This is a genomic window from Pseudoalteromonas sp. 2CM39R, from assembly GCF_023161845.1.
Window position 1 is genome coordinate 1 of the sequence record NZ_JALNTM010000029.1, and the last position, 57,671, is coordinate 57,671.

The window sequence follows — 57,671 nt, forward strand, 5'->3', positions numbered from 1 at the left end:
CGATTAAAGCGTTAAACTTTATCTCGCTAGGGCTGCGCATATTACGCTTTCCTATTTTTTTGTCAACACTTAATTTTCAGTTTCTTTTAAAAGATTTGAAAGCTAAGTTTTACTCGACTCACTTACCGTTTGTTCAGCGCTTTTCATTGCTGCCTGCCGGGTCAGTGGATGCGCATTATAGGGATATTCTGGAGAGGGTCAATGCTTTATTTCAGTTTTATTAAATTAATTTCAATTTAGTACAGTAACCATACAAACAAAGGGCTACAGAGCTGTTTTTGATTAAAATTCATTCACACAAGGCATGATTGCAAGAGGGGGAGGAAGTAAAAGCGATTTATAGATAACTGCTAATCGCTTTTACATAACACTTTATTAATTACTGAGTTGTTATTTCCCATACGGCAATTGAGCCTGAGATTTCATTACCTACTATAAGCAGTGCTTCGTTTGTTGCACTTTGCGCTGCAGGAACAAATGTCATTCCTTCAGGAGCAAGGTCGCCACTTATATCTGCACTTGGTTCTAAACCACGATTATAGAAGTAGTCTTGAAATTTCACATCGTAAGGGTTGGTTATATCAAACACCATTATTGTGCTCATACGCTCTAAGCCAACAAAAGCAAACAACCTATCGCCAACCTTACCTAATGTTAGCGCTTCGGGTTCTGCCCCTTTATCATCTGAGCGTGTATCGCCTTTGTTTTCATCTTCGTTGTTATTAAACGCGTTACCATGAACAGAAGCGGTTACTCGTGCAATTTGATCGCCTGAGTCAAACACCACCAGCCCATTGCTATCCCAAATGGTAAATGAGCGTGCGCCATAGGCATAAAGAGATTCGTATTGGCCATCGTTATTTTTATCACCTTTTACTGTTGTAACTTTTAAACGACCAATGTCGTTATCATCGTTATTTAAGTAATCGAAGTTAGCTGCGAGAGCTAGATCTTCTACGCGGCTTTCATCTATATATGCCAAACACCCATCTTTAGCGTCATAATCAAGGCCGCCCTTGGCTATACAATCAGCTTCATCGCTGGCATCAAAAAAGTATTCGCGTGCATCACCCTCATTGGCAGATACAATAAAGTTGGCTCCTTTCCAACTAAAACTTGCAATTGTATCTGGCTGATACATGCCATATAAACCAGGGTATGATTTAAAGTTAACACCGCCGTCTTTGTCTGAAGCGTCAAATTGTAAGTTTGACCAATCTTTAAAACCGAGCCCTTTTAGCTCAAGGGAATTATCTTCAAGGTTGATGATAGCTAGGCCGTTATTTTCTTGAATAGAGACATAGGCGTATTTATTATCCTTGGAAATACTCACATACTCTGGCTCTAAATCCATAGCGACGGTGGTATTTATTAAATTACCATTAATAGTACGTCCAGTGGGATTGGCAAACACTAAACCCTGCGCTTCTAATTCAGCTTGCTTATTATTGTAATCTTGAAAGTTTATGCTCAAAGCGTTATCGGCAATAGTGCCGTTAGTGATATCGATAATGCTAATAGTGCCTTCGGGATCGATACTGTAGTCGCCATTAGGTTCACCTTCATTAGCAACCACTACTTTTGCACCATCATGACTAAATGCCACCATGTCGGGTAGGGCACCTACTGTTACATTTTTAATAAATACTGGTGTATCTCCGCTAATATTGTAAAACGCTATTTGGCCAGCTTCGCCCACGCTTGTAGCAGCCATTGCTACCGCTAATAATTGGTTATTCGCATCGATAGCTATGCTGTTTGCATCGCCAGGCGTATTTTCATTTAGTGAGAGCGTAATGGCAGAGGCTAAATTGGTCGCGGTTACAATACCTTCGTTATCTTTTACTAATGCCGCAGTGTCGAACGTATCGGCAGGAATGATATTCACAACAGCTTCATCACCAGAGCTATTAATGGCATAAATCCATTTTTTAGAGGCTTGGTAGGCGACTATTTCAGCTGCACCTTCCGGGCTTTGTGCATTGAGTACTGCGCGGCCAATAAGATTGATATTTAAAGCTGAATTTGCATTAGTGCCGTTTTCGCCATTATTACCCGCGGTACCTTGTACACCCTGTACGCCATCTTGGCCGTCATCACCATCTAGTGAGCAACCAGTTAATAGTGATAGCAAAGAAAGGGCTATTATTGATTTGTTTAACATTATTATTTTCCTTAGTGTTGTATTCGTTAAATATCAACACACAAGGATGACAACTGTATGGCATTTTTATTTATAGAATATTTAGGCAATAAAAAAGCGAGTATGAAACTCACTTTTTTGTGGGGGTTAGCTTATTTAATCAGACTGGCCACTACATATTATTTATATAATCATCGCGCCTTTTTCGAGTTATTTTAATAAACTTTTTTAACTCATCAACGGAAGGCTCAATACCTTGTTGATTTTTCTGTTCAAACCAATCGGTAACATCACTGGTTATGACAGAGCCATCTTGTAAGCATAACTCATCATTTTTTAACCAAACATCGGGACCTCTGAATGATGGACTGGTATACCAATTACAAAAGCTATATCTCTCACGTGTTAATTTAGACTCAATGTAAAAGCTATTAACAATAGATAAAATTATATATAAAGGTATTGCGCGCAGCATAAGCTTTACCATTAACCTTACTGTTTTTTCATTGCGGAAGTTCAATACTTTTTGTAAACCTGCAATTGTCATTAAAACAGGAAATGGAGCCATTACTATTATCGGAGCCAACAAGCCGCTTTCTCGAATATAATAAAGCGACTCATCAAAATAAACATTTTCAACATACCCATAATAAGAGAAATAAAATAAAGCAATTGTAAAAAATATAAAAGCAAACAGGCCTATCACAACAGTTAATTTATGCTCGAAGCTTTGTTCTGTAAAACGTTCTTCGGATTTTTTCCATTCTAAAATAGACATTGTTTATAGCTCATTTTTATTAGGGTTAAATTTACCTTTGGAAGCCAGAAAAATCCCTTTATAAAATTATTTAGCTTAGCTGGTTATTTTAAATAAAAACGACTGCAGCAATTTTGAGTTAATTTTAACGATTATACTCTGCTCTAGTTTCTTGTATAAAAACTTCAAGTTCATTAAGTGTTGGCTCAATTCCTTTTTCATTATGCATTTCAAACCAATCATAAATATCACTAGTGATTACAGAACCATCTTGTAAGCATAACTCGTCATTTTTTAACCAAACATCGGGACCTCTGAATGTGGACTGGTATACCAATTACAATAAGTATAGCCATTGCTTTTTATATATGACTCTATATACAAGTTGAAAGGGATTACTAGCAAAAGAAATAAAGGTAATGCAATAAACAACCCTTTAACAAAGCCTGTCATTAAGTATTCAGATTTATAATTTAATAACTTCTGAATAGAAGCTAAAAAAAATAAAGAAAAAGGGAAAAGGAAAAGGAAAAAAAGTAAAAGAACCTTTCCACTTTTTTCTTTAATAAAATAACTAGACCCAACAGCTTCCAGTAAACTAATTTCTGAGATGACGGTATAAATTAGAGCAAAGCAAAGAATGCAAATTACGATAGACCCTAACAAGTTTATACATAATTCTTTAAAAGCGAGGTTTCTGCCACTCTTACTTGCTTTTTCCCATTTAAATATTTTCATAATATTTTTATGCTCGGAACCCCAAATAATGCACCGAATACTCCATAAGGGTCTTCACTCAGTGCTTTATTAAAGCTTATAAATAATGAATAGACTATTACCTGATAAAATACTTTTTATTTGGCTTTGGCGTTGTCTTTCAACGATTGCCCGGCGAGCATAAGCTGACATGTAACACTTCCTTGAGTTATATTTTAATCCATTATCTAATAGTCTAATTAATTAAGAATATTTAGGCAATAAAAAAGCGAGTTATAAAACTCGCTTTAAATATTTAATAAGTAATGGTCATTACTATTTTTTAACAGGACGTTTCCAACCATCTAAATTACGTTGCTTGCCACGTGCTACAGCTAGCTGATCATCCGCGACGGTATTGGTAATAACAGAGCCCGCGCCCACAGTTGCTGTAGCACCAATGTTTACAGGCGCAACCAGTGACGAGTTAGACCCTATAAAGGCATTATCGCCAATAATAGTTTTGGCTTTATTCACGCCATCGTAGTTACAGGTAATTGTGCCTGCGCCAATATTCACTTTTTCGCCAATTTCAGCATCACCTAAGTAACTTAAGTGGTTTGCTTTAGAGCCTTTACCTAAACGGGTTTTTTTCATTTCGACAAAATTGCCAATGTGCGAGTCTTCTTCCATTACTGCACCAGGGCGAAGGCGGGCGTATGGACCGAGTGTACATTTAGCCGCAACTGATGCATCTTCAATTAGTGTATTAGCTTTAATAATAACATTATCGCCGATGCTACAGTTTTTAAGTACGCAGTTAGGACCAATTTGTACGTTATTACCTAAGGTTACTGTACCTTCAAAAATAACGTTGATATCGATGAGGACATCTTCACCTGTTTTAACGTCGCCACGTACGTCAATACGTGCAGGGTCAGCAAGGGTGGCCCCATTTAGCATGAGTTCTTCTGCTTGCCATGCTTGGTAAGCACGCTCTAATCCTGCAAGTTGTACGCGGTTATTTGCACCTTCAACTTCCATTGGGTGATCAGGCTGTGCTGATGTAATTTCTACGCCTTCACTATGCGCCATAGCAACTATATCTGTTAGGTAGTATTCACCTTGGGCATTATTGTTGGATAAATTACCTAACCAGCTTTTTAAAAGCTTACCATTAACCGCCATAATGCCGGTGTTTACTTCGTTAATAAGTAACTGCTCTGCATTGGCATCTTTTTGCTCAACAATACCCACTAGCTTGCCATCAACACGCAGCATACGCCCATAACCATTTGGATTTGCTAAATTAACGGTTAATACTGCTAAGCCATTTTTAGGTGTCGCTGCTAATAAGCGTTCAAGTGTAGATTGCTTTGTTAAAGGTACGTCACCGTATAAAACCAGTACGGTGTCGTCGTCATTTATATGTGGGTTAGCTTGTGCCACTGCGTGGCCTGTACCTAGCTGTTCAGCTTGCAGCACCCAGTTTACGTTATTATCGGCTAATTGTTGTTGTAATAGTTCGCCACCGTGACCATAAACTAAGTTAGTCGATGTAGCACCTAGCGCATTGGCATTATCGATAACATGTTGCACCATAGGTTTACCTGCCACTTTATGCAGTACCTTAGGGAGAGCAGAGCGCATACGGGTACCTTTACCCGCTGCAAGAATAACCGTTGTTAGAGCCATTAAAACAATTTCCTTTTTCCGTTGTTTTAGCTTAATAGAATAAGTGTGCTGCAAAGTAGATTACGTAAGTCACATCATGTGCAAATACTCAGTAGGCTAAGCAATGACTACTGAATCTTAACTTAAGCAAAGTAACACCTAATAGAATAGGGTTATTGTAGCGAGGATCTTGCGTAGATATAAGTAATAATGAAGAGATATTAGCCATAACGATTAATTTATTTACAAATAGCGACAGGATTTATCATCAGGCACAAAAAAGCCCACATAAAGTGGGCTTTTAAAAACCAGATAGGCTTACTTTTTACGTAATTGCTGAATAACGCGTAGCTGAGCAATTGCTTCAGCTAGTTGCATTGCGGCTTGATTGTAATCAAGCTCAGCAGATGCACCTTTTGCCATTTGGGCTTCAGCGTCACGTTTAGCTTGCTCTGCAGCTTTCTCGTCCAGGTCTTCACCACGAACAGCTGTATCAGCAAGTACGGTTACTATGTTCGGTTGAACTTCTAGTGTACCGCCAGCAATATAGATGAGTTCTTCTTCACCAAATTGCTTAACTAAACGTACCATACCAGGTTTAAGGGCAGTTAGTAGTGGGGCGTGACCGGCATTAACACCTAACTCACCTTCACTACCAGATACTTGAATAGATTCTACTAAACCAGAAAATAATTTCTCTTCAGCACTTACTACATCAAGATGTACAGTCATAGCTGCCATACTACCCTCCTAATTACATGCTTTTGGCTTTTTCTTGAGCTTCTTCAATAGAGCCAACCATGTAGAACGCTTGCTCTGGCATATCATCAAACTCACCGTTTAAGATACCTTTGAAGCCTGCAATTGTGTCTTTAAGTGAAACGTATTTACCTGGCGCACCTGTAAATACCTCTGCCACGAAGAATGGCTGAGATAGGAAACGCTGGATTTTACGTGCACGAGATACAAGTTGCTTATCTTCGTCAGAAAGCTCGTCCATACCTAGAATCGCGATGATGTCTTTAAGTTCTTTGTAACGCTGAAGAACTGTTTGAACGCCGCGCGCTATACCGTAATGCTCTTCACCGATTACTTGTGGATCAAGCTGACGTGAAGATGAATCAAGAGGGTCTACCGCTGGGTAGATACCTAGTGATGCGATATCACGTGAAAGTACCACTGTTGCATCTAAGTGAGCAAACGTTGTTGCTGGAGATGGATCCGTTAAATCATCCGCAGGTACGTATACCGCTTGGATTGAAGTAATTGAACCAGTCTTAGTAGATGCGATACGCTCTTGAAGTACACCCATTTCTTCAGCAAGTGTAGGCTGGTAACCTACCGCTGATGGCATACGACCAAGAAGTGCTGATACTTCTGTACCCGCAAGTGTATAACGGTAGATGTTATCTACGAAGAAAAGTACGTCGCGACCTTCGTCACGGAACTTCTCAGCCATAGTAAGACCTGTTAACGCTACGCGTAAACGGTTACCCGGTGGCTCGTTCATCTGACCGTATACAAGCGATACTTTATCAAGTACGTTTGAATCGTTCATTTCATGGTAGAAATCGTTACCCTCACGAGTACGCTCACCAACACCTGCGAATACTGAGTAGCCGCTGTGCTCGATTGCGATGTTACGGATAAGTTCCATCATGTTTACGGTTTTACCAACACCGGCACCACCGAATAAACCAACTTTACCACCTTTAGCGAATGGACATACAAGGTCGATTACCTTGATACCCGTTTCTAAAAGCTCAACTGAGCTTGATTGCTCTTCGTAAGTAGGTGCTGCACGGTGGATAGACATACGCTCGTCTTCACCGATTGGACCTGCTTCATCAATTGGCTCACCAAGTACGTTCATGATACGACCTAGGGTCTTAGTACCAACTGGAACTTGAATTGCTTCGCCTGTGTTTTCTACTGAAGCACCACGACGTAAACCGTCTGTAGTACCTAGTGCGATAGTACGTACCACACCGCCACCTAGCTGCTGTTGAACTTCTAAAGTCAAACCAGCTAAATCGCCATCTGTTACTTTTAGCGCGTCATATACGGCTGGCACGCTGTCTTGTGGAAATTCGATATCCACAACGGCGCCGATAATTTGGACGACCTTACCTAAACTCATGTCTATTCCTCTCGTTAATCTTTGCCTGAAGCATTAAACTGCTGCTGAACCAGAACAAATCTCACTAATTTCTTGTGTGATTGCTGCTTGGCGAGCTTTGTTATATACAAGCTGTAACTCATCCATAAGGTCACCGGCATTATCAGTTGCAGCTTTCATTGCAACCATGCGGGCAGCCTGTTCAGAGGCAGCGTTTTCAACTACACCTTGGTATACTTGAGATTCAATGAAACGTACTAACAAAGACTCTAAAATAGCCTCTGGGTTTGGTTCATATAAGTAATCCCACGCATGTGTAGATACTTCTTCTTCAGCTTTTGGCAAAGGGAGTAACTGATCTACTATTGGCTCTTGCTTCATGGTATTAACAAAGTTGTTATATACCAGGAATAAACGGTCAATTTTACCTTCAGAGAATGCATCTAGCATTATTTTTACCGGACCAATTACGTCCTGTACTGAAGGCTTATCTCCAAGACCTGCTTTTTTAGCAAGCACTTGACCACCAAAACGTTGAAAGAAGCCAGCTGCTTTACTACCTAAAGTAGCAAAATCAGCATCTACGCCTTTCTCTTTCCACGCTTTAATGTCTAATGCAACTTTCTTAAACTCATTTGAGTTTAAGCCGCCACATAGACCACGGTCAGTAGAGATAACAATATAACCAACTCGTTTTACTTCACGTTCTTCTAAGAACGGGTGAGTAAAATCAAGATTTGCTTGAGCAACACGACCAATCACTTTTCGTAATTTTTCAGCGTATGGACGGCTTGAAGCCACTCGTTCTTGCGCCTTTTTCATTTTAGACGCAGCAACCATTTCCATTGCGCTAGTGATCTTTTGAGTATTTTTAATACTGCCGATCTTGCTTTTAATCTCTTTTCCGCTGGCCATGACTCTCTCTCCGAATCAAGGTGTGCTTTAGGATATAAAGCACACCATTAATAACTAAATTACCAAGTTTGCGTAGACTTGCACTTCTCTAGAAGTTCTTTAAGCTGCGCTTCGATCTCGGCGTTGTAGTTACCAGTTTCATTGATTTGAGCCATAAGCTCTGCGTATGTGCTATTTGCGAAAGAAAGTAATGCCGCTTCGAAATCCATGATTTTAGAGATTTCGATGTCTTGCAAGTAACCTTTCTCAGCTGCGAATAACGACAAAGACATTTCAGCAACAGACATTGGCGCGTACTGTTTCTGCTTCATTAGCTCTGTTACACGCTCACCATGCTCAAGTTGAGCACGAGTAGCATCATCAAGGTCAGACGCGAACTGCGAGAACGCAGCTAATTCACGGTACTGAGCTAGGGCTAGACGGATACCGCCACCTAGTTTCTTAACGATTTTAGTTTGTGCAGCACCACCAACACGCGATACCGAGATACCAGCATTTACTGCCGGACGGATACCTGAGTTGAATAAGTCAGTTTCTAAGAAGATCTGACCATCGGTGATAGAGATAACGTTTGTCGGTACGAACGCAGAAACGTCGCCGCCTTGAGTTTCAATGATAGGCAATGCCGTCAATGAACCTGTTTTACCTTTCACTTCACCATTAGTGAACTTTTCTACGTAATCAGTGTTTACACGTGATGCACGCTCTAAAAGACGCGAGTGAAGGTAGAATACGTCACCTGGGTATGCTTCACGGCCTGGTGGACGCTTAAGTAGCAATGAGATTTGACGGTAAGCAACAGCTTGCTTAGATAAATCATCATATACGATTAATGCGTTTTCACCACGGTCACGGAAGTATTCACCCATAGTACAGCCCGAGAACGGTGCTAAGTACTGAAGTGCCGCAGATTCAGAAGCAGATGCTACAACTACGATAGTATTTGCAAGTGCACCGTGCTCTTCTAATTTACGTACTACGTTAGCAATAGTAGATGCTTTTTGACCAACCGCTACGTACACACACTTAACGCCTGTGTCTTTTTGGTTGATGATTGCATCGATTGCTAGTGCAGTTTTACCTGTTTGGCGGTCACCGATAACAAGCTCACGCTGACCACGACCAACTGGGATCATCGCATCGATAGATTTGTAACCAGTTTGTACTGGCTCATCTACTGATTGACGCTCGATTACACCTGGTGCAATTTTTTCTACAGGTTCAAAACCGTCGTTATCTAAAGCGCCTTTACCATCGATAGGAGCACCTAGCGTGTTTACAACACGACCAAGTAGACCCGCACCAACAGGCACTTCTAAGATACGACCAGTTGTGTATACTTTTACGCCTTCTGTAAGGTCAGCGTAAGGACCCATTACTACTGCACCAATTGAGTCGCGCTCAAGGTTTAGTGCGATAGCATAACGGTTGCCAGGAAGCTCAATCATCTCACCTTGCATACAGTCAGCTAGACCGTGGATGCGAATGATACCGTCAGTAACAGATACAATTGTACCTTCGTTACGAGCTTCACTTACAACTTCGAACTTCTCAATACGTTGTTTGATCAGATCTGAAATTTCAGTGGAATTAAGTTGCATGCTCTTTTTCCCAATTACGATTGTAGTGTTGTGGCTAAGCGATTTAATTTACCGCGTAAAGAGCCGTCAATTACAGTGTCGCCTGCCTTAATAATAAGGCCGCCAACTACTGTAGCGTCTTCACTACAATTCAGCTTAACTTTGCGTGCGAAACGTTTTTCAAGTGCCGCTACCAATGATTCTTGCTGGGCTGCAGCAAGAGGTGTTGCCGAAATCACATCAATATCGATTTCTTTTTCATAGTCTGCTTTTAAAGCAGAAAATAAATGAGCAACTTCAGGTAGTGCAATCAAACGTCCATTTTCAGCCATCACCTTAACTAGGTTCTGACCTTGTTCGTTGAGCTGCTCACCACATAAGTTAATAAATAACTCAGCTTGTGCGGTAGCAGTAGGCAATCCAGCTAAAATGGTAGATGCCTGTTCATTGCTGGCAACGTGGCCAGCAAAGAACAACATGTCATTCCAGCTTTCAATAGCGCCTTTTTCAACGGCAAGTTCAAAAGCCGCTTTAGCGTATGGGCGAGCGATAGTAGTCAATTCAGACATGCTCATACCCTCCTAATTACAGCTCAGCGACAAGTTTTTCAACGATGTCACTATGTGCGGCTTGATTGATTTCGCGCTCTAAAATTCTTTCTGCGCCAACCACTGCCAGAGTTGCTACTTGCTTACGTAGCTCTTCTGTCACACGGTTACGCTCTGATTCAATTTCAGAGTGCCCTTGAGCAATAATTTTTTCACGCTCTTGCTGACCACGAACAGTTTCTTCGTCAACAATTAGCACGGCACGCTTTTTAGCTTGATCAATGATATCAGCCGCTTGAGCCTTTGCATCTTTAAGCTGTTCTGCAGCTTTCTGTTGCGCTAGTTCTAAGTCTTTCTCGGCTCTATCAGAGGCAGCTAAACCATCTTCGATTTTCTTCTGGCGAGCTTCAATTGCACCGTTTAGTGGTGGCCATACGTATTTCATACAAAATAATACGAACACCGTAAACGCAATTAATTCACCGATAAGAGTGGCGTTTAAGTTCACAACCGCTCCTCCTTAAATAGTAAGCTGTTCAAAAAATAAAATTAAAGTACGAACAACAATACCATCGCGATACCAACACCAATCATTGCTACAGCATCGATTAGACCAGCAAGGATAAACATTTTAACTTGTAGCGATGGTGCTAGCTCAGGTTGACGTGCACATGCTTCAAGGAATTTACCGCCCATGTTACCAAAACCGATTGCTGTGCCGATTGCACCGAAACCGATAAGTAAAGCTACTGCGATGTATTTTAAGCCGTTTAATAATTCTAAAGCTTCCATTTATTTCTCCAAAGTTTCAATTGTATTAAAAGTAAAAGTAAAATTGTAAATATAGTAATTAGTGATTATCTGAACTTGCCATGCTTAGGTATACGATTGTAAGCATCATGAATACGAATGCCTGCAATACGATTACTAAGATATGGAATACAGCCCACACAAAGTGCAACGGTAGTTGCATTAAACCTACAGCACCTATAAGGATGAAGATTAACTCACCTGCATATAAGTTACCGAACAAACGCAGAGCCAGTGAAAACGGCTTAGAAACCAATGCGATAAGTTCTAGTAATAGGTTGAATGGGATTAAAAGAATCTGCATAGCTGTATTGTTTGAACTAAACGGGTGAAGTGTTAGTTCTTTAATAAAACCGCCGATACCTTTGATTTTAATTGAGTAACCAATCATTAGAATGAACACGCCCAGCGCAAGTGCAGCTGTCATGTTGATATCTGTAGTTGGTACAATTTTCATGTATACGTCGTGTGAATCCATACCGAATGCAGTTTCGCCAACAAAGCCAGCAAATGCAGGTAGGAAGTCAACTGGGATTAAATCCATTAAGTTCATTAAGAATATCCAAACGAATATTGTTAATGCTAATGGTGCAATTAGCTTACTTTTACCATGGAAGGTATCGCGTACATTGTCGCCAACGAACTCAACAACCATTTCAATGAAACATTGAAGTTTTCCAGGTACACCCAGAGTTGATTTTTTTGCGGCACTACGGAAGATCCATAAAAATATTAGACCTAGTCCGATAGACCATGCGAGGGTATCTATATGCCATGTCCAGAAGCCACTATCCGTACATGCTTTATTGAAGGCAAGACCAGCGTCGGTCGAGCACATCTTAGCATTGGTTAAGTGGTGCTGAATATGGCTAGATAGAGTAACTTCTTCTGCAGCCATGTTATATCCCAAAAGTTAATGTTTAAAAAAAACGGGTGTAAACAATCCTGTAAACAACACCAACACATAAGCACAAAAGAAAGGTAGCAGTACTACCGGATAAAGCTTTAGCATTAGTGCAAACAAAACGATTGTTAGCATAAATTTTAATCCGTTGCCGCGTTTTAACGAGGCATACGCTTGATTTGCTCGACTTGCACCCATATATCTGAATGCATAAAGCGCAAATACAAAGTTAGGAAGTACTGCGACTGCGCCACCAGCTAGAGCTGAAAGTGCGGCATTGGTTTCCCAACCTATAAAAATTATTAGTGCAGCTAAAAGGGCTACAAATCCCTGAAGGCAAATTAATTTTAATGCGGCAAGCCTATACGGGCTCGCTAACTTATTAGTCACTTTTAATTAACCTTTATGACGCTCTAATTGTCAGGGTATGAAAACTGGCGAAATTATACTTAATCCTGCCAGTTTTGCAACTTGAGTAGGTGCTTTGTAACACAAAATCGCTGTAAATGTCCCTTTTTAGACATCCAATGAATTAATGGTGGGAATAGTCTTGATTGATACGGTTTAAAATACCGTCTAACTCGTCAAGATTAGTGTAAGAAATAACCAACTTCCCTTTGCCTTTTTTGTTGTAATTTATTTCTACCTTTGCCCCTAGGTTATCAGCAAGCTGCTGCTCTAACTGTTTAACATCTGGGTCTTTTTCTACTACTTCTTTTGCTGGAGCTGGCTCTAAAATAGAGCGTACTAGTTTTTCTGTTTCGCGAACGGTCAATGCCTTTGCAACAGCTAAACGGGCTGCGTCTGATTGCACTTCGCCTTCAAGTGCTAACAGGCAACGTGCGTGGCCCATTTCAATGTCACCATGCTCTAACAAAATTTTTACATCGTTATTTAGATTATTTAAGCGTAATAAGTTAGTCACGGTCGTACGTGATTTACCAACGGCATCAGCCACTTGTTGATGCGTTAACTCAAACTCATTAAGCAACCGATTAAGTGCAATCGCTTCTTCCATAGCGTTTAAGTCTTCACGCTGAATATTTTCAATCAGAGCAATAGCAACGGCAGCTTCATCAGGTACGTCTTTAATAATACAGGGTACAAACTCAAGTTTAGCAATTTGTGCAGCACGCCAACGACGTTCACCGGCAATAATCTCATAGCTGTTATGCGCAACAGGGCGCACAACGATAGGTTGAATAATTCCTTGTGAGCGTATCGAACTGGCGAGTTCTTCGAGTGCCTCTTCAGACATGTCTTTACGAGGTTGGTACTTACCTGAGTGTAAAAGCTCGATCGGTAGTTTTTGTAATTCACTGTTACTAGGCTGCGCTGCATTTTCAACTGCGCTGGTTACGTTAGCAGTATCCTGTTCCTTGCCTTCGCTTGGTGCAGGTTTAGATGAACTTAAAAGCGCATCGAGTCCTCGGCCTAAACCTCGTTTTTTAGCAGACATGTTATTTTTTTACCTCAAAGTTAGGCGACAACGGGAGTTGTTTTTTCTTTTCTGCGTAGCATTTCACCAGCGAGAGCTAAATATGCTTTCGCGCCACTTGATGCTCGATCGTAGTACATTGCTGGGGCACCAAAACTTGGGGCTTCTGCAAGTCGAACATTACGTGGGATCACCGTACGGTATACTTTATCGCCAAAATGTTGTTTTAATTGTTCTGATACATCATTTGCTAGTCGATTACGCGGATCGTACATAGTACGAAGTATGCCTTCAATCTGTAAGTTAGGGTTAACTAACTTAGCAAGTTGCGTAATCGTGTCCATTAACGCTGTTAATCCTTCCAATGCATAATATTCACATTGCATAGGTACTAAAATAGAATCGGCAGCGGCCATGGCATTAACGGTTAACATATTTAAAGAAGGCGGGCAGTCTATAAAAATAAACTCATATTGATCTTGTATTTTTTCAAGCGCGTTACGCAAACGTACTTCTCGCGCAAATAATTCCATCAGCTTAACTTCTGCAGCGGTCACATCACCGTTTGCAGCAATCATATGATATTCGCCTGAGGTTTCTTTAATAATCACTTCATCAATAGGCTTATCTTCTATGAGCAAGTCATAGATAGTAGGGACGTCACCATATTTGTCGACGCCACTGCCCATGGTCGCATTGCCTTGCGGATCGAGATCTATTAACAGCACTTTACGCTTCGTTGCAGCCATAGATGCAGCGAGATTAACGGCAGTGGTAGTTTTACCTACTCCACCTTTTTGATTTGCTAATGCGATGACTTTTGCCACAGTGTCTCTGATCCCTAGTCTTTAGAAAGAATTATTAAATGTCGTTGTGCATCTAAATCCGGTACTTCTAATGCAATTTTTTGCTCAAACTTAACACCTGTAGGGAGTGAGTCTAATTCCTCACTTGGAAATACCCCTTTAAGTGCAATGAACTTACCTGAATGATCAATTAAGTGCGAGCACCAGTCAATCATATCTTGTAACGATGCAAATGCACGACTTAGTACGCCATCTAATTTAACACTTGGTTGATATTCTTCAACTCTTGACTGCACCGGGGTGACATTATCAAGACCAAGCTCATGTTTAACATGCATTAAAAAACGTACACGTTTACCTAAACTATCTAATAATACAAACTGCGTTTCAGGTAAGGCAATAGCTAACACTATGCCCGGTAAACCAGGACCTGTGCCAACATCAATATAATGATGACCGGTCAAGTGAGGAGCAACAACTAAGCTATCCATTATATGTTTAACCATCATTTCTTGAGGCAAACGTACCGAGGTTAAGTTATAGGCTTTATTCCACTTATCGAGTAATTCAACATAGCGGACAAGTTGTTGCTGTTGTTTTTGTGTTAGCGCAATATCAGTTTGCGCTAACAAAGTTGTTAATTGTTGCTGTAACACAATGTACCTTTACCGTTACGCAGTTTTGCGTAACAAGCCTTGCTTCTTCAGATACACTAATAATAGCGAAATCGCCGCTGGGGTGATACCAGAAATACGCGAAGCTTGGCCGATAGTGTCTGGACGAGCATCAATTAGCTTTGCAACTACTTCGTTTGATAAACCAGAGACGGTTTTATAATCAAACTCTTTTGGTAGGATTGTTTCTTCATGACGAAGCTGCTTATTGATCTCATCTTGTTGACGCGCGATATAACCTGCGTACTTTGTATGAATTTCAACCTGTTCTAGAGCGGCCTGATTAGTGAACTCAGATCCGAGTCCTTCAATCGCCATCAAGTCGTTATAACGCACTTCTGGACGACGCAGTAACTCTTCTAAGCTGGCTTCACGCACAAGTGGCGTTTTTAGTAATTCGTTTACTTTATTAACCATGGCATGATCTTTATGGATCCAAGTATCTTTAATACGCTGTTTCTCTTTAGCGATCACTTCCATTTTTTCGTTGAATGCTTGCCAACGTTCATCGTTAACTAGACCTAGTTCACGACCTTTTTCAGTTAAACGAATATCAGCGTTGTCTTCACGAAGTAGCAAACGGTATTCAGCGCGGCTAGTAAACATACGGTACGGTTCTTTTGTACCCAGTGTTGCTAAGTCGTCAATCAGTACGCCAACATAGGCTTCATCACGACGTGGTGTCCACGACTCTTTACCTTGTACTTGTAATGCTGCATTCATACCTGCGATCAGACCTTGCGCACCCGCTTCTTCGTAACCGGTAGTACCATTAATTTGACCAGCAAAAAATAAGCCATCAATAAACTTTGTTTCTAATGATTGTTTTAAATCGCGTGGATCAAAAAAGTCATATTCAATAGCATAGCCAGGACGACAAATGTGTGCGTTCTCAAAGCCGGTGATCGATTGCACAATTTCTAACTGCACATCGAACGGTAAGCTAGTTGAAATACCGTTAGGGTATAACTCGTATGACGTTAAACCTTCTGGCTCTACAAATATCTGGTGTTTATCTTTATCTGCAAAACGGACAATTTTATCTTCAATAGACGGACAGTAACGTGGGCCTATTCCTTCGATAACACCTGAGTACATAGGTGAGCGATGTAAGTTTTTGCGAATAACATCATGTGTTTTTTCATTGGTGTAAGTGATGTAACACGGAATTTGTTGCGGATGGTCGCTTTGTTTACCCATAAATGAGAATACCGGTGTTGGTGCATCACCTGGTTGTTCTTGCATTTTACTAAAATCAACAGTCCGGGCATCAATACGCGGTGGCGTGCCGGTTTTTAAACGATCTACTCTAAATGGTAATTCACGTAAGCGATCAGCTAAGGCAATTGAAGGCGGATCGCCAGCTCGGCCACCTTTGAAATTTTCAAGGCCGATATGAATTTGACCGCCTAAGAATGTACCCACGGTTAGTACCACACTAGGTGCACTAAAACGTAAACCCATTTGTGTCACCACACCGGTTACACGATCATTTTCAACGATTAGATCATCACATGATTGCTGAAAAATCTTTAAGTTTTCTTGGTTTTGAAGTGTGTTTTGAATAGCCGCTTTGTACAAGGCACGATCCGCTTGTGCACGCGTCGCTCGTACAGCAGGGCCTTTAGAAGAATTAAGCGTGCGGAATTGGATCCCGCCTTTGTCAATAGCTTGAGCCATTGCGCCACCTAGGGCATCAATTTCTTTAACCAGATGGCCTTTGCCAATGCCACCAATTGCTGGGTTACAAGACATTTGACCAAGGGTATCCATATTGTGAGTCAGCAGCAGGGTATTCATCCCCATACGGGCAGCTGCCAATGCGGCTTCAGTGCCTGCATGTCCACCACCTACTACGATAACGTCAAAATTTTCGTGAAAAATCATTAATGGGATCCTACTTAAATCAAACCAGTAAACTTCAAAAGGGAGCGTATTCTACCTAGAAATTAGCAGAAGATAAATGATTAAACAGTGCTCAAGATCTAAGTAAGTGATCTCTAATAATATAAAGGATCTTTTAAAGAGATCTTTTAATACTATTACTACTACTGATCGGTTTTTCTGTTGATAAGCTTTAGATCATGATTAAAAACATATAATTAGATCGGATCTAAAGGTGTTAGTATGATCGGATCTTCAGGCAAATAAGCTCTGATCAAAACAGGCTGTTATACACAGGCCGATCAAGTCTCGATCTTATCCCATGGATAAGCATGGCTAAAAAAGCAGTTTAATCAGTGTTTATCCACAAAACTTATTAAATTATTAGCAAATTGTGGGTAACTTTATTTATAACTTTTCGCTTGATCTTTCTATTTTAAACCTGTCTGTGCTATCCATGAGTCTAACCAAGCTAAGGCCGTATCTTCGGGCAGTGCTTCATCAAGAATATTAAGCTCTAAACGTTGTGCTACTTTTACAGCGCCTTTTTGGCTTAAAAGAGTATCTACATTTCGCCCTGCAAGGTTATAAGTGTCGTAACTAGTATCGCCAAGTGCAATAACCGAATACTTTAAATGTGAAAGATCATCCACTTGAGATACTTGTTCGATAAAACCAATCAGGTTGTCAGGGTAATCACCCGCACCGTAGGTTGATGTACAAACTAACCAAATAGTATTTTGTTGATCTATTTCATTAAATTCAGGTTGATCATGTAGTTGGCTATTAATCCCTTGGTTGTTAAGTGCATCATTTAACTGCTCTGCAACGTACTCAGCGGATCCCATTTGACTACCAACGATAATATTTACTGAACTCATGAATATGGCTGATCACTATTAGTTTTAATTGCTGCCTATGATAGCTCAGTGAGTATAACAGTAAAGTTAAGAGTGTTATTTTGTATAACTATTTTTGTGGTAATTTAAGCCTTGGTATTAATTGCTTGCTTAACTTATTGATTATTAATGATTTAACAAAATATCTTTAAATGTAATCTTCTGATCAAGTTGTTGATAAGGTTGGGGAAAGCTCTGCTTAACTAAAAACCAATATTATTAATAATTTGCTAAGTTATTGATTTTATATTGAGTGTTAACCACCAGCTAGTACAAATTTATAGATAAAGGCGTGTTGATCTTAGTGTGGATACAAAGCATGTTGATAACTTAAAGTTGGGATCGAAAATAATTTTAAAAAATGATCTATTTATGCAGATCAGACTAAAAATCCATTTTTATTTTCTAAAAATCGCTATTTAGCTTATTTAAACACAGCATATTTTTACTTTTTATCGCTTTTAACTCATTTTCAAGGCAATAAAACCCTAATTGTGGATAACTGATCTGCAAAAAAATAATTTTCATCAATTTAAACTAAGAAATTAACTATATTTTGCTGGTGGAGTGGGCGATCAAACTTACTTTTTAGGTACGTTTTATTTTTATGGTTTGATAATTACCTATGCTCCAGCTTGAAAAGCTAATGTAATAGGTTCTCTTTTAGGGCGAAATAAGCTTAATTTTTTACTATTAATGTAGGTAGCTTATCTGTTGTTTGGTGTGATTATAGGTTTAGCTCATCTGCCTTAAACACATTTTTAAACATGAATGGAGGCTAATATTGGTGCAATTTAGCTATATTTTTTAGTCTGTTTGGTTTTTAAAGTGAGTTATTAAAATACATTTTGGCGAGTCGATATTAAAAATAGTAGGACATTAAAAAGGGCACCTAGGTGTCCTTAATGATTAAATTATTAGTTCAACTATTTACCGATACAGAACGAGCTGAAAATTTTGCCAAGCAAATCATCAGAAGTAAATTCACCAGTTATTTCGTTAAGATACTGCTGTGTTAAACGTAGTTCTTCAGCGAGGATTTCACCGGCCACGTGCATTTCTAATTGTGTTTTACCGGTATCTAAGTGATAGGCTGCGTGTTCCAGTGCATCTAAGTGACGACGGCGTGCCATAAAGCCACCTTCTGTGGCACCATCAAAACCAATGCAGGCTTTTAAGTGCTCACGCACTAGTTCTATACCGTCAGCATTTTTAGCGCTTAAACTGATGACCGGATATTGTTGCTCTTGATCCATACCAACCGTATCACCCGATAAATCGGCTTTATTTCTGATCACGGTTACGCCCATACCTTGGGGTAATTTAGCCATAAATTCAGGCCAAATAGCATGTGGATCGGTATCAGTTGTATCGGTACCATCAAGCATAAATAATACCCGATCGGCTTGGTTTATTTCATCCCAGGCACGTTCAATACCTATTTGCTCAACTTTATCTGGGCTTTCTCGTAAGCCTGCGGTGTCGATTATATGCAGTGGCATACCATCTATATGTATATGCTCACGTAATACGTCACGAGTGGTGCCAGCTATTTCAGTTACGATGGCCGCTTCTCGCCCTGCCAATGCATTAAGTAAGCTTGATTTACCTGCATTAGGGCGACCAGCAATAACGACGCGCATACCTTCGCGCATTATGCTGCCTTGTTTGGCTTGATTGGTTACGGCATTAAGCTGCTCAATAATGGCATTTAAATCACCGCCCACTTTTCCGTCTGATAAAAAATCGATTTCTTCATCAGGAAAATCAATAGCCGCTTCTACGTACATGCGCAAGTGAATGACTTTTTCAACTAAGGTTTCTATGTGTTTAGAGAATTGGCCTTGAAGTGACTGTAGGGCGCTTTTAGCCGCTTGCTCACTGGTTGCATTAATTAAGTCGGCGATTGCTTCTGCTTGAGTTAAATCAAGCTTGTCGTTCATAAACGCACGCTCAGAGAATTCACCAGGCTTTGCTAAACGTACACCGTCTATTTTACTAATTTCTTTAAGTAGCATATCAAGCACAACAGGGCCGCCATGGCCTTGAAGTTCGAGTACATCTTCACCGGTAAATGAGTGTGGGCCGGCAAAGTAAATCGCAATACCTTGGTCAAGTTGCTGACCTGCAAGGGTGTTAAATGGCACATAGTCGGCATAGCGAACTTTAGGGACTTTGCCAATTATTTTTTCAGCAACCTGTTTGGCTAGGTTTCCTGAAACGCGAATAATACCAACACCGCCTCGGCCTGGGGCAGTGGCTTGTGCTGCAATTGTATCGTGATTGATCATGCGGTTTATTTGCCAACTTAAATAACGTAATGGCGGTATTGTAACCTATCAAATAGGCACTCGCGAATGCTGTTATAAAAAATTGGCAATAAAAAAGGCGACCTAAGTCGCCTTTATATAAGTAGGGAGGATTAATCGCCCCTTACTTTAATACCTTTCTTTTCCATGCCACGGTAGATGATTAACATCTGGACAATAGAGATAAGGTTAGACACTAACCAGTAAAGTACTAAACCAGATGGGAACCATAAGAAGAACACAGAGAAGATAACCGGCATAAAGGTCATCATTTTTTGCTGCATTGGATCGGTAACCGTCATAGGTTGTAGTTTTTGTGTAACAAACATACTCAAACCAAATAAGATTGGTAATACGTAGTATGGGTCTTGCGCAGAAAGGTCAGTTAGCCAAAGTACAAATTCAGCGTGACGAAGTTCTGTAGACTCTAAGAATACATAGAACAAGGCTAAGAAGATTGGCATTTGCAGTAAAATAGGGAAACAGCCACCCATAGGGTTTACTTTTTCTTTACGGTACATTTCCATCGTCGCTTGGCCGAATTTTTGACGATCATCGCCATACTTTTCTTTTAGCGCCTTCATCTTAGGCTGTAATGCACGCATTTTAGCCATTGAGGTGTACTGTGCTTTAGTCAGTGGGTACATTAATGATTTAACAATAATAGTGATGGCAATAATTGCTACACCCCAGTTACCTAAAATGCTGTGTAACCATTTTAATAGTACAAATAACGGCTGAGAGATAAACCATAACCAACCGTAATCAACGGTTAAGTCTAGGTCAGTGTGAATCGCTTCAAGTATATCTGACTCTTTAGGGCCCATGTAATAAGTTGCAGTAAGTGTTTGCTCACTACCAGCTTGAACATTTACCGCTTCGTCTTTAACACCAATAATAGCCGCGTTACTTTTAGTGATTAAACTATAAAGTGTATTCGCTTGATCTTGCATTGGTACCCAAGCACTTACAAAGTAATGCTGAATAAAGGCAACGTAACCACCTTGGGTATTTATGTTTAGGTTTTTATCGGCCATATCTGAAAAACTATACTTTTCGTATGGTTCTTCATCAGTACCGTATGCAGCCCCTAAATAGTTTTGATCAACCATGCTGCCTTTTTCTTGTACGGTACGCTTTATTTGTGTGTAAAGCTGAACTTGTACTGGCGAGCTAGTGGTGTTGTTAACTTTATATTCTAAGCCAACATCATACTGACCCTTTTTGAATACATAAGTCTTAGTAAAGCTTACACCGTTACTATCAGTAAACTGAAGAGGAACACGAAGTTCATCACCCGTTAAAGTATAAGAAGTTTGTTCTGATTGGTAAGTAGGACGACCATTTGCAGATGCATCTGGGCCATTTAAACCAATTAAACCACTTTGTGAAAAGTATTGATTACCATCAAATTCACCCAGCAGCATAAAAGGTGTTTCTTTGCCTTTTACTTCTTCATACTGAAGTAAGTCTGTTTCAACAATGTCACCGCCTTTGGTGTCAATTTTAACTTTGAACACGTCAGTCGTAATATCAATGACTGAGCGTTTAGCTAAAGTTGTTGAAGCAGGTAAACCTGAGTCTGATGAAGCTGGAACATAATCATCTGATTCTGGTGAATTTGCTTTTAGTGTTTGTGTAGTGGCACTAGGATCGGCTTTTGGTGTGTTGTAGTCATTATTCCACTCTTGAAATAATAAAAACGACACTAGCATTAGGCCGATGAATAAAAACGTGCGTTGCGATTCCATAACAGCTCTTATTTCTCGTGTTGGTGGTTAATACGGGTTAATTTTTCAGGAACGGGGTCGTCTCCGCCTGAATGTAAAGGATGGCATTTTAATATGCGTTTAACAGCTAACCAACTCCCTTTTACCGATCCATGCAAATTAATTGCTTGAATAGCGTAACTAGAGCATGTTGGATTAAAACGACAATGCGGACCTAATAGCGGGCTAATCCACTTTTGATAACCGCGGATAAATAAAACTAAACAACGTGTTGGTAAAGCAGCAAGTGGTTTAAGTAACCTCATGTTGTACATGCCCCTACGTTATGTTTAGTGAATAGATACCATGTATTTAAAGACTCACTATGAGATTTTAAACGCATGATTAAAAGGTGAGCTAAAGATACCTTAATTAACCCTGTAATTCTATTGCTATTGGGTTTGTTTAGTCGATTTAGCTGATTTGTTTGGGCGTTTTTTAAATGGTGGCGGTTTAGGGGCACCAGGTTTGCAGCGTTCATTAATCTTACGCCACAGCTTTGTAAGTTGTTTGGTTAATTCTTCATTAGACTGTTCATCAATGCCACTTTTAACCATCAACACAATATCAATATTATCGAGTGTGTGTTGATTTAAACGAAAACTTTCGCGAGCAAGACGTTTAATACGGTTTCGTTGACATGCCTTTTTTACACGTTTTTTAGCAACAGTAAGGCCTAACCTAGGTTTTGACTGGTCACTTGGTTTTGCTAATAAAGTAAAGAAAGGAGTTGCAGCCCGAGCGGGTTCGTTAAATATGCGAGAGTAATGCGAGGGAGTTAACAGACGTAACTCCCTGCCAAAGCTAAAGTCTTCCACTTATAAATTAAGCAGAAAGAACTTTGCGGCCTTTAGCACGGCGACGAGCTAATACTTTACGGCCATTTACAGTTGCCATACGAGCACGGAAACCGTGTGTACGTTTGCGTTTTAAAACGCTAGGTTGAAAAGTTCTTTTCATAACAATCTCATCCGATCGGTTAAAGTTAAAACATCCTATGCAGGTCGCGATCCTGGCACAGGTGCCATTGCGAGCGCGAGATATTATAGATGAAGTGACGAAAAGTCAATCATAATAGAGTGCGTAAAGCATGTTTATTTATGATCAATTTTCATGATCCGATAGGATCATCATAAATAAGAAGTTTTCCACAGCCCCTGTATAAAAAGTGAATAAAAGCATGGGAAAAGTAAATTAGATCGTAAATTGTGGTCGCGATCTGCTGCCAGTTTTGTTATGATCTCTAATCAAGCTTTAAAATAAAAAGCTATTTAAATCAGTCTGTTATTATATTTATACATCGATATCAACAATTTTACAAAAATCAATCTTTTACTTGTGGATAAAGTGCATTCATAATAGTCGGTCTTGGGCTGCTTATTGAGCCATTTAAACGCAATACAGGTGTGATTTTTGAATCATTATTGATGTGCGGGAATAAAAATTATATCTCTGGGAGTTTTACTGTGTATCTGTCGGTTTGGCAAAGTTGTTTATATGTATTGCAAGATGAATTGCCTTCGCAGCAATTCAGTATGTGGGTCAGACCACTTCAAGCAGAAAGTACCGAAGATACCTTGACGATTTATGCGCCTAATCGTTTCGTACTTGATTGGGTGAGAGAGAAGTACTTAAATAGAATAAATGAATTATTGGTAGAAATTTGTGGTGTAGAAGCACCCGAGTTACGCTTTGATGTAGGCAGCAAGCCGCTATTAAATGCACAAGCTGCACCAGTGGTTGAAACACAATCAGCGCCAAGCACGCAATCAACGGCAAAACAACCACCTCGAGAACAAAAACCGGTTGTAGAGCCAGCTCCTAAATCTGGTTATAAATCAAACATTAAAGAAAACTATACCTTTGATAGTTTTGTTGAGGGTAAATCTAACCAATTAGCAAAAGCGGCTGCCACTCAGGTAGCAGACAACCCTGGCTCTGCATTTAACCCTGTATTTATTTACGGTGGTACGGGCTTAGGTAAAACGCATTTATTACATGCGGTAGGCAACGGTATTATGGCTAATAAGCCAGATGCTAAAATTGTTTACATGCATTCAGAACGTTTCGTTCAAGACATGGTTAAAGCACTGCAAAATAATGCGATTGAAGAATTTAAGCGTTATTACCGTAGTGTTGATGCATTAATGATTGATGACATTCAATTCTTTGCTAATAAAGAACGTTCTCAAGAAGAATTCTTTCATACCTTTAATGCATTATTAGAAGGTAACCAACAAATTATTTTAACCTCTGACCGTTACCCTAAAGAGATTGAAGGGGTTGAAGATCGCCTTAAATCTCGTTTTGGTTGGGGATTAACCATCGCGATTGAGCCGCCAGAGCTTGAAACTCGCGTTGCTATTTTGATGAAAAAAGCCCAGCAAAGTAAAATTAACTTACCGCATGAAGTGGCATTTTTTATTGCTAAAAAATTACGCTCAAACGTACGTGAGCTTGAAGGGGCATTAAACCGTGTAATTGCTAACGCAAACTTTACCGGTCGCCCAATTTCTATCGACTTTGTAAAAGAAGCACTGCGTGATTTATTAGCGCTGCAAGACAAACTAGTCACCATAGACAACATTCAACGTACGGTTGCTGAATACTATAGAATACGTGTATCTGATTTACTGTCTAAGCGCCGTAGCCGCTCTATAGCAAGGCCTCGCCAAGTTGCCATGGCACTATCTAAAGAACTCACTAATCACAGCTTACCTGAGATTGGGGATGCCTTTGGTGGGCGCGACCATACAACAGTACTGCACGCGTGTCGAAAAGTTAAATCATTACGTGACGAAAGCCACGAGATTAAAGAAGATTACCAAAACTTAATAAGAACATTGTCATCTTAGGGCTGACTTTATTATGCAAATAACAATATCAAGAGAACAATTTTTAAAACCATTGGTACAAGTATCGGGTGCCATTGAGCGTAAGCATACGTTACCTATTTTATCTAACGTATTGCTCGTGGTAGAAAATGGCCAGCTTTCAATGACAGGGACAGACCTTGAAATTGAGTTAGTGGCGAGTGTATTTGTAGGTGACGATGTTGCCGATACTAAACTCACATTACCGGCTAAAAAATTACTCGATATTTGTAAAAGTTTACCGGATGGTTCTGATCTTACTTTAAGCTTGCAAGACCATCAGTTACTTTTAACCAGTGGGAAAAGTCGTTTTTCATTGACCACTTTAGCTGCTGAAGATTTTCCTAATTTAGAGCAGTGGGATGGTGAAGTTGAGTTTCAACTAACGCGTTTAGAATTACGTAAATTACTTGAAAGCACACACTTCTCAATGGCAAACCAAGATGTGCGTTATTACTTAAACGGCATGTCGTTTGAAGTTGATAACAGCGATATAAAAACAGTTGCCACTGATGGGCATCGTTTAGCTATTGCACAAAAACAACTAGGTCAGTCGTTAAATACACAGCGCCAATTAATTATACCGCGCAAAGGCGTACAAGAAATTATGCGTCTAATGGTTGCTGATCAAGAGCTGGTAACTATTCAGTTTGGTGCCAACCACATTCGTATTATTGATATTGAATTTACCTTTACGAGTAAATTAGTTGATGGTCGATTCCCTGATTACCGTCGTGTTTTACCGCGCGGTGGCGATAAGGTCATTACCGCGAATCGTGAATGGCTTCGTAATGCTTTTCAGCGTGTGTCGATTTTATCGAACGAAAAGTTTCGTGGTGTACGCTTAAATTTATCAAACGGTTTATTAAAAATTACAGCCAACAACCCAGAGCAAGAGCAAGCTGAAGAAGTGGTTGAAGTAATGTACGAGGGTGATGACCTAGAAATAGGCTTTAATGTCTCTTATGTATTAGATGTATTAAATACATTAAAAACCGAAGATGTATTATTTACCCTTGCCGATTCAAACAGTAGTGCACTTATAGAAGGTGCCGGCGATGAAGAAGCTATGTACGTTGTTATGCCAATGCGTTTATAAGATCATAAATACATAATGAGCTTAAGTCATTTGAGCCTCAAATATTTTCGTAATATTGAGGCACTGACGCTAGAACCAGTTAACGGCGTTAATATAATTTATGGTGAAAACGGCAGCGGAAAAACCAGCCTTTTAGAGGCTATTTATTACCTTTCTCACGGCAAATCTTTCCGAACCTCTAAACATAAAAGCATCATAGCCCATCAACAAGATCAATTTGTTATTCATGGCCGCAAAGCGTTACACGATTTATCTATTCCAATAGGGATAAGTAAAACTCAAGCGGGTGAAACTAATTTAAAAATACAGGGTAAGGCGAGTCGAAAAGTATCTGAACTTGCTCAACTTATGCCAGTTCAAGTTATTACACCAGAAAGCTATTCATTATTTTTTGGTGGCCCTAAAGAGCGCAGAAAGTTTTTAGACTTAGGTTTGTTCCACGTGGAACATGAGTTTTTTTTCTTATGGCAATCGTTTAATAAAGTGCTAAAACAGCGCAATGCATTGTTGAAATCTAAGCCTAAGAATTATTTTGACCAAATCAAGTTTTGGGACAAAGAATTTGTTAGACTGGCTGAACAAATAAATAAATTAAGAATCGCGTATATAACTAGGTTTAAGCAGCAGTTTTTTGATAAAATGTGTGCAGAATTAACGCTAATACGTGATCTAGAAATTAGCTTTAATGCAGGCTGGAAGGAGACCGAATCTCTTTCTGATGCGTTAGAGCAAAGCTTTGAGCGAGATGCTCGCCAAGGCTTTACTAGTAAAGGCCCTCATAAGGCTGATTTTAGTTTTAGTGTCGCTGGCAGCAGTGTTGAGAATGTATTCTCACGCGGGCAGTTAAAGCTATTGTTGTATGCGTTAAAAGTAACGCAAAATAGTTTGATTGAGTCAGAGACAGATAAGCAATCTATATTGCTAATAGATGATTTACCTTCAGAGCTAAGCGAAGATACAAAAGAGAAAGTGGGTCAGTTATTGACTCATTGCAGTTCTCAAATATTTATTTCTTCAATTTTATCTGAAAGTATTTCTGCTGTGGTGGAACCCATGAAACGAGAACTAAAAATGTTCCACGTGAAACATGGCAACCTAATAACAAGATAAGTGGGATTAACCATGTCTGAGAATTATGATTCGTCGAGTATTAAAGTACTTAAAGGATTAGATGCAGTAAGAAAGCGTCCTGGTATGTATATAGGGGACACCGATGATGGTACGGGCTTACACCATATGGTGTTTGAGGTCGTTGATAACTCTATCGATGAGGCCTTAGCCGGTCACTGTGATGATATATTTGTCACAATTCACTTAGACGGTTCGGTATCTGTAAGAGATAACGGCCGTGGTATTCCTACTTCTATACATGAAGAAGAAGGTGTATCTGCAGCTGAAGTTATTATGACGGTATTACACGCTGGTGGTAAGTTTGATGATAACTCTTATAAAGTATCAGGTGGCTTACACGGTGTTGGTGTATCGGTAGTAAATGCATTATCAGAAAAGTTAAAACTAACTATTCGTCGTGAAGGTAAACTTTACGAGCAGTTTTACACTATGGGTGTTCCAGATGCACCACTTGCAGCTATTGGTGATTCTGAAACAACCGGTACTGAGTTACGTTTTTGGCCAAGTGCAGAAACGTTTACTAACCTAGATTTCCATTACGATATTTTAGCTAAGCGTTTACGCGAGTTATCGTTTTTGAACTCAGGTGTGAGCATCATTTTAAATGATGAGCGCGAAGAAAATAAGAGTGACCATTTTAAATACGAAGGTGGTATTAGAGCGTTCGTTGAATACTTAAACCGTAATAAAACGCCTGTACACAAAGGGGTATTCCACTTTACTCACGAACGTGAAGAAGACGGTATTAGTGTAGAAGTATCAATGCAGTGGAATGATGCGTTCCAAGAAAATATTTACTGTTTTACTAATAACATTCCACAACGTGATGGTGGTACTCACTTAGCTGGTTTTAGATCTGCGCTAACACGTACGCTGAATAACTACATGGAAAAAGAAGGCTTTAACAAAAAAGCTAAAACAACCAGTAACGCAACGGGCGATGATGCTCGTGAAGGCTTAACGGCTGTTGTTAGTGTTAAAGTGCCTGATCCTAAGTTCTCATCACAGACAAAAGACAAGCTAGTATCTAGTGAAGTTAAGTCTGCCGTTGAGCAAGCCATGGCTGAAAAATTCACTGAGTTTTTATTAGAAAACCCAATGGATGCAAAAATTGTTGTTGGCAAAATTATTGATGCAGCACGCGCGCGTGAAGCAGCCCGTAAAGCACGTGAAATGACCCGCCGTAAAGGTGCTATGGATTTAGCAGGTTTACCGGGTAAACTAGCGGATTGCCAAGAAAAAGATCCAGCCCAATCTGAACTATATATAGTGGAGGGTGACTCAGCTGGCGGTTCAGCCAAGCAGGGTCGTAACCGTAAGAATCAAGCGATTCTTCCGCTTAAAGGTAAAATCTTAAACGTAGAAAAAGCACGTTTTGATAAAATGCTTTCTTCACAAGAAGTGGCAACGCTAATTACTGCACTAGGTTGTGGTATTGGCCGTGACGAATATAACCCTGAGAAATTACGTTATCACCGTATCATAATCATGACCGATGCCGACGTGGATGGTTCTCACATTCGTACTTTGCTACTAACATTCTTCTATCGTCAAATGCCGGAAATTGTTGAACGTGGTTATATTTATATTGCTCAGCCTCCACTTTATAAAGTGAAAAAAGGCAAGCAAGAGCGTTATATTAAAGATGATCCAGCATTAGTTGATTACCTTACATCGTTAGCGCTAAGCAATGCAGCACTGTACACTAGTGATAGTGCTGAAGCGGTTGATGGTGAAGCATTAGAGTCAATTGTTCACGATTATCAAAACACGGTTAAAGTTATCGAGCGCTTAAAGCGTAAGTATCCGAACACAGTTATGAACCGTTTGATTTACCAAAGTGAGCTGAAAAAAGAAGACCTTTCAGACGAAGCTAAGGTAATTGCTTGGACTAAAGAGTTGGTTGATGACTTAATTGAACGTGATGAAGATGCAACTATTTTCCATGCGGGAACTGAGCACGATACAGAGCGTAACTTGTATTATCCAGTTGTGAATATTCGTCAGCATGGTGTGGATAAAGCACACGTACTTCATTATGACTTTATTACATCAAGAGACTACCAACGCATTGCTGTAACAGGTAAAAACATTGCTAATATCATCACAGAGGGTGCATATATCCAACGTGGTGAGAAAACAAAACCTGTTGATAACTTTGTGGATGCATTGGAATGGTTGATCGCAGAGTCTAAGCGCGGGATCTACATTCAACGCTATAAAGGACTGGGTGAAATGAATCCAAATCAGCTTTGGGAAACCACCATGGATCCAAGCGCACGCCGTATGTTGCAAGTAACAATTGAAGATGCTGTTGCAGCGGATCAATTATTTGCCACTTTAATGGGCGATCAAGTTGAGCCGCGTCGTGAGTTTATTGAAACGAACGCACTGCGTGTGGTTAACTTAGACGTATAAAACATTATCGTAATCACAAAAAAGGAGCCCTAGGCTCCTTTTTTATTTTTTCAAACGCACAAACTGCTTAAAACCTGAGTGTGCACAAGGTATACTGAGGGTAATTTTCACGCTACTTCTCAGATAGTAAAAAGCCAAATATGCAAAAATATGACGTTAAAACCTTTCAAGGTTTGATCCTGGCTTTACAGGATTATTGGGCACAGCAAGGCTGTGTCATTATTCAACCACTTGACATGGAAGTGGGCGCAGGGACATTTCACCCGCAAACATTTTTAAAATCAATTGGCCCAGAGCCAATGTCGAGCGCATACGTTCAACCGTGTCGTCGTCCTACCGATGGTCGTTACGGTGAGAATCCAAACCGCTTACAACATTACTACCAATTCCAAGTTGTGTTAAAGCCATCACCAGACAATATTCAAGAGCTTTACTTAGGTTCTTTAGCTGCTGTAGGTATTGATACCCTAACTGACGAAGTTCGCTTTGTAGAAGATAACTGGGAATCACCTACATTAGGTGCGTGGGGCCTAGGTTGGGAAATTTGGTTAAATGGTATGGAGGTAACGCAGTTTACTTACTTCCAGCAGGTGGGCGGTTTAGAATGCTCACCGGTAACGGGTGAGATTACTTACGGCCTAGAGCGTTTAGCAATGTACATTCAAGGCGTAGATAGCATTTACGACCTTGTATGGGCAGACGGTCCATTTGGGCGCGTAACTTACGGTGATGTGTTCCATCAAAATGAAGTTGAGCAATCAACCTATAACTTTGAACATGCAAACGTAGCCGACTTATTTGAACAGTTTGATAAATGTGAAGCTGAGAGCCAAAAGCTAATTGAAGCAAGCCTACCATTACCAGCCTACGAGCAAGTAATGAAAGCATCGCACGCATTTAACTTATTAGACGCACGTCATGCTATTTCAGTAACTGAGCGTCAACGTTATATTTTACGCGTTCGTGCGTTATCAAAAGCGTGTGCACAAAGTTATTACGATGCACGTGAAGCACTTGGTTTCCCGCTGTGTAAGGATAAGTAAGCATGTCAGCAGAAAATTTATTAGTAGAAATTGGCACCGAAGAGTTGCCACCAAAAGCACTTCGTAAATTAGCCGAAGCCTTTGCTGCAAACTTAACAGCAGAATTAGAAAGTCTAGAACTAGGTCACCAAGGTGTGAACTGGTATGCATCGCCACGTCGTTTAGGTTTACAAGTAAAAGCACTTGAAGCTAAACAACAAGACAAAGAAGTTGAAAAACGTGGCCCTGCAACTAAAGCCGCTTTTGATGCTGAGGGTAACCCAACTAAAGCAGCCATGGGTTGGGCTCGTGGTTGTGGGATTGAAGTAAAAGATGCGCAAACACTAGAAACAGATAAAGGCGCATGGTTATTGCACATTGCTAAAGTAGCAGGGCAAGAAACCAAAACATTAATGACCGACGCTATAAGCAAAGCGCTAGCTAAACTACCTATCCCTAAACCAATGCGTTGGGGTGCGAATAAAACACAATTTATTCGTCCTGTGCATACGGTAACTATTTTATTCGGTAGTGAACTGGTTGAGGGTGAAATTCTTGGTAAGCAAGTGAGTAATCAACTGCAAGGCCATCGTTTTCATCACCCTGAAAAAATTAGCATTGATCATGCTGATGATGTGTTTGATGTACTTAAATCAGCTTACGTTGTTGCTGACTACGAACAGCGTAAAGCACAGATTCGCGCGCAAATAGAAGATGCAGCCAAAGCAGTTAATGCCGTTGTTGCTATGGATGAAGACTTACTTGAAGAAGTTACTTCATTGGTAGAATGGCCAGTAACGCTAACAGCCACATTTGAAGAAGCATTTTTAGATGTACCTGCTGAAGCGCTTATTTACACCATGAAGGATGATCAGAAATACTTCCCGTTATTAGATCAAGACGGCAAACTTTTAAATAAGTTTTTGTTTGTCTCTAACATCGAAAGTAAAGATCCTAGTGTAGTTATTTCTGGTAACGAAAAAGTAGTGCGCCCGCGTTTAGCCGATGCGCAGTTCTTCTTTGAAACAGATAAAAAGAAAACATTAGAAAGCCGTTTAGAGTCTCTTGATAGCGTATTATTCCAAAAACAACTTGGTACGCTTAAAGACAAGTCACAGCGTATTAGTGAACTGGCAGGTTACATTGCAGAGCAACTTGGTGCCGACAAAGCACTGGCAGCTCGCGCTGGCTTATTAAGTAAAACTGACTTAATGACCGAAATGGTAATGGAATTTACCGACGTACAAGGTGTAATGGGAATGCATTACGCGCGTCACGATGGTGAAGCAGAAGAAGTCGCAGTGGCACAAAACGAGCAATACATGCCACGTTTTGCCGGTGACAACTTACCAACTAATGTGATCAGCTGCGCAGTCGCCATTGCCGATAAGTTTGATACGCTGGTGGGTATTTTTGGTATAGGCCAAGCACCAAAAGGTGATAAAGACCCATTTGCACTTCGTCGTGCTGCTATTGGTGCATTACGTATCATGGTAGAAAAACAGCTACCGCTTGATATTTTAGACCTGGTTGCTAAATCACAAACCTTGTTTGGTGAAAAGCTGACTAACCTAAATGTATCAACGGATGTGTTTGACTTTATGCTAGGGCGCTTCCGTGCTTGGTATCAAGACGAAGGCATTGAAGTAGATGTGATTCAAGCCGTACTAGCGCGTCGTCCAACGAAGCCTGTTGACTTTGATCGCCGAGTTAAAGCCGTAAGTCATTTCCGTACATTAGACGCCGCAGAATCGCTTGCAGCGGCTAATAAGCGTGTAAGTAACATTCTGGCTAAAAATAACATTACAACGCAAGGTGATGTCGATCAGAGCTTATTAAGTGATGACGCAGAAAAAGTATTGGCTTCGCAAGTTGCAAAATTCGCCACTGATTTAGCACCACTGTACAGCGATGGAAACTACCAAGAGGCATTAAGCCAATTAGCAGGCATTCGTGAGAGTGTTGATAACTTTTTTGACAATGTCATGGTAATGGCCGACGATGAAGCGGTTAAGCAAAACCGTCTTGCACTTTTAAGCCAGCTTAGCGGGTTATTTTTAGAAATTGCAGATATTTCTGTATTACAAAAATAACAGCCAATAGCTATTTAAAAAGCCAGCATTATGCTGGCTTTTTAGTATTCACTGTATGCAAAGGATACAAATGATGATCTCTATAAAACGAATTTTAACGCTAGCAATGGCTGGCTTACTTACGGCCTGTACCAGCCAAATTTCGATTAACGACGTTTTGCCGCAGCAAGAATTGGATCGCAGTATTTATTTAAGAGGGGATTTCACATTATGGGATGCAGAACCTCAATACCAATTTAAACAAGTCGGCCCTGCGCTTTATCAAGCTCAAGTTAAATTTTCGACCCCTGGCAAAGTGTACGAGTTTAAAATAGCCGATGCAGATTTTAGTGAAGGTTTTAACTGTGGCTACAGTGATTCACAGCCATCAGGGCAAAGCCTAACACTTGGCCAATCAACGCGCGCCGATTGCAACACTATTTACAACTACTTTAGTTACACACCCGCAATCAAAGGGTCGTACATAGTCAGCATTGATTTTAGTGACTACGATAAGCCGCAAGTGACGATTACTAAGAAATAGCTGTTAGTTGGGAGCTGTCAGCTTTTAGTTGCCCGATTTAATATGTAGATAAGTGACAAGGACGTTAGTATATGTGTGCTAAACAATGGAATGAAGAGATAAAAATTGATGGTGTTACTTATCCAGCTGACCAGTTAAATAGAAAGAAAGATGCTGAACTGCTGACTAAAATCCTTGTTCGTCGCTCAAATGCAAATAGAGCAAAGATTAATAAATCCTCTTACGTAATTAACATTAATGCTGAATGGGGCGCAGGTAAAACTTACTTTATAAAACGTTGGGCTGAAGATTTAAAGCATGCACACCCAGTCGTTTATATAGATGCTTGGTCGAATGACTTTATGGAGTCGCCAATCATTACTGTATTGGCCGAAATTCAAGATCAATTGCTAGAGACTGTTAATCAAAACTATTTAAATAAAGAAAGAAAAAAGCGGTTTAAAAATATTGGTATATCGATTTTACCAAAAATATTAGCAGCACTTGTTAAACGTTATGGTGGGCTTGATGTTGAGGATTTCATCATTGTTGAAGATCCCGCTGAAGAAAGTAATGGATCAACCTCAAACCAAAAATCATTAGATTTATCCGCAGCAATGGAAGCTATGACGACCCAAGCATTCAAAGAACATAGTGATTATAAAAAAGGCGTAAAAGAACTAAAAGCTACAATAAAAGAGTTAGTTAAATACTCTATTGAAAAACCTAAAAATGGGCTGCGAGCTACAGCTCGTGATTATCCCGCATTCATTTTTATTGATGAGTTAGACCGCTGCCGCCCAACTTATGCAGTTGAAATGCTAGAAGCAATAAAGCATATTTTCGATATTGAAGGATTAGTGATCGTTGTTTCAACACATACCGAAGAATTACTGCACACGATAAAAGCCTTGTATGGAAATGACTTTAATGCTGATAATTATTTAAGGCGCTTCTTCGATACAAAATACCATCTAGATGTTGGGATTTCTGCCAGCTTACTAGAAGCAAATTGTGATTTTACTATATTTGATAATCACTATCTTGAACAAAAAAGTATTTTACTGTTTCCGCTTTTATCTCAAGGTGATGATATAAAAAGACAGTTATCATCTCTTATTGCTGATATTTCGAATTGGCAAAATTTAGCGCCTAGGTCAGCTATACAATTAGCAAATAGATTACTTACAAGTATAGAGTTAATTGGCGAAGAGAAAACAGTAGATATTTTAGCCCTGCTAGTTTTACTTTGTTTATATATGTTCAATAAACCTCAATATGACTATATGTGCAGCATTTTTGATGAACAACGATTTGAAATAAATCCTAGGGTTACAGATTTAAAGCTTTCCCCCAAACAACTAAATTTACCTAAGTACCTAAAAGAAATGCTTTTTGCAGCAGAGAAGCTAGATGGTATAAATCAATTACTAAAACTAGAAAATTATGAGAAAGCAAGTTTGATGAATATTAAAATCAACTTTTCAGATATTGATCTTTTAACTTATTTTCTGAGTTTTCAAAGCGTTTTAAACAGGGGCGATAAAGCTATAAAACCAGGCTATCTACATACGTTTGGTTATAATGGGAGGGGGGCTATACATGACTACCAGCTATTAGAAGCACAAATGACATTCTTCGGATTAAGTAGTTTTACAGCGAATGATTACTTGAACCTAATTGGCTTAACGAGTAAATTTGCTGATAGCTGATAGCTGATAGCTGATAGCTGATAGCTGATAGCTGATAGCTGATAGCTGATAGCTGATAGCTGATAGCTTTTACAACCCTTTCTTCACCACATACCTATATGGTGATTGTTCAACTTCTTTAGCCACTAGCGTGTGATCCATAAAGGTACAAAAGCTGGGAATGTCGCGGGTGGTTGAAGGGTCGTCGGCAATAATAAGCAGTGTTTCACCATCGCTCATTTTACGAATCGCAGCGCGTACCATCATCACCGGCTCTGGGCAACGAAGGCCTATGGCATCTAATTGGTGATCGGGGTTATCAAAGCTCATAAAAATTACCTGTAAAAATAGTCGCGGCTTGGTTAGGTCGGGTAGTTTAGCGTAAATAAAGCTGTTGGTTAACTATTTTACGTATAACAAAACAGCTCAACTTATTAATAGATAATCTGAAATAAGTTTAATGCACCCGATCACATTATTCATTTTAAACCTGCAAAAGCTGGTGGCATAAAAAAGGCGAACTAACTTGCGCTAGTTCGCCTTTTAATCACCAAGATGGTTTTACATGTTAAAAACTAATTAGTCTTGAACACGTTCAAATACAGTGGCAATGCCTTGGCCTAAACCAATACACATAGTTGCCAAACCGTATTTTGCGTTTTTGTCTTCCATTAAGTGAATAAGCGAGGTGCTAATACGTGAACCCGAACAACCCAGAGGGTGACCAAGTGCGATAGCGCCGCCGTTTAAATTCACTTTTTCGTCAACTACATCAGCTAAGCCTAAGTCTTTAAGCACAGGTAGTGATTGTGCTGCGAATGCTTCGTTTAGCTCAGCTACGTCAATGTCATCAATGGTAATACCGGCTTGTGCTAATGCTTTTTTACTTGCAGGTACTGGGCCGTAACCCATGATTGATGGATCGCAACCGGCAACAGCCATAGCGCGAATACGTGCACGAATTGGTAAGCCCAGTTCTTTTGCTTTTTCTTCGCTCATTACTAACATAGCTGATGCGCCGTCAGAAAGTGCAGAAGATGTACCCGCAGTAACAGAACCCGTAGCAGGGTTAAATACTGGACGTAGCTGCGATAAACCTTCAACTGTTGTTTCTGGACGAATTACTTCATCATCTTCAACAAGAATAAGTGAACCGTCAGCATCGTGACCTTCCATTGCTAAAATTTCGCGGCGGAAACGGCCTTCAACAGTCGCTGCATGAGCGCGTTGATGCGAGCGGTAAGCAAATTCATCTTGTTGCTCACGGCTAATACCGTGAATAGTAGCAAGGTACTCAGCGGTTAAACCCATAGAGCCAGATGCTTGTGCAATTGATGTAGCTAAGCCTGGGTGAAAGTCGTTACCGTGAGTCATAGGTACGTGACCCATGTGCTCAACGCCACCAATTAGGTATGTGTCGCCAGCGCCAGTCATTATTGCGCGAGCAGCGTCATGCAATGCTTGCATTGATGAGCCACATAAACGGTTAACTGTGGTTGCTGGCACTGAATGTGGAATGCCTGCAAGTAGAGATGCGTTACGTGCAACGTTAAAGCCTTGCTCTAATGTTTGCTGTACACAGCCCCAATAAATATCGTCAATTGACGCAGGGTCAACTGCCGGATTACGTTCTAATAAGCCTTTCATTAGATGAGCGCTTAAGTCTTCCGCACGTTTGTTTTTAAATACGCCGCCTTTTGAGCGACCCATTGGTGTGCGGATACAATCTACAATTACTGGATTATTCATGATATTAACCTTCCACCTTATAGAAAACACGGCCTTCTTCAGCCCACTTGCGAGTTTGCTCTGATACTTGGTAAATCGCACCTAGGTGAGCGTATTTGTCAGCAGTTGCTACAAAGTTAGCTAAACCTGTTTGATCTAAGTAACGGAACGCGCCGCCTCTAAATGGAGGGAAACCAACACCATATACAAGTGCCATATCAGCTTCTTGAGGAGAAGCAACAATGCCTTCTTGTAAACAAAGTAGCACTTCGTTGATCATTGGGATCATACAACGGTCAATGATTTCTTGTTTATCAAATTCTTTTGGTGCGTCTGTAATTGGTGCAAGTAGTTCAATCGCTGTTTGGTCATGTGACTTTTTAAGACGACCGCGACGATCTGTTTCGTACTTATAGAAACCTGCTTTGTTCTTTTGACCAAAACGTTTTTCGTTAGCAAAAACAGTCACTGGGTCTTTATCTGCACGTGCCATACGCTCAGGGAAACCGTCTGCCATTACGCCAGTACAATGATAAGCCGTATCAATACCTACAACATCAAGTAGGTAAGCCGGGCCCATTGGCCAGCCAAACACGTTTTCCATTACTTTATCTACTTTTGCAAAGTTAGCGCCTTCAACCACTAATTTGCTAAAGCCAGCAAAGTAAGGGAATAAAACACGGTTTACAAAAAAGCCTGGGCAATCGTTAACAACAATCGGTGATTTACCTAGTTTAAGGGCGTAATCAACCACTGCATTAATCGTTTTATCTGAAGTTTTTGCACCACGGATAATTTCAACTAATGGCATTTTTGGTACTGGGTTGAAAAAGTGCATACCACAGAAGTTTTCTGGCTTATCAAGCGCTTCTGCAAGTAGGTCGATACAAATAGTCGATGTATTTGACGTAAGGACCGTGCCTTCTGGCATATTCTTTTCAAGGTCAGCAAGTACGGCTTGCTTCACTTTAGGGTTTTCTACTACGGCTTCAACAATAATGTTGGCGTTTTGTAGGTCTGCATCGTTAAGCGTTGGTTTGATTTTGCTAAGCGTTGCTAGCATTTTTTCCATCGGCATGTGGCCGCGCTTCACTTTTGCACCTAATAGTTTAGATGCTTCACCCATACCTAAATCTAGCGCATCCTGTTGGATGTCTTTCATTATGATTGGTGTGCCTTTATAAGCAGACTGGTATGCAATACCGCCACCCATAATACCCGCGCCTAATACTGCCGCTTGTTTAATTTCTACATCGCTGTGCTTAGCAAATTTACGTGCTTTACCTTTAATGTATTGGTCTGCTAAAAAGATACCCGTTTGAGCAGCAGCTTCACTAGTACGTGCTAGTTTTGCAAAGTTGGCATTTTCAATTGCCATTGCTTCGGCGCGTGAACTGTTTGCTGCTGCTTTAATAGTGCGAACTGCCATAACTGGAGCAGGATAGTGGCCTTTGGTTTTACCCATTACCATACCTTCTGCCATTGCAAAGCTCATGCCTTGCTCAACACGGTTTAATTTAAGCGGTTGTAATTTTACAGCACGTTTTGCTTGCCAATCTAGCTTGCCAGCAATCGCTAATTCTAGTGTTGCTAAACTTGATTCTTGTAGTTTGTTGGCACTAACTACCGCGTCAAATGCACCTACTTTAAGGGCGTCAGCAGCGCGATTTTCGTTACCTGTGGTGATCCACATCATCGCGTTATCGGCACCAATAATGCGCGGAAGGCGCACTGTACCGCCAAAACCAGGCATTATGCCTAATTTAACTTCTGGTAAGCCCATTTTTGCTGAGTCACTTGCAACACGATAATCGGTAGCGAGTGCCCACTCACAGCCGCCGCCAAGCGCCAAGCCGTTTATAACACTGAGTGTTGGGAATGGTAAGTCTTCAATTGCATCAAAAACGTCAGTTGCATCTTTGATCCACGTTACTAATTCTGCTTCAGGCTTAGTAAAAGTAGGTAAAAATTCGAAGATATCGGCACCAATAATAAAGTGGTCTTTATCACTGGTAAAAATCATGCCTTTAATATCAGTGTTAGCGGCTAATTCTTTTAATGCTGCCGCGCAATCTGAAAGAGTTTGTTGAGATAATGTGTTTACAGAACCTGTAGCACAAAACTTAAACTCGGCGATGTTTTCCTTCACGAAGCTAACTTCAAAGGAATCGCTTTTATATAACATTATTATTCTCCCTAGTTGATGAACTAAGACTGGTACGATGAGTTCATATTCAGACCAGTGTGCTTGCTTTAATTTAAAAATGCAACGAAAAATTTATCTTGGTTACAAACGTCTGGTTAAAATATAGCTGGTTTGGTGCTAAGGTGGGTTTGAAAGTTTTCTTTATTCATTTTATTGCGCTGTCTTGGTGTTTATAGCTTGGGTTTTATCAAAGTAAATAAAATAGAGTTACAGTGCCTGCGCTGTTTTTTATTTACCCATAGCCACACTCTTGTCAGCCTTGAAGGTAACTATGCCCTAAAGGACATTATGAAAAAATATTTATTAAGCGTAGCGGCAGCGACTCTATTTTTATCTTTTCCCTCTGCCAACGCAAATACCGAACTTGATGCATTTTTAGATGCAGAAAAACAAGCCCGCTATGGCGATTACAATAGCTTTAAAGAAGCGGTAGACTCATTGTCTCACCCACTTAAGCCCTATGTAGAAAAAGCCTTTTGGCAGCGCTACCCCAGTTTAAAACACCAAACAGAAATAGAAAACTTCCTCACTATTTATGAACACACTCCATTAGAGTGGCCAGTGCGCAAAGCATGGTTAAATTATTTAAAGCGCAGAAATAAAAAAGCAGCATTTATTAAAAACTACCGTGAAACCTCTGACACTGAGCTTAGTTGTACCCACCTTAGTTATCAGCTTGATCTTGGTGCGCCTAAAAAAGCAATACTCTCGCAGGTAACCGATATTTGGACGGTTGGCGAGTCACAGCCCAGTGAATGTGACGGGCTTTTTAAGCGCTGGCGACAAAATGGTTATTTAACCCCTGATGTTGTGTGGCAGCGTGTTACTTTAGCGGCACAAGGGGGCTCATATCGTTTATTGCCTTATTTAAAAACCTTATTGCCAGCTAAGGAGCGTTATTTAGCTGATTTATATTCCAAGGTAAGGCGCGATCCTAGTGCTGCTGCAGGCCTTTACCGCTATAAACGTAAAACAGCCAAAGAAGGGGAAATAGCGCTTTATGGTATTAAGCGTTTAATTTGGCGTGATAAAGAGCTGGCATTAAAGGCGTGGCAAAAAATTGAAAGTATGTTTGATTTTGCTGATGATGAAAAGGCGGATGTATATTATACCTTTGCGCTGTCGTTGGCGTCGAGCGGCCATAGCCAGGCGAGCTTTTATTTAAATAAAGTCCCTAAAGCGCGTCAAGATCGTAAATTAATGCAATGGCAACTAGCCAATATGCTTAAAACTCAAGATTGGGAAGGCATTGCGGCATTTTTTACCGGAAAAGAAAACCTTAGCTTAGGGCAACAGTATTGGCTTGCTTATAGTTATGACAAACGCGCAGAGCATGAAAAAGCTAAGGCAATTTGGAGCAAGGTAGCCGCTAACCGTGATTATTACGGTTTTTTAGCCGCTGCTCGCTTAGGGTTACCGGTTGATTTAAATGAGCTACCAGTCAATGTAAATCAAGCCTTAGTGACAAAAGTCAGTAATGCACCAGGCTTTAAGCGTGCTAAGGCACTATATGAACTTGAGCGATTTACAGCGGCCCGACGTGAATGGAATTATTTAACCAACACTTCTGAAGATGATGAAAAGCTAGCAGCGTCAGTGCTTGCGGCAGAACTTGATTGGTTTGATAGTACAATATTTACCCTAGCAAAAATAAAAGCATGGGATTATGTTGATTTGCGTTTTCCATTTGCGTTTCAAGACATGTTTGAGCGCTACAGTAATCGTAGCAAAATAGATTTAACTTGGAGTATCGCTATTGCGCGTCGAGAAAGCTCATTTGCACCCGATGCCCGTTCTCATGCAAATGCACGCGGGTTAATGCAGTTATTACCAAGCACCGCAAAATATATTAACAAAGGCGATGTATCTAACCGTCGGTTGTATCAGCCAAAAACCAATATTCGACTTGGCACCCGTTATTTACAGTATTTGAAAAAGAAAAATCACGGTAATGAGGTATTGGCAACAGCATCCTATAACGCCGGGTATCACCGAATTAAGCGTTGGCTACCAGAAGAAGCAATGCCCGCAGAGCTATGGGTTGAGCTTATTCCATATAGAGAAACTCGAGACTACGTAAAAAACGTATTTGCGTATCGGCAGGTTTATCACACTCGCCTTGGCCGAGAGGGGAATTTACTCGCGCCACTATTAGAGATGACCATGGGCGGGTAGTAAAAATAAATCTACAACAGCAGAGGGATATTTACACAGTAACTATCCCTCTTTTTTGAGCGCTTTGTTTATAAGTGGTAGACTCAGAGCAAGTTAAATTTAACAGATGGGTTTATTATGGAAAAATTAGCCGTATTATACGCCGAACATATTGCAACATTGCAGCAGCGTACACGTACTATTTGTGAGCAAGAAGGGTTAGAAGGATTAGTCATTCATTCAGGCCAAGCTAAGCGCCAATTTTTAGATGATATGTATTACCCGTTTAAAGTTAACCCCCATTTTAAAGCGTGGTTACCGGTTATTGATAATCCGCATTGCTGGATTGTGGTAAATGGTAGCGATAAGCCAAAGCTTATTTTTTATCGTCCAATTGATTTTTGGCATAAAGTACCTGATGAACCAAGAGATTTTTGGGCAGAGTACTTCGATATTGAATTGCTACTAAAGCCTGATCAGGTTGAAAAACTACTTCCTTACGATAAAGCTAAATTTGCCTACATTGGTGAATACCTAGAAGTAGCCCAAGCACTTGGTTTTAGCATCATGAATCCTGAGCCAGTACTTAACTATATTCATTATCACCGTGCTTATAAAACGCAATATGAACTTGAATGTTTACGTAATGCGAACCGTATTGCAGTAGATGGCCACAAAGCGGCGCGTGATGCGTTTTTTAATGGTGGTAGCGAGTTTGATATTCAGCAGGCGTACTTAATGGCAACGCGTCAGAGCGAAAATGAAATGCCATATGGCAACATTGTGGCCCTTAACGAAAACTGCGCTATTTTGCACTACACCCATTTTGAGCCAAAAGCACCGCAAACACATAACTCATTTTTAATTGATGCGGGCGCTAACTTTAATGGTTACGCTGCAGATATTACCCGTACCTACGACTTTAAAAAGCAAGGCGAGTTTGCTGATCTAGTTAAAGCAATGACGGCGCATCAGATTGAGTTAGGCAAAAGCTTAAAACCAGGTGTACTGTATGGCGAGCTACATATTGACTGCCATAACCGCATTGCACAGTTACTAAGTGACTTTGATATTGTTAAGTTACCTGCAGCTGAAATTGTTGAGCGTCAAATTACCTCAACCTTCTTTCCTCATGGCTTAGGGCATCATTTAGGTGCACAGGTACATGATGTAGGTGGCTTTATGCGTGATGAAACCGGTGCACATCAGGCACCACCAGAGGGTCATCCATTTTTACGCTGCACTCGCTTAATTGAGAAAAACCAAGTGTTTACTATTGAGCCAGGTTTGTACTTTATCGACTCTTTGTTGGGTGATTTAGCACAAACAGACAACAAGCAGTTTATTAACTGGGAAAAAGTAGAAGCGTTTAAACCATTTGGCGGCATTCGTATTGAAGATAATATTATTGTTCACGAAGACAGCCTAGAAAATATGACGCGTGATTTATTACTCGACTAATATTTAACTAATAACAGTTTATATTATCCACGAAAGGGGCCTGTTGGCCCCATTTTTAATTTAACAGCCAAGTAAGCGCTATGTCAGAATATAAATACCCAGCCGACGATGTTTTTCATCAAGAAGAAATTAAAAAAAGTACCTTTATTGTGCATATAGGCCACACGCCTGATTTAAACTCTGCGAAAGCCTTTATTAAAAACATTGAAGAAAAATACAGTGATGCACGCCATAATTGTTGGGCGCATGTTGCGGGTAATCCTGGTGGAAGCCATGTTTATGGTTTTTCTGACGATGGAGAGCCAAATGGCACCGCCGGTAAACCTATGCTCAACGTGCTGGTGGGCTCTGGTCTAGGTGAAGTAACTGCTGTGGTAACACGATATTTTGGTGGTATAAAGCTTGGTACCGGTGGATTAGTTCGTGCTTATGGTGGCTCACTTAATAATGCCTTAGCAAAATTACACACAGTGGTAAAAGTACCCAGCATTGAGCTGGTTGGCTTTAGTGAATACAGTATGCAAGGCGCAATAGAACAGCACTTAAAAACCAATTTTCAGGTACTTAATATTGAAAAGCAGTTTACGGCAAATATTGAGTGGAGTATTACTATTGATAGCCGCCAAGCACAGCAAGCATGCAAAGATATTTTTGATTTAAGTCACGGCGCAGTTGAGTTAACAATCAAAGAGTAATAGTCTTACATCCATCCTATTTAATCACTACAGATTAAATTTTCGAGTCATACAGTAGTTATTTTAATTTACTAATAAAAAAGCGATACGCTCAATGCAATTTCGTACCATCATAAAAATTCTTGGCCAACTGGTCGCGCTATTTAGTATTACAATGGTGCCACCAGCACTCGTGTCTTTAATTTATAAAGATGGCGGAGGGGTACCGTTTGTTTTAGCCTTTATATTTAGCGTTATTATTGGCTTAATGGCTTACTATCCAAATAGGCATGAGCATGGTGATTTAAAAGCACGCGAAGGCTTCTTAATTGTGGTTTTGTTTTGGTTGGTACTAGGGGCGTTTGCGTCATTGCCGCTGATATTTTTACAAGAACCCAACCTCTCTTTGGCCGATGCAGTGTTTGAAGCTTTCTCAGGCTTAACTACCACAGGGGCGACCGTATTAACTGGCATAGAATATTTGCCTAAATCGGTATTATTTTATCGCCAGCAATTACAGTGGTTTGGTGGGATGGGGATCATTGTATTAGCAGTAGCCATACTGCCAATGCTTGGCGTCGGTGGTATGCAGTTGTACCGAGCTGAAATTCCTGGCCCAGTAAAAGACTCCAAAATGACCCCGCGTATTGCCGATACAGCTAAGCACCTCTGGTATATTTACGTATCTATTACTCTTGCGTGTACTTTGGCGTATTGGAGCGCAGGGATGAACTGGTTTGACGCTATATGCCATGCCTTTTCTACAGTTGCTATTGGTGGTTTTTCTACTTATGACGCGTCAATGGGGCACTTTGATAGCCCTGTAATTAACTTTATTTGTGTGTTCTTTTTAATTATAGCCGCTATTAACTTTTCACTACATTATGCCGCTGTAGCGAGCCGTAATATTAGTGTGTACATTCGCGACCCTGAGTTTAAAGTATTCTTGTGTATTCAGTTAGCGCTGGTGGTAATTTGCTTTACTGTGCTTTCGTCTCATGATGTTTATGCAAATGGTGATGAAACCCTCGATCAGGCGTTGTTTCAAGCGGTGTCTATTAGTAGTACTGCTGGGTTTGCCACAGATAATTTTTCAGCTTGGCCGTTGTTTTTACCTATTTTACTTATTTTTTCGAGCTTTATTGGCGGCTGTGCGGGTTCTACTGGTGGCGGTATGAAAGTTGTTCGCGTGTTTTTGTTGTACTTGCAAGGGATACGAGAGCTTAACCGCCTAGTACATCCTCGAGCTATATATTCAATAAAGCTCGGTCGTAAGGCCTTACCTGACAAAGTAGTTGAAGCGGTATGGGGCTTTTTCTCAGCTTATGCACTAGTCTTTATTATTATAATGTTAGCGTTAATGGGCACAGGGTTAGACAACATTACCGCATTCTCTGCGACAGCAGCCTGCCTTAATAACTTGGGCCCAGGTTTGGGTGACGTAGCCTCTCATTATGGTGCGATTAGTGATGCCGCTAAATGGATACTAACAGTAGCTATGGTATTCGGCCGGTTAGAGATATTTACACTGTTAGTATTATTTACCCCAACATTTTGGCGTGGATAATGTTTTAAATATTAGGAAGGAACTATGCAAAAAACCAATTTGGAAAAGTTAAACCAAATCGTCACAGGTGGCATAGTCGATGTAGAAATACTGACACCAACCAGTAGCCGACGTGTAAAAACGGAGTTTATTGGTTTATTAGAAAACAAATTTATTATTTTAAACTATCCCAGCGCTAAGCGACTTCCTATGGCAAGTGATTACCTGCGTGATGGTGTTATGGTAGTAGTAAGAGCGCTTATAGAGGGCAGTGGCGGGCACGTGATTGCGTTTCGTCAGCAACTTATGTCTGTAGCCTCTCACCCTGCTAAATTGTTGTTTATTCAATACCCTTCACAAGTGCAGTTGTTTGGGCTGCGCTCACAAGCACGCATACCCACGTTGTTTCCTGCTAAGTTAACATTAACCGATGAGCAGCCTCCCTTTGAAGGGGTTATAAAAGACATTTCGCTCACCGGAGTTATGTTTGATATTAAAACAACCCAAGAACTCGATGAGTTAAAAGACATGCGCTGTACGGTTGTATTTGATGGTGATACTAAGCATGAGGGGCAAATATGCAGTGTAAAAAAACATGCTAGCGGTATCTGTTGTGGAATTCGATTATTTGCCAGTGAAGAGCAAATGAAAGCGCTAATGGGGGATCATTTTATTGACCCTAGTGCGCTTGAAGTTGAAATAGTTTAGGGCATATCAAGTTGAACAAGCTTCTATTATAAGTTCAGTATACTCACGTGATTTCGTCATTTTGCAACAAATAGCCTTGTGCGGCTGTAAATTTTCTACGTCACCTTAAATTTATTTTTAAACTGTTTAAAAACAGCAGCTTAAATTTGTTTTTTAATTTTAATTTTTTATTTATAAAAAAATAAATCTCAACTCACCTTCCTTTTTGTTTAATTAACTTGCTTTGTTAGTGGTTTTTCACTGATCGTGTGGTGTTTTTATAAAAACCAACCCATTGTTTTTTAAGGTTTTAATTTTATCGCTTTATTCCGTGTTGCTAAAAAGCAACAAAATAATGAGTAAAATAACGCCACCCAAAGCTATTTTAAGTTTAACTTATTGAAAATAAATTGCTTTTTATTGTTGGCATCGAAGTTGTAATAGTCAGGTTGTATTGAACGAAACGTGATTTAAAGTAAAACACTTAATCGCATAAAACATAAACTTTGAAGGAAGATTGATTATGAAAAGCATTAATAAAACTTTAGCACTTATCGCATTGGCTTCTTCATCAGCTGCTTTTGCAGCAAGCGACTTTGATACGCTAGACGTTGACGGCAACGGCGCGATCAGTCAAAGCGAAGCATCAGTTGATGCAAAACTAATGAGCATGTTTTCAGAGCTTGATACAGACCAAAACGGTGAGCTATCAAAAGAAGAGTTCTCTAAAGCATAATCCTAAGCTATTAAACTTTGGGAGCTAAATCTCCCACATTATTTAAACGATTTTAAGGAATACTCATTATGAAAACATTACACAAAACATTCGCACTTATCGCATTGGCTTCTTCATCAGCAGCTTTTGCTGCCAGCGATTTTGATACACTTGATACCGACGGTAACGGTGCTATTAGCCAAAGTGAGGCATCAGTTGATGCAAAGCTAATGAGCATGTTCTCAGAGCTTGATACAGACCAAAACGGTGAGCTATCAAAAGCAGAATTTTCTAAAGCATAAGCTAAGGCTAGGCATATTCTGAGTTGCCAAAGACAACCTAAGTAGGCAAGGGAGCCTATGAAAAAGAATGACAAGGACGGTTATAGCCTGATATTTCCAATAGCACAAAGCATTACATTTTGAAGGATTAAATTATGAAAACATTACACAAAACATTCGCACTTATCGCGCTAGCTTCTTCATCAGCAGCCTTTGCCGCTAGCGACTTTGACACAATTGATGCCGACGGTAATGGGGTTATTAGTCAAAGCGAAGCTGCTGTAAATGCTGATTTAACGGCCGCATTTACTGAGCTTGATACTGACGGTAATGGTGAGCTTTCTAAAGCTGAGTTTGCAAACTTTTAATTTTTAACTTTTTTCATTGCACAGGGATCTCAGAAAAGGATTTCCCTCTTTAAGGAGACTTATTATGAAAGCATTAAACACAACACTTGCGATTTTAGTATTAGCGTCATCATCAGCGGCATACGCAGCAGTAGACTTTGCCTCTTTTGATAGCAATGGCGACGGTGTAATTAGCCAGCAGGAAGCTGCGTCTAATAAACAACTCATGAATATTTTTGATGACTTAGATACTGACGGAAATGGTGAACTTTCTAAAGAAGAGTTTGCAAGAGTACAATAAGTATTACCCCATCATACTCCACTAAAGCCGCTTAATAGTCAGCGGCTTTTTTGTGCTTGTTAGAGACTATATTTAAGTTGGAGAGAGAAGCTTCTTGGCTTGCCATAACGATATTGGTTATAGAACCCAATTTGACTGTAATAATGCTTATCAAATAAGTTATCGATATTTAGGCTAACAGATAATTGCTCATTCATTTGATAATTCGCCATTAGGCTGGCAATACCATAACTAGGCTGGTTTACCTCAACAGCACCATAAACAGGGTTGTTAACTTCATCATAGCTATTGCTTTGCCAGCGATAGCCACCACCCACTTTTAGATTGTCTAATGCACCTGAGAGTTGATAGCTAGTAAAAAGTTTAAATTGATCTTTTGGGTTGGTGGTATTTAATACCGTATTATCCGGTTTTTCGCCTTTACTATGGGTATAGCCAAAATAAGCGTTCCAGTTGTCGGTTAATTTTCCGTTGATTTCTAGCTCGTAGCCCTGAGTTAATGTGCCGTCAATGGGCTTGTAGATGGCCTGAAGTGTTTCTGCAATGGTATCTCCCGTGTACTCGCCTACATTATCTTGATAAATTTTAAATCCAGAAAGGGATATGTCTAAACGTTCATCAAGTACAGAAGCTTTTATGCCAAGTTCATAATTCTTACCTTCAATAGGGCTTAAATAATGTCCATTTTTATCAACTCGACTTTGTGGTGTAAAAATATCAGTGTAATTAGCATACAAAGCCCAACTCTGTGTCAGTTCATAAGTTGCTCCAAAATAATTAGTTAGTTCATCACTTATTTTATAATCATGCATGCGACCAAAATTATCTTGATTGGTTTGCCATTGATTTAACCGGCTTCCAACAATTAAAGACAAGGCATCGGTTATATTTAGTTGTGCAGCAACATAAAGCGCATCTTGTTTAGTTGTGCCATAAGAGCCGTAAGCCGCTTCTGACTGCCAATTTGGTTTTGCAATACTATAACTAGAGTCAGTGAAATCGCCGATAATATAGTCACTTTGTTCACTAGCATAATAAGGGGTCGAAAACCGTTGCTCTTGGGTATTATAACCAAATAGCAGTTGGTGACTTTGGCCCAGCCAATTAAACCTACCATTGAGTTCGACCTCATAGGTATCCTGCGTTCTGTTTGCATCAATATAGTTTATAGAACCGGGTTTCATTCCTGTGTTGTTTATAGGATCGGGCTCTCCTTTTACCCAAAACACATCATAGTCTAGGTCGTTATCACCATAGACATAATTAGCGGTTAGCTGCCAGTTAGCGTTAAAGTAATGCTCTAGGCGAATAAACGCATTAAGTGCATCGGTTCGAGAAGAGGCCCAATCTTGAGCCGTTGAAGCACCTCTGTCATAAGCAGTGCGGGAGCCATCACTATAAAAAATAGGCAAACCACCTGACATTGTTCCTTTAGGGGTTGTCGATTGATTATCAACCGCAAGAGTCAATAAAGTACTGTTAGAAAGATCTGCCTCAATAATGCCATACAATGTTTGACTGGTTTGCGAGAAGCGATCTTGATATGAGTGTCTATCTTGATAAGCAACAACAGCCCGTCCTCTTATACTTTCACTATTATTTATGCTTCCCGACACATCCACCATCGCACGGTAGTTGTCCCATGAGCCTAATGAAGCAGTAAGATTTATTTGAGTGTTTGCAGTTGGACGTTTACGTATCAAATTAATTGCTGCCGAAGGGTTACCTGCGCCCAGCATTAGCCCCGTTGCTCCTCTAACTATTTCGATACGATCATAAATTGCGGTATCGGTTAGGTTATCTCCATAATTAAAGCGGGTGTCATAGGTGGTTGCTATGCCATCATAAAGTATGCTGGTGACACCAATGCCTCGGGCTGAAATAGAAAACTTGCCATTATCTGCTTCTCGAGCATTTATGCCTGTGACACTGGTTATAGCTTCAATTGCGGTGTTTAGTTGTTGGTCTGCCATAAAATCGCTTGTTATCGCTATCGTTGATTGCGGTGTTTGCAAATGTGATAGCTCAAGACCTGTTGCAGAGCTCATGGAATTAACTTTATAGCCGTTCGCTTGCTCTCCAATAACGGTTAACCTTTCGATATCTTCGCTAGTGTGGGCGAGCGTTTGAGTTGAAACTGCTGAAAGTAAAAGACCAACCAGAGTGTAATGAGTTACGGGAGAATTTTTCTTTGAGAGTAGGTGTATCATTTGAAATCCATTTTTATTTAAAAACGTGAAATTAACTTTTCACATCAGTAGATGTCGCTGCTTGATAATCGAGCAAGAAGAGACTAATGGATTTTTCTTTATTAGTAAATGCTTTTGATAATGATTTTCATTTAGATTTAAATGTTCTCCTTTTTACTTACAAGCACGTTGTGAATAAAAAGGAGGGATTACTTATAAAAAGATTGCGCTAACTTGGAATAACTTTTCAACCACGTTAATGTGCTTTTTATCAATTAAGAACATAATTACATGATCGCCTGATAGAATTATCGTGTCGTCGTGGGCAATGAGTACATCGTCATTACGTACAATTGCACCTATTGTGGTACCTGCTGGCAATTTAATATCTGCAATCGCGCGACCCACTACTTTAGATGTGTTTTCATCACCATGGGCAACTGCCTCTATGGCTTCTGCAGCCCCTTTACGCAGTGAATACACGTTTACAATGTCGCCTCGGCGCACGTGCGTAAGTAACGCAGAAATAGTCGCTTGTTGTGGTGAAATAGCAATATCTATTTCGCCGCCCTGTACTAAATCAACGTAAGCACCTCGTTGAATAAGCACCATGGTTTTTTGTGCCCCCATGCGTTTTGCGAGCATGGCCGACATAATATTCACTTCATCATCGTTAGTAACGGCAATAAAAACATCAACTTGTTCAATGTGTTCTTCTGAGAGCAGCTCTTGATCGGACGCATCACCACAAAATACCACGGTGTTGTCTAGCATTTCAGAGAGTTGCTCTGCGCGCTCTTTACTGCGTTCTAATAATTTAACGCTGTGGTTTCTTTCTAGTGAGCGAGCAAGGCCAGCACCAATGTTACCCCCACCGGCTATCATAATTTTTTTGTACGAGCGTTCCAGTTTTTGTAGCTCGTTCATTACCGCACGAATATGTTTGGTGGCGGCAATAAAAAATACTTCATCGTCGGCTTCTATTACGGTAGTACCCTGCGGTTTTATTGCCTTGCCTTGACGGTAAATAGCGGCTACCCGGGTTTCTACATTAGGAATATGTTGCTTAAGTGTAGATAGGGCATAGCCTACCAATAAACCGCCATAGTAGGCTTTTACAGCTACTAAAGAGAGCATGCCGTCGGCAAATTGTAGTACCTGTAATGCACCAGGGTAATCTATCAAACGGCGAATATATTTAGTAACGAGTGCTTCTGGGGCTATGTAATGATCGACAGGTAAATCATCATTATGAAAGAGTTTTTCGCGGTATTTTAAATATTGCTCAGAGCGAATGCGGGCAATTTTGGTTGGCGTATTAAAAATACTGTAAGCAACTTGGCATGCCACCATGTTTACTTCATCTGAGCTGGTTACGGCGATAATCATATCGGCATCTTCAGCTCCTGCGCGACTCAACACGTCAGGGTGGGCGCCGTGGCCTGCAACACCTTGTAAATCGTATTTATCTTGCAGTTCACGCAAGCGGTTACCGTCGATATCAACTACGGTTATTTCGTTTTGTTCACCCACTAAGTTTTCTGCGAGTGTGCCGCCAACTTGCCCAGCACCGAGTATGATTATTTTCATTATGTACCCGTATTATTAATACTAATTACATCAAATAATAACTACCTCAAAAGCGAGGTAGTTAAATGTGTTGCGTGGCAATACTAGGCTTTTTTAACTAATTTAGCGTAGTAAAAACCGTCACTTTCACCTGGTAACAGCTGTAAGCCTGGTGTGGTTTTTGTGTCTTCGCTGTGCAGAGGAATATGCTCCACATCGTCGTTATTAGCTAAAAACTTAGCAACTTGTTGTTGGTTTTCTTGAGGAAGTACCGAGCAAGTTGCATACACTAATGTGCCGCCTGGTTTTAACAATGGCCAAATGCTATCGAGTATATCGCCTTGTAGGGTCGATAAGTCGTTAATGTCGGATGCGCGACGTAGCCATTTTATATCTGGATGACGACGAATTACGCCCGTTGCAGAGCAGGGTACATCTAACAAAATACGATCAAACTGATCTTCATCCCACCAAGTGTGAGGTTGCGATGCATCACCACATTGTAAGTCGGCGCCCAAACCAATTCGTTCTAAGTTTTGTTTAACACGTTCTAATCGTGTGGCATCGCTATCAAGCGCGAGCACATCTGCATCGGCAAGCTCTAAAATATGGCAGGTTTTACCACCAGGCGCTGCACAGGCATCAAGTATTGCATCACCATTTTGTGGGTCTAGGTAGCGAGCTGCAAGCTGCGCTGCCGCATCTTGTACTGAACAAGCACCGGTATCAAACTCAGGAAGTGAAAACACATCGCGTGGTTTGCTTAGTTTAATGCCATCAATAAAATCAGGGTTTAGAGTGTGTTCAATATCGTTAGCGGTTAGCATTTCGCTATATTCTTGGGTGCTAAACTGCGATTGATTCACTCGCAGCCACATTGGCGCTTGCTGTTGGTTTGCTTCTAGAATGTCTTCCCAGTGATCTGGATAGGCTTCTTTTACTTGCTTTATAAACCAGTTTGGATGGTTGTATAAACATACCGGAATTTGTTTGGCTTTTTCTTCAAGCTCAACTTGCTGACGTTGAAAGCTTCGTAAAATGGCGTTAATAAGCCCTTTTAAGCCAAGAGCGCGCAATTGTTGTAACGCATTAACCGTTTCGCTAATTGCTGCATGCGGCGGTACACGCATGTGTTGTAGTTGGTAAATGCCCACATACAATAAAAACTGGAAAATACGACGTTTGCCTTTAAGCGGTTGCTCGACTAGATGCTGGCAATAATTTTCTAGGCTAGGTAAGTAACGTAATACTCCGTAGCAAATTTGCTGCAGTAAGGCTTTATCTTTAGGTGATAGGCCTTGGCTAGCGAAAGGAAGTTCTTGATTAAGCGATGCGCCTTTATCAACCACGTTATATAAAGTTTCAGCGGCTAGCGCTCTGACATTGCTTACATTACTCATTATTTTCGCCTAATACAGTGCCGGGTGTGACCCAATCGCTACGACCGTTTAAAAAATCATTAATTGCCATTGGCTTTTTGCCTTGTGGCTGTAATTCGCCAATAGATAAAGCGTGTTTACCACAAGCCACAACGATACCGTTTTTATCACTTGCTAAGACAGTGCCAGCTGCGCCTGATTGTTCAACCACATTTGCTTGGTATATTTTTACCGTATTCCCACTCATTTGGGTAAAGCATACTGGCCATGGGTTAAAGGCACGAATGTTTCGCTCGATTTGCTCGGCATCCATAGACCAATCAATGTTGGCTTCGTCTTTTGAGAGTTTTTTAGCGTAATTGGCATCGGTATCGTTTTGTGGTTCAGGCGTTATTTCCCCGTTGGCTAAACGATTTATGGTATCGATTAATGCATCAGGCCCGAGTTCAGCAAGCTTAGTGTATAAGCTGGCACTGGTTTCAGTATTATCAATAGGGCAGCGGCTAATATGCAGCATATCGCCGGTATCTAGCCCTTCATCCATTTGCATTATCGTTACACCAGTTTGCTGATCGCCTGCCCAAATAGCTCGTTGAATAGGTGCGGCACCACGCCAGCGAGGTAAAATAGAACCATGCACATTTAAACACCCTAAACGCGGGGCATCTAAAATGGCTTTAGGTAAGATTAAACCGTAGGCAACCACAATCATAATATCGGCATTGAGGCTATTTAATTCCTCAAGTGCTTCATCTGTTTTGAGAGATTGCGGCTGAAAAACAGGGAGGTCATGTTCTAGTGCAAGCGCTTTTACTTCACTGGCTTTTAGTTTTTTTCCGCGACCCGCTGGACGATCTGGTTGACTGTAAACGCCCACAATTTGATGTTCACTATTGATGAGTGCTTGCAGATGGCGTGCAGCAAAGTCCGGCGTACCGGCAAATATAATGCGTAATGGTTGTGTCACTGAGTTTCCTAATTATTTACTAAGGTGCTTATTATTGCACTGCAAACTTCGCTTCTTTTTCAAGCTTTTTACGGATGCGTTGGCGCTTTAATGGAGATAAATAATCAATAAATAATTTACCTTGAAGGTGATCAAGCTCATGCTGAATACAAATCGCTAATAATTCGTCGGCATCAAGAATAAACTCTTTACCTTCTTCGTTGAGTGCAGCCACGGTGACGGTTTCTGCGCGATCAACTTTTGCGTACGAGTGAGGAACTGATAAACAGCCTTCTTCGCTCACGGTAGAGCCATCTTTTTTGATAATTTGTGGATTGATAAGTACTAGCGGTTCATCGCGCTCTTCTGATACATCGATCACCACAATACGTTGATGAATATCAACTTGCGTAGCAGCAAGTCCAATACCATTTTCATCGTACATAGTTTCTAGCATATCTTTGACGATTTCACGTACTTGGTCGTCAACAACAGTTACTTCTTTTGCGATTGTACGTAAACGTTCATCTGGAAATCTTAAAACTTCTAACCTAGCCATAGTTACCTTTTACACTTATGCTTAAATTTAGGGTATCGTATGTTTTTATTTTAGCCATTCACGTTCCCCTTTAACAGGTTTTGATTAATAATAATGAAAAAACACTATGAGGAAGCTCAATGAAATCTCCATTCATTGCAATAATACTTGCATTAGGTGCTGCTTTTCCTGTTCTAGCAGATGTACTAACTATAAAAAAAGACGCTCCTAAACAATACGTTGTAAAAAAAGGTGACACGCTTTGGGATATCTCAGCGATATATTTAAACGAGCCGTGGCTTTGGCCTGAGTTATGGCAAATGAACCCGCAAATAGACAACCCTCATCTTATTTACCCGGGCGATGCGTTAGCATTAATTTACGATGCAGACGGTAATCCGCGTTTAGTGATTAATAAAGCGTATAGAAAGCTATCACCTATGGGGCGTATTACACCTAAAGGGAAAGATGCTATCACCACGTTACCGCTTGAGTTGATTAAACCGTATTTGTCGTTTGAACAAGCGATAAACAGCGATACGATAAAAGAAAAACCCTACATTTTGGGTGCAAACGAAAATACCAAAACCCAAACAATCGATCATATTTTATATGTTAAAGGTAACTTAAAGCGCAATCAGGCTTATGCTATTTACCATGAAGGGGCGCCTTACACCGATCCTAAAACAGGTGAAAAGCTAGCGAGTAGAGCATCTTATGTGGGTATGGCTCGCGCTTTTAGAGCTGGTGATGCGGCTAATGGTGAACCTGCCTCAGTCAGAGTTGAATCAGTTAAGCGCGAAATCAAGCAAGGTGATTTTTTATTACCCGCGATGGAAGGACAGATGCTGCCGGTGTATTTTAATATGCATCGTCCTACCCAGCCGTTGCAGGGTCATGTAATTGCCTCTCCCCGTGAAGTGAGAGAATTTAGCACGATGGATGTGGTGGTGCTAAACTTAGGCTCTGAACAACAAGTTGAAGTAGGTCATGTAATTGATATTGAACGTCAATCACCTAAAGTAATTGATGGCGCTCGAGGTCCGCGTTATACAGAAGACTCAAGTCGTTTAGAAAAACTAGTATCCGCTACTAGCGAGTTGTTTGGCTCAGAGAGCGACGAAGATAGCATTACGTGGAAAATGCCAGCAGAAAAAGTTGGTGAAATGATTATTTTTAAAGTGTATGACAAAGTTAGTTATGCGCTGATCACTAAAAATCAGCACCCAATTCGCATTGGAGATTTAGCAGTTATTCATTAAGTAGCGAGTCGGTGTTCTAGGAGGGAACATGGAACAATCGTGTGGCAAGCTCAATCATTGGCTTGCCTTTTACTTATGCAAAGGGCTAGGGATTAAAACGCTCTTAGCCCTGTCTCAACAATACAGCTTAGCATCGCTGTTTTCTTTATCACACGCTGAACTAGTAAACATTGGCTTAACGGCTCACCAAGCTAGCAACTTACTTAACACTAACTGGCAGCAAGTTGCACATTATGAGCAGTTGATCAGCCAACAAAACATTGTTGTTATTAGTATTTTTGATACCACCTACCCAGAACTGCTAAAACAAATAGCCAGTGCGCCACTATTACTTTTTTGTAAAGGGGATATCAGCTTGCTGGCTTCGCCGCAAATAGCCATTGTTGGCAGTCGAAACGCAACGACTACGGGGCTTGAAATTGCTGCTGAGTTTGCGCATCAGCTAACGCTTGCTGGCATAACAGTAACCTCTGGTATGGCGCGTGGCATTGACGGCGCTGCCCATAAAGGGGCATTGTCAGGAAATGGTAAAACCATTGCAGTGCTAGGGACAGGCGTTGATATTTACTATCCTAAACGCCATAAGTTACTCACAGAGCAAGTATTAGCAACAGGCTTATTGGTTAGTGAGTTTTTGCCTGGTACGGCTGCCAATGCGCACAACTTTCCACGGCGCAATCGTATTATTTCAGGGCTCTCTTTAGGCGTTTTAATTGTTGAAGCCGAAATTAAAAGCGGCTCATTAATTACGGTACGTTACGCGCTTGAACAAAATAAAGAAGTTTTTGCGGTACCCGGTTCAATTAAAAATCCGCTTGCACAAGCTAGCCACTTTTTAATTAAGCAAGGTGCTAAGCTGGTTGAGAACGTCGCAGATATCCTTGATGAGATGAACTTTTCATACCCTTCTGGTCTAAACTATAAAGAGTTAACTGATGCTGTAACCTCAGATTGCGAGGTACTTAATAGTATTGGGTTTGAGGTGACCAGTGTGGACGATATTATGCGTCGAGTGCAGTGGCCAATTGATAAAGTACAAGCGCGATTGCTTGATTTAGAGTTAGACGATCAAATTGAGCGAGTATTAGACGGCTATATTAAATTAAGCGCTGGAGGATAATATGTTTGATATTCTTATGTATTTATTTGAAAACTATGTTCACAGCGAAAGCGATGTTTTTGTTGAGCAAAGTAAGCTTACTGATGAGCTACTGCGCGCTGGGTTTAACAAGCCGGAAATAAACAAAGCTATTGACTGGTTAGATCAACTTGCCGCATTACAATATAGTAATGAGTCGCCTTATTTATTAGCCACTGAGCAGCATGCAGTGCGAATCTTTACCGATAGTGAGTGTCGCGTTCTTGATACTGAATGCCGTGGCTTTTTAATGTTTGTTGAACAAACCGGCGTTATTAATAGCACCACTCGTGAAATGGTGATGGATCGTTTGGCGGCGCTTGATAATTCAGCCATTACTTTAGAAGATTTAAAATGGTTAATTTTGATGGTGTTATTTAATGCCCCTGATTCTCAGCAGGCGTATGAGCAAATGGAAGATCTTATTTTTGATGAGCCTAGCGAAGTGTTACATTAACCATTATTGCGTGTTTTATTATTTTCAGCGTTAACAAACCGACTGCCATAGCTTGTATCTTTAAGGGTTTTGGGTATATTAGGCGAAAATTCACCAACCACTAGGATTTACATGAGTAAAATCGATCATTCACTTTTCTCGGCCAATAAACACGCCCTAGAAAAAGAATATGAGATATGCCCGCAATGTGGTTCAGAACTTGTGATTCGTAATAGTAAGTCGGGGCCTTTTTTAGGCTGCGCTAGTTACCCAAAGTGCGATTTTATTCGCCCGCTTGCACATCATGATAGCAATGAAATAAAAGTACTTGAGGACAGCGAGTGTCCAGAGTGCAGCAAGCCGCTAGTGGTGAAAAATGGCCGCTACGGTATGTTTATTGGCTGTACCGGTTACCCTGAATGTCATTATATTGCCAGTGAGCATGACGACACCCCAAGTGAAGAGCCTGTGGTTGGTTGCCCTAAATGTAAAAAAGGGCATTTAGTTTCACGCAGTAATAAGTTTGGTAAAGTATTCTATTCCTGCGACTGTTACCCAAGCTGTAAATATACGCTTAATCATAAACCTGTAGCTCAAGCGTGTCCTGTATGTAACTGGCCAGTTGTTACTGAGAAAAAAGCCGCGAGTGGTGTTGTGTTACAATGCCCACAAAAAAGCTGTATGCATAAGTTTGCTGCCACTGAATAACATAAATATCTCTGGAGACAATTTTGTCTGACCTTTCTTCTTTATCTGCTGCAATAACAAGCTTAGAAAACGGCGATGTTATTTTATACCCAACTGAAGCTGTTTATGGCTTAGGTTGCGATCCTGACAATCAACAGGCGGTGGAACGTTTACTTGATATTAAACAACGCCCAGTTGAAAAAGGGCTTATTTTAATTGCTGACAATTACGGGCAATTATTAAAGTACGTGGATGACGCTAAGTTGCCCATGGACAAACGCGCTGATATTTTTTCAAGTTGGCCTGGTGCTATTACTTGGGTCATGCCTGCTGCTAAAACCACGCCGAAGTGGTTAACAGGGCAATTTGATACTATTGCAGTGAGAGTAACTAACCATCCTACAGTTAAACGTTTATGCCAAGAATTTGGTAAACCATTGGTATCAACAAGTGCAAATTTAACTGGTCAAGCAACGGTAACAAGTATTGTTGAGGCGCAGCAGCAGTTTGCAGATCAGGTTAGTTTTTATGTTGATGAACCATTAGGTGGTAACACACAACCAAGCACCATTAAAGATGCCACGACAGGCAATATATTCAGAGGTTAACTATGCAAAGCGAATTATTAAAACAAGTAAAAGCCTACTTTATGGCTTTGCAAGATACCATTTGC

At 40.4% G+C, this 57,671-nt stretch carries 54 protein-coding genes (1 of these 54 running past the window's edge); 24 read left to right on the forward strand and 30 right to left on the reverse strand.

All coding sequences use genetic code 11. From position 1 onward, the window contains the following. On the forward strand, positions 1-224 hold a 224-nt coding region (locus tag MTF66_RS34340; protein WP_248530017.1), incomplete at its 5' end, for a hypothetical protein. A gap of 155 nt (positions 225-379) precedes the next feature. Here MTF66_RS34340 and MTF66_RS34345 read toward each other — a convergent pair. The 22 genes from MTF66_RS34345 to rpmH all read right to left on the reverse strand — a co-directional run bounded on the left by MTF66_RS34345 (position 380) and on the right by rpmH (position 22,885). After that, complete coding sequence (locus MTF66_RS34345; protein WP_138623593.1) at positions 380-2,164, reverse strand: choice-of-anchor I family protein; 1,785 nt, start codon at positions 2,162-2,164, stop codon at positions 380-382. Positions 2,165-2,315: 151 nt separating this feature from the next. Further along, positions 2,316-2,921, reverse strand: coding sequence for a DUF1240 domain-containing protein (locus MTF66_RS34350; protein ID WP_138623591.1), 606 nt, complete (start codon positions 2,919-2,921; stop codon positions 2,316-2,318). Between the two features lie 1,011 nt (positions 2,922-3,932). Next, positions 3,933-5,291, reverse strand: coding sequence for a bifunctional UDP-N-acetylglucosamine diphosphorylase/glucosamine-1-phosphate N-acetyltransferase GlmU (gene glmU, locus MTF66_RS34355; protein ID WP_138623589.1), 1,359 nt, complete (start codon positions 5,289-5,291; stop codon positions 3,933-3,935). 297 nt (positions 5,292-5,588) lie between these two features. Further along, positions 5,589-6,011, reverse strand: a complete 423-nt coding sequence (locus tag MTF66_RS34360; RefSeq protein ID WP_008112140.1) for a F0F1 ATP synthase subunit epsilon — start codon at positions 6,009-6,011, stop codon at positions 5,589-5,591. 13 nt (positions 6,012-6,024) lie between these two features. After that, complete coding sequence (gene atpD / locus MTF66_RS34365) at positions 6,025-7,410, reverse strand: F0F1 ATP synthase subunit beta (RefSeq protein WP_008112138.1); 1,386 nt, start codon at positions 7,408-7,410, stop codon at positions 6,025-6,027. Positions 7,411-7,443: 33 nt separating this feature from the next. Further along, entirely contained in the window at positions 7,444-8,304 is an 861-nt protein-coding gene (gene atpG / locus MTF66_RS34370; RefSeq protein WP_008112136.1) for a F0F1 ATP synthase subunit gamma, read from the reverse strand. A gap of 59 nt (positions 8,305-8,363) precedes the next feature. Further along, positions 8,364-9,905, reverse strand: a complete 1,542-nt coding sequence (gene atpA / locus MTF66_RS34375) for a F0F1 ATP synthase subunit alpha (protein WP_008112134.1) — start codon at positions 9,903-9,905, stop codon at positions 8,364-8,366. Positions 9,906-9,919: 14 nt separating this feature from the next. Next, on the reverse strand, positions 9,920-10,453 hold the full coding sequence (gene atpH / locus MTF66_RS34380) for a F0F1 ATP synthase subunit delta (RefSeq protein WP_008112132.1): 534 nt from the start codon (positions 10,451-10,453) through the stop codon (positions 9,920-9,922). A gap of 16 nt (positions 10,454-10,469) precedes the next feature. Next, positions 10,470-10,940: a F0F1 ATP synthase subunit B gene (atpF, locus tag MTF66_RS34385; protein WP_008112130.1), complete on the reverse strand. Its 471-nt coding sequence runs from the start codon at positions 10,938-10,940 to the stop codon at positions 10,470-10,472. Between the two features lie 41 nt (positions 10,941-10,981). Then, positions 10,982-11,224, reverse strand: a complete 243-nt coding sequence (gene atpE / locus MTF66_RS34390; RefSeq protein ID WP_008112128.1) for a F0F1 ATP synthase subunit C — start codon at positions 11,222-11,224, stop codon at positions 10,982-10,984. A gap of 58 nt (positions 11,225-11,282) precedes the next feature. Then, a complete protein-coding gene (gene atpB / locus MTF66_RS34395) occupies positions 11,283-12,140 on the reverse strand; it encodes a F0F1 ATP synthase subunit A (protein ID WP_008112123.1) in 858 nt (285 codons plus the stop codon). 15 nt (positions 12,141-12,155) lie between these two features. Next, positions 12,156-12,536, reverse strand: a complete 381-nt coding sequence (locus tag MTF66_RS34400) for an ATP synthase subunit I (RefSeq protein ID WP_008112121.1) — start codon at positions 12,534-12,536, stop codon at positions 12,156-12,158. Between the two features lie 142 nt (positions 12,537-12,678). Beyond that, positions 12,679-13,605 (reverse strand): ParB/RepB/Spo0J family partition protein, encoded by a 927-nt coding sequence (locus tag MTF66_RS34405; RefSeq protein WP_138623587.1) that lies wholly within the window; start codon positions 13,603-13,605, stop codon positions 12,679-12,681. Positions 13,606-13,625: 20 nt separating this feature from the next. After that, positions 13,626-14,411: a ParA family protein gene (locus tag MTF66_RS34410; RefSeq protein WP_008112117.1), complete on the reverse strand. Its 786-nt coding sequence runs from the start codon at positions 14,409-14,411 to the stop codon at positions 13,626-13,628. Positions 14,412-14,425: 14 nt separating this feature from the next. Then, positions 14,426-15,046 carry a 16S rRNA (guanine(527)-N(7))-methyltransferase RsmG gene (gene rsmG / locus MTF66_RS34415; RefSeq protein WP_008112113.1) on the reverse strand — a complete coding sequence of 207 codons (621 nt, stop codon included), beginning with the start codon at positions 15,044-15,046 and terminating at the stop codon, positions 14,426-14,428. A 15-nt stretch (positions 15,047-15,061) separates the two neighbouring features. Further along, on the reverse strand, positions 15,062-16,951 hold the full coding sequence (mnmG, locus tag MTF66_RS34420) for a tRNA uridine-5-carboxymethylaminomethyl(34) synthesis enzyme MnmG (RefSeq protein WP_008112111.1): 1,890 nt from the start codon (positions 16,949-16,951) through the stop codon (positions 15,062-15,064). A gap of 428 nt (positions 16,952-17,379) precedes the next feature. After that, entirely contained in the window at positions 17,380-17,829 is a 450-nt protein-coding gene (gene mioC / locus MTF66_RS34425) for an FMN-binding protein MioC (RefSeq protein WP_008112109.1), read from the reverse strand. A 944-nt stretch (positions 17,830-18,773) separates the two neighbouring features. Continuing rightward, positions 18,774-20,138 (reverse strand): tRNA uridine-5-carboxymethylaminomethyl(34) synthesis GTPase MnmE, encoded by a 1,365-nt coding sequence (gene mnmE / locus MTF66_RS34430; RefSeq protein ID WP_010392700.1) that lies wholly within the window; start codon positions 20,136-20,138, stop codon positions 18,774-18,776. Positions 20,139-20,269: 131 nt separating this feature from the next. Then, a complete protein-coding gene (gene yidC, locus MTF66_RS34435) occupies positions 20,270-21,907 on the reverse strand; it encodes a membrane protein insertase YidC (protein ID WP_248530018.1) in 1,638 nt (545 codons plus the stop codon). 8 nt (positions 21,908-21,915) lie between these two features. Then, positions 21,916-22,191 carry a membrane protein insertion efficiency factor YidD gene (yidD, locus tag MTF66_RS34440; RefSeq protein ID WP_024601490.1) on the reverse strand — a complete coding sequence of 92 codons (276 nt, stop codon included), beginning with the start codon at positions 22,189-22,191 and terminating at the stop codon, positions 21,916-21,918. Positions 22,192-22,317: 126 nt separating this feature from the next. Next, positions 22,318-22,743: a ribonuclease P protein component gene (rnpA, locus tag MTF66_RS34445; protein WP_008467046.1), complete on the reverse strand. Its 426-nt coding sequence runs from the start codon at positions 22,741-22,743 to the stop codon at positions 22,318-22,320. 7 nt (positions 22,744-22,750) lie between these two features. Next, entirely contained in the window at positions 22,751-22,885 is a 135-nt protein-coding gene (gene rpmH, locus MTF66_RS34450; protein ID WP_008112968.1) for a 50S ribosomal protein L34, read from the reverse strand. A 506-nt stretch (positions 22,886-23,391) separates the two neighbouring features. Here rpmH and dnaA point away from each other — a divergent pair. From dnaA to MTF66_RS34490, 8 genes are all read left to right on the forward strand, one after another. After that, positions 23,392-24,780, forward strand: a complete 1,389-nt coding sequence (dnaA, locus tag MTF66_RS34455; RefSeq protein ID WP_010392708.1) for a chromosomal replication initiator protein DnaA — start codon at positions 23,392-23,394, stop codon at positions 24,778-24,780. A gap of 13 nt (positions 24,781-24,793) precedes the next feature. Continuing rightward, entirely contained in the window at positions 24,794-25,897 is a 1,104-nt protein-coding gene (dnaN, locus tag MTF66_RS34460) for a DNA polymerase III subunit beta (protein ID WP_008112965.1), read from the forward strand. Positions 25,898-25,912: 15 nt separating this feature from the next. Further along, entirely contained in the window at positions 25,913-27,007 is a 1,095-nt protein-coding gene (gene recF / locus MTF66_RS34465) for a DNA replication/repair protein RecF (RefSeq protein WP_008112963.1), read from the forward strand. 12 nt (positions 27,008-27,019) lie between these two features. Beyond that, the gene (gyrB, locus tag MTF66_RS34470) at positions 27,020-29,446 is read left to right on the forward strand and encodes a DNA topoisomerase (ATP-hydrolyzing) subunit B (RefSeq protein ID WP_008112961.1); all 2,427 of its coding nucleotides are present in this window, start codon (positions 27,020-27,022) and stop codon (positions 29,444-29,446) included. A gap of 140 nt (positions 29,447-29,586) precedes the next feature. Next, the gene (gene glyQ, locus MTF66_RS34475; RefSeq protein ID WP_010392717.1) at positions 29,587-30,489 is read left to right on the forward strand and encodes a glycine--tRNA ligase subunit alpha; all 903 of its coding nucleotides are present in this window, start codon (positions 29,587-29,589) and stop codon (positions 30,487-30,489) included. 2 nt (positions 30,490-30,491) lie between these two features. After that, positions 30,492-32,561, forward strand: a complete 2,070-nt coding sequence (gene glyS / locus MTF66_RS34480; RefSeq protein ID WP_075169478.1) for a glycine--tRNA ligase subunit beta — start codon at positions 30,492-30,494, stop codon at positions 32,559-32,561. A 73-nt stretch (positions 32,562-32,634) separates the two neighbouring features. Next, a complete protein-coding gene (locus MTF66_RS34485) occupies positions 32,635-33,084 on the forward strand; it encodes a hypothetical protein (RefSeq protein ID WP_055013147.1) in 450 nt (149 codons plus the stop codon). Positions 33,085-33,155: 71 nt separating this feature from the next. Further along, positions 33,156-34,775, forward strand: a complete 1,620-nt coding sequence (locus tag MTF66_RS34490; RefSeq protein ID WP_248530019.1) for a P-loop NTPase fold protein — start codon at positions 33,156-33,158, stop codon at positions 34,773-34,775. Positions 34,776-34,844: 69 nt separating this feature from the next. Here the strand turns inward: MTF66_RS34490 and tusA are convergent, their stop codons facing one another. The 3 genes from tusA to fadB all read right to left on the reverse strand — a co-directional run bounded on the left by tusA (position 34,845) and on the right by fadB (position 38,667). After that, positions 34,845-35,084 (reverse strand): sulfurtransferase TusA, encoded by a 240-nt coding sequence (gene tusA, locus MTF66_RS34495; protein WP_075169475.1) that lies wholly within the window; start codon positions 35,082-35,084, stop codon positions 34,845-34,847. A 249-nt stretch (positions 35,085-35,333) separates the two neighbouring features. Beyond that, positions 35,334-36,503, reverse strand: a complete 1,170-nt coding sequence (gene fadA / locus MTF66_RS34500; protein ID WP_010392722.1) for an acetyl-CoA C-acyltransferase FadA — start codon at positions 36,501-36,503, stop codon at positions 35,334-35,336. A 4-nt stretch (positions 36,504-36,507) separates the two neighbouring features. Next, positions 36,508-38,667, reverse strand: coding sequence for a fatty acid oxidation complex subunit alpha FadB (gene fadB / locus MTF66_RS34505; RefSeq protein ID WP_010392724.1), 2,160 nt, complete (start codon positions 38,665-38,667; stop codon positions 36,508-36,510). Positions 38,668-38,976: 309 nt separating this feature from the next. Here fadB and MTF66_RS34510 point away from each other — a divergent pair, with 309 nt between their 5' ends. The 9 genes from MTF66_RS34510 (at position 38,977) to MTF66_RS34550 (ending at position 46,854) form a co-directional block, all read left to right on the forward strand. Continuing rightward, entirely contained in the window at positions 38,977-40,863 is a 1,887-nt protein-coding gene (locus MTF66_RS34510) for a lytic transglycosylase domain-containing protein (protein WP_248530020.1), read from the forward strand. Positions 40,864-40,980: 117 nt separating this feature from the next. Further along, positions 40,981-42,303 carry a Xaa-Pro dipeptidase gene (gene pepQ, locus MTF66_RS34515; RefSeq protein ID WP_010392729.1) on the forward strand — a complete coding sequence of 441 codons (1,323 nt, stop codon included), beginning with the start codon at positions 40,981-40,983 and terminating at the stop codon, positions 42,301-42,303. A gap of 80 nt (positions 42,304-42,383) precedes the next feature. Further along, complete coding sequence (locus MTF66_RS34520) at positions 42,384-42,998, forward strand: YigZ family protein (protein ID WP_010392731.1); 615 nt, start codon at positions 42,384-42,386, stop codon at positions 42,996-42,998. 94 nt (positions 42,999-43,092) lie between these two features. Further along, on the forward strand, positions 43,093-44,544 hold the full coding sequence (locus MTF66_RS34525; protein WP_010392733.1) for a TrkH family potassium uptake protein: 1,452 nt from the start codon (positions 43,093-43,095) through the stop codon (positions 44,542-44,544). 24 nt (positions 44,545-44,568) lie between these two features. Then, entirely contained in the window at positions 44,569-45,231 is a 663-nt protein-coding gene (locus MTF66_RS34530; protein ID WP_054202927.1) for a flagellar brake protein, read from the forward strand. A 502-nt stretch (positions 45,232-45,733) separates the two neighbouring features. Next, complete coding sequence (locus tag MTF66_RS34535; RefSeq protein ID WP_008112941.1) at positions 45,734-45,946, forward strand: EF-hand domain-containing protein; 213 nt, start codon at positions 45,734-45,736, stop codon at positions 45,944-45,946. A 68-nt stretch (positions 45,947-46,014) separates the two neighbouring features. Next, positions 46,015-46,227, forward strand: a complete 213-nt coding sequence (locus MTF66_RS34540; RefSeq protein WP_008112939.1) for an EF-hand domain-containing protein — start codon at positions 46,015-46,017, stop codon at positions 46,225-46,227. Positions 46,228-46,361: 134 nt separating this feature from the next. Further along, complete coding sequence (locus MTF66_RS34545) at positions 46,362-46,574, forward strand: EF-hand domain-containing protein (protein WP_036980747.1); 213 nt, start codon at positions 46,362-46,364, stop codon at positions 46,572-46,574. A gap of 64 nt (positions 46,575-46,638) precedes the next feature. Next, complete coding sequence (locus tag MTF66_RS34550) at positions 46,639-46,854, forward strand: EF-hand domain-containing protein (protein ID WP_010392739.1); 216 nt, start codon at positions 46,639-46,641, stop codon at positions 46,852-46,854. 59 nt (positions 46,855-46,913) lie between these two features. Here the strand turns inward: MTF66_RS34550 and MTF66_RS34555 are convergent, their stop codons facing one another. The 5 genes from MTF66_RS34555 to def all read right to left on the reverse strand — a co-directional run bounded on the left by MTF66_RS34555 (position 46,914) and on the right by def (position 53,496). Further along, positions 46,914-49,064 carry a TonB-dependent siderophore receptor gene (locus tag MTF66_RS34555; protein WP_248530021.1) on the reverse strand — a complete coding sequence of 717 codons (2,151 nt, stop codon included), beginning with the start codon at positions 49,062-49,064 and terminating at the stop codon, positions 46,914-46,916. Between the two features lie 192 nt (positions 49,065-49,256). Beyond that, positions 49,257-50,633 carry a Trk system potassium transporter TrkA gene (gene trkA, locus MTF66_RS34560; RefSeq protein ID WP_054202928.1) on the reverse strand — a complete coding sequence of 459 codons (1,377 nt, stop codon included), beginning with the start codon at positions 50,631-50,633 and terminating at the stop codon, positions 49,257-49,259. A gap of 83 nt (positions 50,634-50,716) precedes the next feature. Beyond that, on the reverse strand, positions 50,717-52,012 hold the full coding sequence (rsmB, locus tag MTF66_RS34565) for a 16S rRNA (cytosine(967)-C(5))-methyltransferase RsmB (protein WP_075169469.1): 1,296 nt from the start codon (positions 52,010-52,012) through the stop codon (positions 50,717-50,719). After that, positions 52,005-52,958: a methionyl-tRNA formyltransferase gene (gene fmt, locus MTF66_RS34570; protein WP_010392748.1), complete on the reverse strand. Its 954-nt coding sequence runs from the start codon at positions 52,956-52,958 to the stop codon at positions 52,005-52,007. Before fmt ends, rsmB begins: the two co-directional genes overlap by 8 nt. A gap of 31 nt (positions 52,959-52,989) precedes the next feature. Next, positions 52,990-53,496: a peptide deformylase gene (gene def, locus MTF66_RS34575; protein WP_138623781.1), complete on the reverse strand. Its 507-nt coding sequence runs from the start codon at positions 53,494-53,496 to the stop codon at positions 52,990-52,992. A 119-nt stretch (positions 53,497-53,615) separates the two neighbouring features. Here def and MTF66_RS34580 point away from each other — a divergent pair, with 119 nt between their 5' ends. The 6 genes from MTF66_RS34580 to hemF form a co-directional block, all read left to right on the forward strand. Further along, positions 53,616-54,737, forward strand: coding sequence for a LysM peptidoglycan-binding domain-containing protein (locus MTF66_RS34580; protein ID WP_054202930.1), 1,122 nt, complete (start codon positions 53,616-53,618; stop codon positions 54,735-54,737). A gap of 28 nt (positions 54,738-54,765) precedes the next feature. Then, on the forward strand, positions 54,766-55,857 hold the full coding sequence (dprA, locus tag MTF66_RS34585; RefSeq protein ID WP_248530022.1) for a DNA-processing protein DprA: 1,092 nt from the start codon (positions 54,766-54,768) through the stop codon (positions 55,855-55,857). 1 nt (position 55,858) lies between these two features. Continuing rightward, entirely contained in the window at positions 55,859-56,332 is a 474-nt protein-coding gene (locus MTF66_RS34590; RefSeq protein ID WP_010392756.1) for a DUF494 family protein, read from the forward strand. A gap of 111 nt (positions 56,333-56,443) precedes the next feature. Then, positions 56,444-57,019 carry a type I DNA topoisomerase gene (locus tag MTF66_RS34595; protein WP_138623777.1) on the forward strand — a complete coding sequence of 192 codons (576 nt, stop codon included), beginning with the start codon at positions 56,444-56,446 and terminating at the stop codon, positions 57,017-57,019. Positions 57,020-57,042: 23 nt separating this feature from the next. Next, entirely contained in the window at positions 57,043-57,606 is a 564-nt protein-coding gene (locus tag MTF66_RS34600) for an L-threonylcarbamoyladenylate synthase (protein ID WP_138623775.1), read from the forward strand. A gap of 2 nt (positions 57,607-57,608) precedes the next feature. Then, positions 57,609-57,671 carry the start of an oxygen-dependent coproporphyrinogen oxidase gene (hemF, locus tag MTF66_RS34605; protein WP_010392766.1) on the forward strand. The gene runs 855 nt beyond the window's last position, so the window shows 63 of its 918 coding nt (coding positions 1-63); its start codon is at positions 57,609-57,611; its stop codon lies beyond the right edge, outside the window.

Bases quoted from the DNA above. Each gene is read 5' to 3' on its own strand.
- MTF66_RS34545 (WP_036980747.1), top strand. From the start codon at position 46,362: ATGAAAACATTACACAAAACATTCGCACTTATCGCGCTAGCTTCTTCA.
- MTF66_RS34555 (WP_248530021.1), bottom strand. From the start codon at position 49,064: ATGATACACCTACTCTCAAAGAAAAATTCTCCCGTAACTCATTACACT.
- yidC (WP_248530018.1), bottom strand. From the start codon at position 21,907: ATGGAATCGCAACGCACGTTTTTATTCATCGGCCTAATGCTAGTGTCG.
- glmU (WP_138623589.1), bottom strand. From the start codon at position 5,291: ATGGCTCTAACAACGGTTATTCTTGCAGCGGGTAAAGGTACCCGTATG.
- glyS (WP_075169478.1), top strand. From the start codon at position 30,492: ATGTCAGCAGAAAATTTATTAGTAGAAATTGGCACCGAAGAGTTGCCA.
- rpmH (WP_008112968.1), bottom strand. From the start codon at position 22,885: ATGAAAAGAACTTTTCAACCTAGCGTTTTAAAACGCAAACGTACACAC.
- MTF66_RS34350 (WP_138623591.1), bottom strand. From the start codon at position 2,921: ATGTCTATTTTAGAATGGAAAAAATCCGAAGAACGTTTTACAGAACAA.
- MTF66_RS34485 (WP_055013147.1), top strand. From the start codon at position 32,635: ATGATCTCTATAAAACGAATTTTAACGCTAGCAATGGCTGGCTTACTT.
- MTF66_RS34590 (WP_010392756.1), top strand. From the start codon at position 55,859: ATGTTTGATATTCTTATGTATTTATTTGAAAACTATGTTCACAGCGAA.
- atpE (WP_008112128.1), bottom strand. From the start codon at position 11,224: ATGGAAGCTTTAGAATTATTAAACGGCTTAAAATACATCGCAGTAGCT.
- MTF66_RS34405 (WP_138623587.1), bottom strand. From the start codon at position 13,605: ATGTCTGCTAAAAAACGAGGTTTAGGCCGAGGACTCGATGCGCTTTTA.
- mnmE (WP_010392700.1), bottom strand. From the start codon at position 20,138: ATGATCAATCACGATACAATTGCAGCACAAGCCACTGCCCCAGGCCGA.
- MTF66_RS34490 (WP_248530019.1), top strand. From the start codon at position 33,156: ATGTGTGCTAAACAATGGAATGAAGAGATAAAAATTGATGGTGTTACT.
- tusA (WP_075169475.1), bottom strand. From the start codon at position 35,084: ATGAGCTTTGATAACCCCGATCACCAATTAGATGCCATAGGCCTTCGT.
- recF (WP_008112963.1), top strand. From the start codon at position 25,913: ATGAGCTTAAGTCATTTGAGCCTCAAATATTTTCGTAATATTGAGGCA.
- atpH (WP_008112132.1), bottom strand. From the start codon at position 10,453: ATGTCTGAATTGACTACTATCGCTCGCCCATACGCTAAAGCGGCTTTT.
- yidD (WP_024601490.1), bottom strand. From the start codon at position 22,191: ATGAGGTTACTTAAACCACTTGCTGCTTTACCAACACGTTGTTTAGTT.
- pepQ (WP_010392729.1), top strand. From the start codon at position 40,981: ATGGAAAAATTAGCCGTATTATACGCCGAACATATTGCAACATTGCAG.
- MTF66_RS34535 (WP_008112941.1), top strand. From the start codon at position 45,734: ATGAAAAGCATTAATAAAACTTTAGCACTTATCGCATTGGCTTCTTCA.
- dnaN (WP_008112965.1), top strand. From the start codon at position 24,794: ATGCAAATAACAATATCAAGAGAACAATTTTTAAAACCATTGGTACAA.
- trkA (WP_054202928.1), bottom strand. From the start codon at position 50,633: ATGAAAATAATCATACTCGGTGCTGGGCAAGTTGGCGGCACACTCGCA.
- glyQ (WP_010392717.1), top strand. From the start codon at position 29,587: ATGCAAAAATATGACGTTAAAACCTTTCAAGGTTTGATCCTGGCTTTA.
- MTF66_RS34360 (WP_008112140.1), bottom strand. From the start codon at position 6,011: ATGGCAGCTATGACTGTACATCTTGATGTAGTAAGTGCTGAAGAGAAA.
- fadB (WP_010392724.1), bottom strand. From the start codon at position 38,667: ATGTTATATAAAAGCGATTCCTTTGAAGTTAGCTTCGTGAAGGAAAAC.
- mnmG (WP_008112111.1), bottom strand. From the start codon at position 16,951: ATGATTTTTCACGAAAATTTTGACGTTATCGTAGTAGGTGGTGGACAT.
- atpB (WP_008112123.1), bottom strand. From the start codon at position 12,140: ATGGCTGCAGAAGAAGTTACTCTATCTAGCCATATTCAGCACCACTTA.
- MTF66_RS34595 (WP_138623777.1), top strand. From the start codon at position 56,444: ATGAGTAAAATCGATCATTCACTTTTCTCGGCCAATAAACACGCCCTA.
- atpD (WP_008112138.1), bottom strand. From the start codon at position 7,410: ATGAGTTTAGGTAAGGTCGTCCAAATTATCGGCGCCGTTGTGGATATC.
- def (WP_138623781.1), bottom strand. From the start codon at position 53,496: ATGGCTAGGTTAGAAGTTTTAAGATTTCCAGATGAACGTTTACGTACA.
- MTF66_RS34530 (WP_054202927.1), top strand. From the start codon at position 44,569: ATGCAAAAAACCAATTTGGAAAAGTTAAACCAAATCGTCACAGGTGGC.
- fadA (WP_010392722.1), bottom strand. From the start codon at position 36,503: ATGAATAATCCAGTAATTGTAGATTGTATCCGCACACCAATGGGTCGC.
- mioC (WP_008112109.1), bottom strand. From the start codon at position 17,829: ATGAGTTCAGTAAATATTATCGTTGGTAGTCAAATGGGATCCGCTGAG.
- MTF66_RS34520 (WP_010392731.1), top strand. From the start codon at position 42,384: ATGTCAGAATATAAATACCCAGCCGACGATGTTTTTCATCAAGAAGAA.
- MTF66_RS34510 (WP_248530020.1), top strand. From the start codon at position 38,977: ATGAAAAAATATTTATTAAGCGTAGCGGCAGCGACTCTATTTTTATCT.
- rsmB (WP_075169469.1), bottom strand. From the start codon at position 52,012: ATGAGTAATGTAAGCAATGTCAGAGCGCTAGCCGCTGAAACTTTATAT.
- gyrB (WP_008112961.1), top strand. From the start codon at position 27,020: ATGTCTGAGAATTATGATTCGTCGAGTATTAAAGTACTTAAAGGATTA.
- atpG (WP_008112136.1), bottom strand. From the start codon at position 8,304: ATGGCCAGCGGAAAAGAGATTAAAAGCAAGATCGGCAGTATTAAAAAT.
- MTF66_RS34525 (WP_010392733.1), top strand. From the start codon at position 43,093: ATGCAATTTCGTACCATCATAAAAATTCTTGGCCAACTGGTCGCGCTA.
- MTF66_RS34580 (WP_054202930.1), top strand. From the start codon at position 53,616: ATGAAATCTCCATTCATTGCAATAATACTTGCATTAGGTGCTGCTTTT.
- atpA (WP_008112134.1), bottom strand. From the start codon at position 9,905: ATGCAACTTAATTCCACTGAAATTTCAGATCTGATCAAACAACGTATT.
- MTF66_RS34550 (WP_010392739.1), top strand. From the start codon at position 46,639: ATGAAAGCATTAAACACAACACTTGCGATTTTAGTATTAGCGTCATCA.
- dprA (WP_248530022.1), top strand. From the start codon at position 54,766: ATGGAACAATCGTGTGGCAAGCTCAATCATTGGCTTGCCTTTTACTTA.
- MTF66_RS34540 (WP_008112939.1), top strand. From the start codon at position 46,015: ATGAAAACATTACACAAAACATTCGCACTTATCGCATTGGCTTCTTCA.
- MTF66_RS34345 (WP_138623593.1), bottom strand. From the start codon at position 2,164: ATGTTAAACAAATCAATAATAGCCCTTTCTTTGCTATCACTATTAACT.